General features: G+C 69.6%; 39 protein-coding genes and 7 pseudogenes. 26 read left to right on the plus strand and 20 right to left on the minus strand.

The genetic code is table 11. The features are described 5' to 3' along the window. On the plus strand, positions 1-2,676 hold a 2,676-nt coding region (locus ACFP2V_RS16370), incomplete at its 5' end, for a glycosyl hydrolase (protein WP_381212081.1). Between the two features lie 31 nt (positions 2,677-2,707). Here the strand turns inward: ACFP2V_RS16370 and ACFP2V_RS16375 are convergent. Continuing rightward, positions 2,708-2,863, minus strand: a complete 156-nt coding sequence (locus tag ACFP2V_RS16375; protein ID WP_381212084.1) for a hypothetical protein — start codon at positions 2,861-2,863, stop codon at positions 2,708-2,710. Positions 2,864-3,346: 483 nt separating this feature from the next. Between ACFP2V_RS16375 and ACFP2V_RS16380 the strand changes: the two genes are divergently transcribed. Beyond that, a complete protein-coding gene (locus tag ACFP2V_RS16380; RefSeq protein ID WP_381212087.1) occupies positions 3,347-4,336 on the plus strand; it encodes an aldo/keto reductase in 990 nt (329 codons plus the stop codon). A 445-nt stretch (positions 4,337-4,781) separates the two neighbouring features. After that, on the plus strand, positions 4,782-5,033 hold the full coding sequence (locus ACFP2V_RS16385) for a hypothetical protein (RefSeq protein ID WP_381212089.1): 252 nt from the start codon (positions 4,782-4,784) through the stop codon (positions 5,031-5,033). Between the two features lie 62 nt (positions 5,034-5,095). Here ACFP2V_RS16385 and ACFP2V_RS16390 read toward each other — a convergent pair whose 3' ends face one another. Both ACFP2V_RS16390 and ACFP2V_RS16395 read right to left on the minus strand, forming a co-directional pair. Further along, the gene (locus tag ACFP2V_RS16390) at positions 5,096-5,473 is read right to left on the minus strand and encodes an SRPBCC family protein (RefSeq protein WP_381212092.1); all 378 of its coding nucleotides are present in this window, start codon (positions 5,471-5,473) and stop codon (positions 5,096-5,098) included. Positions 5,474-5,497: 24 nt separating this feature from the next. Beyond that, the gene (locus tag ACFP2V_RS16395; protein ID WP_381212095.1) at positions 5,498-5,752 is read right to left on the minus strand and encodes an HU family DNA-binding protein; all 255 of its coding nucleotides are present in this window, start codon (positions 5,750-5,752) and stop codon (positions 5,498-5,500) included. A gap of 140 nt (positions 5,753-5,892) precedes the next feature. Between ACFP2V_RS16395 and ACFP2V_RS16400 the strand changes: the two genes are divergently transcribed. Continuing rightward, positions 5,893-6,435 carry a 2'-5' RNA ligase family protein gene (locus ACFP2V_RS16400; protein ID WP_381212098.1) on the plus strand — a complete coding sequence of 181 codons (543 nt, stop codon included), beginning with the start codon at positions 5,893-5,895 and terminating at the stop codon, positions 6,433-6,435. A gap of 459 nt (positions 6,436-6,894) precedes the next feature. Here the strand turns inward: ACFP2V_RS16400 and ACFP2V_RS16405 are convergent. The 10 genes and pseudogenes from ACFP2V_RS16405 to ACFP2V_RS38645 all read right to left on the minus strand — a co-directional run. After that, positions 6,895-7,260: pseudogene (locus ACFP2V_RS16405) on the minus strand (spore photoproduct lyase family protein); the annotation flags it as partial. A 205-nt stretch (positions 7,261-7,465) separates the two neighbouring features. After that, positions 7,466-8,521: a 2,3-diaminopropionate biosynthesis protein SbnA gene (gene sbnA / locus ACFP2V_RS16410; protein WP_381212100.1), complete on the minus strand. Its 1,056-nt coding sequence runs from the start codon at positions 8,519-8,521 to the stop codon at positions 7,466-7,468. A 41-nt stretch (positions 8,522-8,562) separates the two neighbouring features. Further along, positions 8,563-9,633, minus strand: coding sequence for a 2,3-diaminopropionate biosynthesis protein SbnB (gene sbnB / locus ACFP2V_RS16415; RefSeq protein WP_381212103.1), 1,071 nt, complete (start codon positions 9,631-9,633; stop codon positions 8,563-8,565). Then, positions 9,630-10,637 carry a TauD/TfdA family dioxygenase gene (locus ACFP2V_RS16420; protein WP_381212106.1) on the minus strand — a complete coding sequence of 336 codons (1,008 nt, stop codon included), beginning with the start codon at positions 10,635-10,637 and terminating at the stop codon, positions 9,630-9,632. The genes sbnB and ACFP2V_RS16420 overlap by 4 nt, the downstream gene beginning before the upstream one ends. Positions 10,638-10,673: 36 nt before the next feature. Then, on the minus strand, positions 10,674-13,964 hold the full coding sequence (locus tag ACFP2V_RS16425; RefSeq protein ID WP_381212109.1) for a non-ribosomal peptide synthetase: 3,291 nt from the start codon (positions 13,962-13,964) through the stop codon (positions 10,674-10,676). A gap of 141 nt (positions 13,965-14,105) precedes the next feature. Further along, positions 14,106-16,688 carry a Pls/PosA family non-ribosomal peptide synthetase gene (locus tag ACFP2V_RS16430; RefSeq protein ID WP_381212112.1) on the minus strand — a complete coding sequence of 861 codons (2,583 nt, stop codon included), beginning with the start codon at positions 16,686-16,688 and terminating at the stop codon, positions 14,106-14,108. Positions 16,689-17,277: 589 nt separating this feature from the next. Then, a complete protein-coding gene (locus ACFP2V_RS16435; RefSeq protein ID WP_381212201.1) occupies positions 17,278-18,516 on the minus strand; it encodes an IS701 family transposase in 1,239 nt (412 codons plus the stop codon). Between the two features lie 139 nt (positions 18,517-18,655). Then, on the minus strand, positions 18,656-19,150 hold the full coding sequence (locus ACFP2V_RS16440; RefSeq protein WP_381212115.1) for a GNAT family N-acetyltransferase: 495 nt from the start codon (positions 19,148-19,150) through the stop codon (positions 18,656-18,658). Between the two features lie 99 nt (positions 19,151-19,249). Beyond that, positions 19,250-19,606, minus strand: coding sequence for a hypothetical protein (locus ACFP2V_RS16445; protein WP_381212118.1), 357 nt, complete (start codon positions 19,604-19,606; stop codon positions 19,250-19,252). Between the two features lie 1,022 nt (positions 19,607-20,628). Next, positions 20,629-20,760, minus strand: a pseudogene (locus ACFP2V_RS38645) (IS256 family transposase); the annotation flags it as partial. 165 nt (positions 20,761-20,925) lie between these two features. Between ACFP2V_RS38645 and ACFP2V_RS16450 the strand changes: the two are divergent. Next, a pseudogene (locus tag ACFP2V_RS16450) lies at positions 20,926-21,024 on the plus strand (1-aminocyclopropane-1-carboxylate deaminase); the annotation flags it as partial. A gap of 23 nt (positions 21,025-21,047) precedes the next feature. Here the strand turns inward: ACFP2V_RS16450 and ACFP2V_RS16455 are convergent. Next, complete coding sequence (locus ACFP2V_RS16455) at positions 21,048-22,640, minus strand: Na+/H+ antiporter (RefSeq protein WP_381212120.1); 1,593 nt, start codon at positions 22,638-22,640, stop codon at positions 21,048-21,050. A 59-nt stretch (positions 22,641-22,699) separates the two neighbouring features. Here ACFP2V_RS16455 and ACFP2V_RS16460 point away from each other — a divergent pair, with 59 nt between their 5' ends. Together ACFP2V_RS16460 and ACFP2V_RS16465 are read left to right on the plus strand one after the other, a co-directional pair. Continuing rightward, a complete protein-coding gene (locus tag ACFP2V_RS16460; RefSeq protein WP_381212123.1) occupies positions 22,700-22,960 on the plus strand; it encodes a UBP-type zinc finger domain-containing protein in 261 nt (86 codons plus the stop codon). A 19-nt stretch (positions 22,961-22,979) separates the two neighbouring features. Continuing rightward, positions 22,980-23,584: pseudogene (locus ACFP2V_RS16465) on the plus strand (IS5 family transposase); the annotation flags it as partial. Between the two features lie 90 nt (positions 23,585-23,674). Here ACFP2V_RS16465 and ACFP2V_RS16470 read toward each other — a convergent pair. Next, on the minus strand, positions 23,675-24,148 hold the full coding sequence (locus ACFP2V_RS16470; protein ID WP_381212126.1) for a GNAT family N-acetyltransferase: 474 nt from the start codon (positions 24,146-24,148) through the stop codon (positions 23,675-23,677). 336 nt (positions 24,149-24,484) lie between these two features. Here ACFP2V_RS16470 and ACFP2V_RS16475 point away from each other — a divergent pair, with 336 nt between their 5' ends. The 3 genes from ACFP2V_RS16475 (at position 24,485) to ACFP2V_RS16485 (ending at position 26,286) form a co-directional block, all read left to right on the plus strand. After that, entirely contained in the window at positions 24,485-24,745 is a 261-nt protein-coding gene (locus ACFP2V_RS16475; RefSeq protein ID WP_381212129.1) for an integrase core domain-containing protein, read from the plus strand. 190 nt (positions 24,746-24,935) lie between these two features. Continuing rightward, complete coding sequence (locus tag ACFP2V_RS16480) at positions 24,936-25,523, plus strand: RNA polymerase sigma factor (RefSeq protein ID WP_381212132.1); 588 nt, start codon at positions 24,936-24,938, stop codon at positions 25,521-25,523. After that, a complete protein-coding gene (locus ACFP2V_RS16485) occupies positions 25,513-26,286 on the plus strand; it encodes an anti-sigma factor (protein ID WP_381212135.1) in 774 nt (257 codons plus the stop codon). The genes ACFP2V_RS16480 and ACFP2V_RS16485 overlap by 11 nt, the downstream gene beginning before the upstream one ends. A 21-nt stretch (positions 26,287-26,307) precedes the next feature. Here the strand turns inward: ACFP2V_RS16485 and ACFP2V_RS16490 are convergent, their stop codons facing one another. From ACFP2V_RS16490 to ACFP2V_RS16500, 3 genes are all read right to left on the minus strand, one after another. Beyond that, positions 26,308-27,225: a serine/threonine-protein kinase gene (locus tag ACFP2V_RS16490; protein WP_381212137.1), complete on the minus strand. Its 918-nt coding sequence runs from the start codon at positions 27,223-27,225 to the stop codon at positions 26,308-26,310. Continuing rightward, positions 27,222-29,069: an ABC transporter ATP-binding protein gene (locus ACFP2V_RS16495; RefSeq protein ID WP_381212140.1), complete on the minus strand. Its 1,848-nt coding sequence runs from the start codon at positions 29,067-29,069 to the stop codon at positions 27,222-27,224. Before ACFP2V_RS16495 ends, ACFP2V_RS16490 begins: the two co-directional genes overlap by 4 nt. A 77-nt stretch (positions 29,070-29,146) precedes the next feature. Further along, positions 29,147-29,320: a hypothetical protein gene (locus ACFP2V_RS16500; RefSeq protein WP_381212143.1), complete on the minus strand. Its 174-nt coding sequence runs from the start codon at positions 29,318-29,320 to the stop codon at positions 29,147-29,149. A 1,229-nt stretch (positions 29,321-30,549) separates the two neighbouring features. Here ACFP2V_RS16500 and ACFP2V_RS16505 point away from each other — a divergent pair. From ACFP2V_RS16505 to ACFP2V_RS16540, 8 genes and pseudogenes are all read left to right on the plus strand, one after another. Beyond that, positions 30,550-31,032, plus strand: coding sequence for a protein kinase domain-containing protein (locus tag ACFP2V_RS16505; protein ID WP_381212146.1), 483 nt, complete (start codon positions 30,550-30,552; stop codon positions 31,030-31,032). Positions 31,033-31,034: 2 nt separating this feature from the next. Next, positions 31,035-31,160 carry a hypothetical protein gene (locus ACFP2V_RS16510; RefSeq protein ID WP_381212149.1) on the plus strand — a complete coding sequence of 42 codons (126 nt, stop codon included), beginning with the start codon at positions 31,035-31,037 and terminating at the stop codon, positions 31,158-31,160. A gap of 127 nt (positions 31,161-31,287) precedes the next feature. Then, positions 31,288-32,685 (plus strand): LCP family protein, encoded by a 1,398-nt coding sequence (locus tag ACFP2V_RS16515; RefSeq protein ID WP_381212152.1) that lies wholly within the window; start codon positions 31,288-31,290, stop codon positions 32,683-32,685. A gap of 98 nt (positions 32,686-32,783) precedes the next feature. Continuing rightward, positions 32,784-32,972, plus strand: coding sequence for a transposase (locus ACFP2V_RS16520; protein WP_381212204.1), 189 nt, complete (start codon positions 32,784-32,786; stop codon positions 32,970-32,972). Beyond that, positions 32,951-33,967: pseudogene (locus ACFP2V_RS16525) on the plus strand (IS3 family transposase); the annotation flags it as partial. The gene ACFP2V_RS16520 and the pseudogene ACFP2V_RS16525, both read left to right, overlap by 22 nt. A gap of 408 nt (positions 33,968-34,375) precedes the next feature. Continuing rightward, positions 34,376-35,056 (plus strand): hypothetical protein, encoded by a 681-nt coding sequence (locus tag ACFP2V_RS16530; RefSeq protein WP_381212155.1) that lies wholly within the window; start codon positions 34,376-34,378, stop codon positions 35,054-35,056. Positions 35,057-35,538: 482 nt separating this feature from the next. After that, positions 35,539-35,724, plus strand: a complete 186-nt coding sequence (locus tag ACFP2V_RS16535) for a hypothetical protein (RefSeq protein WP_381212158.1) — start codon at positions 35,539-35,541, stop codon at positions 35,722-35,724. Positions 35,725-35,803: 79 nt separating this feature from the next. Beyond that, positions 35,804-36,662: pseudogene (locus tag ACFP2V_RS16540) on the plus strand (integrase core domain-containing protein); the annotation flags it as partial. A 103-nt stretch (positions 36,663-36,765) separates the two neighbouring features. Here ACFP2V_RS16540 and ACFP2V_RS16545 read toward each other — a convergent pair. Further along, positions 36,766-37,827 carry a LacI family DNA-binding transcriptional regulator gene (locus ACFP2V_RS16545; RefSeq protein ID WP_381212161.1) on the minus strand — a complete coding sequence of 354 codons (1,062 nt, stop codon included), beginning with the start codon at positions 37,825-37,827 and terminating at the stop codon, positions 36,766-36,768. A 239-nt stretch (positions 37,828-38,066) separates the two neighbouring features. Here ACFP2V_RS16545 and ACFP2V_RS16550 point away from each other — a divergent pair, with 239 nt between their 5' ends. The 6 genes from ACFP2V_RS16550 to ACFP2V_RS16575 all read left to right on the plus strand — a co-directional run bounded on the left by ACFP2V_RS16550 (position 38,067) and on the right by ACFP2V_RS16575 (position 44,195). Further along, positions 38,067-39,068, plus strand: coding sequence for an asparaginase (locus tag ACFP2V_RS16550; RefSeq protein WP_381212164.1), 1,002 nt, complete (start codon positions 38,067-38,069; stop codon positions 39,066-39,068). A gap of 537 nt (positions 39,069-39,605) precedes the next feature. Beyond that, the gene (locus tag ACFP2V_RS16555; RefSeq protein WP_381212167.1) at positions 39,606-40,499 is read left to right on the plus strand and encodes a polysaccharide deacetylase family protein; all 894 of its coding nucleotides are present in this window, start codon (positions 39,606-39,608) and stop codon (positions 40,497-40,499) included. Beyond that, positions 40,496-41,887 carry an MFS transporter gene (locus ACFP2V_RS16560; RefSeq protein ID WP_381212170.1) on the plus strand — a complete coding sequence of 464 codons (1,392 nt, stop codon included), beginning with the start codon at positions 40,496-40,498 and terminating at the stop codon, positions 41,885-41,887. The genes ACFP2V_RS16555 and ACFP2V_RS16560 overlap by 4 nt, the downstream gene beginning before the upstream one ends. Before the next feature lie 82 nt (positions 41,888-41,969). Beyond that, a complete protein-coding gene (locus tag ACFP2V_RS16565) occupies positions 41,970-42,773 on the plus strand; it encodes an SDR family NAD(P)-dependent oxidoreductase (RefSeq protein ID WP_381212173.1) in 804 nt (267 codons plus the stop codon). 73 nt (positions 42,774-42,846) lie between these two features. Then, positions 42,847-43,596, plus strand: a complete 750-nt coding sequence (locus ACFP2V_RS16570; RefSeq protein ID WP_381212176.1) for an SDR family NAD(P)-dependent oxidoreductase — start codon at positions 42,847-42,849, stop codon at positions 43,594-43,596. Positions 43,597-43,622: 26 nt separating this feature from the next. Then, positions 43,623-44,195 carry a hypothetical protein gene (locus tag ACFP2V_RS16575; protein ID WP_381212179.1) on the plus strand — a complete coding sequence of 191 codons (573 nt, stop codon included), beginning with the start codon at positions 43,623-43,625 and terminating at the stop codon, positions 44,193-44,195. Positions 44,196-45,224: 1,029 nt separating this feature from the next. Here ACFP2V_RS16575 and ACFP2V_RS16580 read toward each other — a convergent pair. Next, a pseudogene (locus tag ACFP2V_RS16580) lies at positions 45,225-45,668 on the minus strand (MGH1-like glycoside hydrolase domain-containing protein); the annotation flags it as partial. 307 nt (positions 45,669-45,975) lie between these two features. Here ACFP2V_RS16580 and ACFP2V_RS16585 point away from each other — a divergent pair. Together ACFP2V_RS16585 and ACFP2V_RS16590 are read left to right on the plus strand one after the other, a co-directional pair. After that, complete coding sequence (locus ACFP2V_RS16585; RefSeq protein ID WP_381212182.1) at positions 45,976-47,199, plus strand: sensor histidine kinase; 1,224 nt, start codon at positions 45,976-45,978, stop codon at positions 47,197-47,199. Continuing rightward, on the plus strand, positions 47,196-47,556 hold a 361-nt coding region (locus ACFP2V_RS16590), incomplete at its 3' end, for a response regulator (RefSeq protein ID WP_381212185.1). The genes ACFP2V_RS16585 and ACFP2V_RS16590, both read left to right, overlap by 4 nt.

Here is a 47,556-nt window from a genome sequence, read left to right on the forward strand (position 1 = left end):
GTAGGCTCCGGCAGCTACTCCGACACCCGGCCCCCCGGTACGTCGGGCCCCACCACCAACACAGGAACGCCGGTCACGCCCAAGCTGACCGCCGCCGCCCGGAACCGGCCCGTGCCCACCAACGACTGGTGGTCCTCCCTCGCCTTCCAGCGCTACGGCGACAACCCGTACTCGACCCCCATGTACGGACACCCCCTCACCTACCAGGCCGCGGCAGGCGGGCTCGACGTCGGCTACCCGACGACCCCCGCGATCGTCGGTGACGGCCGCCAGTACGAGTACGCCCACAAACGCGACCTCACCATCGGACTGACCGGCCTCAACTCACCCGACACCAAGGCCGACGACTGGTCCGACTGGACGGTCACCCCCCAATGGTCCGACGGCGCCCGCACCCTGCGCACCACCATCGGCCACGGCTCCCCGTTCGTATACGCCAAGGGCTCCGGCGGCAACGCCCAGATCACCACCGCCGGCACGCCCACCGTCTTCGCCGACCAGGGCAACGTCCTCGGCATCACCGTCGCCGGGCATCACTACGCCCTCTTCGCGCCGACCGGCAGCGACTGGAACGTCGCCGGCTCCACCGTCACCGCGGGTCTCGGTTCCAAGGACTACTTCTCCGTCGCCGTGCTGCCGTCCACCGGCGCGCTGGCGACCTTCAAGAAGTACGCCTACAGCTTCGTCACCGACTCCAAGGTCACCTGGAACTACACCGGTGGCACCGTCAGGGCCACCTACACGCTCACCACCGAGGCGAAGGAAGGCACCGAGCGCGGTACCCTCCAGGCCCTCTACCGCCACCAGTGGCTGAACACCACGGACCCCCTCACCCCCTACACCTACGTCTCACCACGCGGCACCATGAAGGTCCGCGAGTCGGCCTCCTTCACCACGAGCCAGAAGGCAGCGGCGGTGCTGCCCGCGCTCCCCAAGTCGAACGGCGTGGACGCCGCCAGACTGCGCGGATATTTGAACGAGGTCGTGAACGCCGCCGACCCCTTCTCCGGCGCCACCGACACCTACTGGACCGGCAAGGCCCTCGGCCGCCTCGCCCAGCTCGTCCCGGTGGCCGACCAGATCGGCGAGACCGGCATCCGCGACAGGCTGCTCGGCCTGATCAAGGGCAAGCTCCAGGACTGGTTCACGGTGGGAGGCGCGAACGAGTTCAGCTACGACGAGGACTGGAAGACGCTCACCGGCTACCCCGCCTCCTACGGCAGCGACACCGAGCTCAACGACCACCACTTCCACTACAGTTACTACGTCTACGCGGCGGCGATCGTCGCCCAGTACGACCAGGGATGGGCCGCCGACTCCACCTGGGGCGGCATGGTCAAGACCCTCGTACGGGACACCGCCAACCCCAGCCGCACCGACACCGCCTTCCCCTTCCTGCGCGGCTTCGACGTCTACGCGGGCCACAGCTGGGCCTCCGGCCATCAGGGTTTCGCCGCCGGCAACAACCAGGAGTCCTCCTCCGAGTCGACCAACCTCAGCGCAGCCCTCGTCCTGTGGGGCTCCGCCACCGGCGACACCTCGCTGCGTGACCTCGGCACCTACTTGCTGACCACCGAGTCGGAGTCGATCGCCCAGTACTGGTTCGACGCCGACGAGCAGGTCTTCCCCTCCTCCTTCCGTCACGACACAGCCGGCATGGTGTGGGGCAGTGGCGCCGCCTACGCCACCTGGTGGACCGCCAACCCCGAGGAGATCCACGGCATCAACGTCCTGCCCGTGACCGGCGGATCACTCCACCTCGGCGGTAAGAAGGCCGCGATCCGGCGCAACATCGCCGAGATGGAGCGGGAGAACGGCGGCCCGGCCGTCGAATGGCGCGACATCCTCTGGGAGTTCCAGTCCTTCGCCGACCCGGCTGCGGCCAAGGCGAAATGGGACGCGGGCCACGCCGGCTACACCCCGGAGGAGGGGGAGTCGAGGGCGCACACCTACCACTGGATCAACACCCTCGACACCCTCGGCGCCCCGGACGCCACCGTGACCGGTGACATCCCCACCTCCGCCGTCTTCACCAAGGGAACGACCCGGACCTACGCGGCCCACAACCACGGACCGACGGCCCGCACCGTCACCTTCTCCGACGGCAAGACACTCTCCGTGCCCGCCCGTTCCACCGCGAGCGGCACCGGGACCGGTTCAGGGGAGCCCGACCCCGACCCGGATCCGGACCCGCCGACCGGCAACACCTTCCAGTTGCGCGGCGGTGGCGCCCTGACCACGGAGACCGGAGGCACGGCGGGCAGCGACACCATCGCCTCCGCCGGCGGCGCCAACCACGACGGCACCCCGTACCAGCCCCTCGTCTACGAGGCCCGCGGCGTCAACGGCACGCTCACCCCGGGCGCCCAGACCGCCTTCCGGCTCCAGGTGGACGCGGGCAGCACGGTCGGGCTCGGCCAGCAGGCCCGGATCAGCTACGACTTCACCGGTGACGGCGACTTCGACCGGACCGAGACGTACCACTACTTCGCGACCGACCCGGTCACCGGATGGGAGGAATACACGCAGGCACGCGGTCTCAAGGCGTCCACGGGTACACCGCGCGATCTGAACGGCGGCACCGTACGCCTCGAGGTGTGGAGCGCCATCGGCAACGGCACCTCGAAGCTCCAGACGGGCACGGACAAGTCCGTGCTGGTGATCCCTTACAGCTGAACCGGCGAAAAGCCGGCGGCGGGCATCGGCGTCAGGCCGATGCCCGCCGCACCAGTGTGGTCGGGGTGATCACGGACGCCGAGGCGCTGCCGCCCGACTCGTTCAGCAGCCGGACCATCGGCCAGAGCATGCGCTCGATGTCCTGGCGGACCGTGGTCGAGGCCGGCCCGCGCCGTGCAGGTTTCATCCACGAGTCCTGAGACCAGAATTGAGCGACTTTCACACCGGCTCCTACACGGTCAGTTTGAACCGCTTCGGGTCTGATGGCGGCTCGGGGCGGGATGTAGTCGTTGTGTGGTTGTGGGATGGCGGTGCCCGCTTCCAGATCCGACGTGCTGGGAGGGCGGGCGGCGCGCCTGAAGGCGGGGTCGCGTTGCCGGCGCTGTACGCCTTCTTCCCGGCCCGGAGCCGGCAGTGCCCGCGTCGGAAGCTGCGCAAGCAGCCAGTGGTCACGCGGGACGACCTGTTCGAGCTGCCGGTCCGCCTGAACGGTTGCCTTGCGCTGGAGTGTGCTCCGGGTCGGAGCGTCGCAGACACCGCGGCGCACGAAGCCCGTGCCGCCCGGGGCCTCCCACGGGATGCCGGGCGGGGGAATTTGTCGCTAGATGGATGAAGGGCTTCGTGCCGTCCGAACGACGAACGAGTATGCAGGGAAAGGCTGGGCCACGGCATGCAGAAACGCAGTCTGCGGGACCTCCGGGTATCGGCCATCGGCCTGGGGTGCATGGGCATGTCCGCCTTCTACGGATCCGCCGATCGGGAGGAGGGGATCGCGACCATCAGGCGCGCTCTCGACCTCGGGGTGGACTTCCTCGACACCGCGCAGATGTACGGGCCGCTCACCAACGAGTCGCTCGTTGGCGAGGCGATCCGGGGGCATCGCGACGAGTACGTGATCGCGACGAAGTTCAACTACCGGATGGACAACGCCGTACCCGGCGACATGAACACGGTCGGCCCGCAGGATGGCTCGGCCGAGCACGTCCGGAGCTCGGTCCACGGCTCCCTGCAGCGTCTGGGGACCGACCACATCGACCTGTACTACCAGCACCGGGTCGACCCGAACGTGCCCATCGAGGAGACGGTCGGCGCGCTGGGCGAGCTGGTAGCCGAGGGCAAGGTGAGGTACATCGGCCTGAGCGAGGCGAGCGCGGAGACCGTCCGGCGTGCCCACGCCGTGCACCCGATCACCGCGGTGCAGAGCGAGTACTCGCTGTGGTCACGGGACGTGGAGGCCGAGGTGCTGCCAGCCTGCCGGGAGCTGGGCATCGGCTTTGTGCCGTACTCGCCACTCGGCCGCGGTTTCCTCGCCGGGCGGTTCACCTCGCCGGACGAGCTGGACGCGAACGACTGGCGCCGCGAGAACCCGCGCTTCCAGGACGCCAACCTGGAGGCGAACCTGCGGCTGGCAGCAAAGGTGAAGGAGATCGCCGCCGAGAAGGACGTGACCCCGGCCCAGTTGGCCATCGCCTGGGTGCTGGCCCGGGGCGAGCACCTGGTGCCGATCCCGGGCACCAAGCGCCGCGCCTACCTGGAGCAGAACGCCGCCGCGGTCGACATTGCGCTGACCGAGGACGACCTGGCCCGCATCGATGCGGAGCTGCCCGAGGCGGCGGGTGAGCGGTATGGCGAGGCAGGAATGCGAGCCGTCAATCGCTAGTACTGCGCTCGCGTACGCGAGGGGAAAACACCCGCCCGGGTGCCGCCGCAGAAGATGGGCCGGGCCGCCGTGGTCGGGGCGACCCCGGGCCCGACCACGGCTGGTCGGACGGGTGGCGGGGTGTCCGAGACGACAGTGAATTCGAACAAGAGATCCAATGCCGATGTGGATGCCACCGACTCCCCCGACGACCTGGTACAGACGCAGCACGCCTGGAACGCCACCTACGATGTGCTCGCCGTGCCTTACCGCCCTGCACCGCCGCCTGCTGCACCTGTCCCTACGGCTGTGGCGGCACCCGTACCGGAACACCGCCCGCTCGGTGCCGGCGGCGCGCACCGAGCGGCGGCAGCCGGCCCGTACCCGGGGAGCAGCGCGGGCCGCATGAACCGCGTCCGGGCGTCGCGACCACCAGGAACCGGGAGCTCTCCTTGCAGGACAAGATTTGTCGTCCCTCTTGCTCTTCACGCATTCGGCGAGCGGCGATGTCGTCCTCTGGCTGCGGCGGAGAGCGCCCGACAGTCGGAGGGCGGCCGCCTTTCGGAGGCAGGCGCGGTACGGGGCGAACTGCTGGACGATTTTCGACGGCGGCACGGCGCAGTTCTTCCTGTCCGTGCTCACCGGCGTGGTGAATCCGCTCAGCGAGCGGAGCGCAGGAACAGGCTCGCACCTGTTCGTGAACCGGCGCGAGGTGTGAGTACCGACGCGAACGCCCTCGACTTCTCCCCGGCGGCCGTCGACGGCTCCCCGTCCGCGCGTTCACCCGCGGACCAGGCGCCCCAAGGCCCACCGGGCGGGGCCGGCGTATGCCGCGAGGGCGACGGCCGGTCCCTCGGCCCGCAGTGTCGTGGCCGAGCCGGCCGCCTGGGGGAACACCTCATGACGCAGTCGCATGTGTACCGGTCCGAGCCGGACCCGCCAGGTCCACTGCCGTCGTTCTTCGTCGACGCACTCCACGACGAAACTCGCGGTGGCACCGAACAGCGAGACCACCTCGCCCCGCATGCCTGGTGCGATCCGTTCACCGGCCACGCGCACCGCCCTGATCTGCGGCGACCACGCCGGCCAGCAGGCGGGTGAGACGTAACGCGACCAGACGTCCTCGGCAAGGGCCGGTCCCGCGGCCCGCAAGGTCATGACGGCCATCGGGCCGGTACCCGGTCAGCCGACCTGGCCGTGGACGAACTCGTTGAGGGCCTTGCCCGGCCGCAGGCCCGCCTCGCCGTCCTCCTGATGGAAACTGCCGAAACCGGTGAGGGTGACGGTCTTCCCCGCCCTGAGCGCCTCGGCGATCGCACCCGCCCGGTCGATGGTGCCGAACAGGGCATCGACGACCCGGCCGACCTCCTCCGAGGACAGATCACCACCATTCGCCGCCATGTGTGTGACCGCCTCGACCAGCCCGGACCTGTCCATACGACGCACCCGCTCCTCGACGATGAAGTCCCGCGAAGCCGCAACCCGCCCGACCGGCCGGCCACCGCTGTCCGACACCACCATCGTGACACCGCCACAGCGGCCCCGCACGCAGCGGCGCTCGACCGTACGCTGCCCGTGTGCACAGTGTGGAACTGCTGCCCGACCTTGCGACCGAGCGGGCCGTCCGAGACGTATGGCGCCGCCTCGCTGACGCGGGCCTGCCCAGCCTCGCCACCCACCCCCACCCGACCAACCGCCCCCACCTGACCCTCGTCACAACCGACCACCTTCCACCCCAGACACATGCCCACCTGAAACACTCCTTCGCGCAGGCCCTTCCCCTCCCGCTGCGGCTCGACGGGCCCCTGCGGTTCTCCGGCCGGACGAGGGTGCTGGCCTGGGCGGTCCGACCCGACGAAGCGCTGGTGCGCCTGCACGAAACGGTGTGGCGGATGCTGCGTGACGCACCGGAGAGCGGAAGCACGAACCCTCTTCTCGACCCCGTGCGTTGGGTCCCGCACGTCACCCTCAGCCGCAGCCGCGGCACCGTTCGGGCCGAGCTGCCCGACGGGCTGTTCCCCCACACGTCCGACGCACTGCCCGGCATCCTGACAGGGTGGTGGACATCCGCCCGGCACTACGACTCGGTCCTCCGCACCGCCGAACGCCTGGGCCCCTGACACACTCCGCGCCCGGCAGCCCCGGCCGGGCCGCATCCGCGAGCACCGCCGTGCAGACGCTCACCGGTTGCCCACCACAAGTCGGCAGACCATACAGGCGGCCCAGCCACCGACGATGGCATGACCGCCGTCCGCCTCCGAACCCGGAGCCCGCATCGAGGTCATGCCACCGTTTCCGCCCGGGACCCACCGCCCGGCCCGAGCCCGGCGGCAGCCGGGCCGTTCTTCTGGGCATGGTCGAACGGGGACCGGGCGCCGCAGCGAAGCCGGACCGGGACGGAGCCGGGCGTGCGAGGACCGGGCAGGCCCAGGGCGGAACGGCCCGGACCGGGGCCGGACCCGCGCGGAACGAGTTCGAAGCCGCTGTACCGACACTCCGGGAGTGACCGGCGAGGTGGCGTCCCGGACGTGATCACCGCAGTGCTCCGTCGTGTTGTCGCCGGACGCCGACCGAGGCGGTCAGAACGCGTACCTGATCCGCAGCCGCGGGGCATGGGCCGCGCTCAGCTCCCGCAGGCGGGTGAGGGCGTCGAGCTTGACCTCGCGGGCGTAGCGGACGTCGAGGGCGCCGTTCTCAGAGCGTTTGGTCTCCTGGGCGGCCGGCTGCCACAGGAGGTCCTCGGCCCGGGGGCGCCGGCCCAGGTCGGCCTCGTGGAGCTGCTGGTTGTGGGTCAGCATGACGATCCGGGCGGTCGCCTGCTCCTTCACCCGGCCTGGAAGGACATCGTCCATACGGACGAGCAGGTAGGTCCAGCCCCGCTGCCGGCCGGGACGCGGCTCCACCGGGGAGAGGGTGAAGTGGATTTCGTAGCCCGAGTCCAGGAAGACGGGCGGTGGCCCAGCCGTAGAACCGTTCGCCCTTGGCTCCCGGCCCCGCCGACAGACGCTGCCATGCCCCGGGCGGGGCTTGGGTGATGAGCTGGTCGATGCGCGGGCCGTGAACTGGCTGGGACATGGAACCGCGCGGTTGCTGTGCCCCCTGGGCGGACAGAACACCTACGCTTCTCGGTCTTGGTGCTGACGGTGTTCGTCACCGCCGCCGTCGCCGGTTTGCGGGCGGGTGTGCCGGTGGGCGGCCCCCTTGGAGTGTGGGCACGGGGTCGGCTGTCCAAGGGCCGTCAGCCCTTTCATCGGAGTTGAGCATGTCCGGGCCGTAAAGATCGTGCAGCCAGTTGGATTGGTAAATGGTGTCGAGGTAGCGCTCGCCGAGATCCGGGGCGATGGCCACCGCGGTGAGTTCACGCGTGTCATGGTCGGCCAGCCAACGCATCGCGCCGCTGACGACCGTGCCGGTGGAGCCGCCGAAGAGGAATCCGCGTCTGGCCAGGCGATGGCACGCACGGATGGTGTCCGTCTCCTCGACGTGTATCACCTCGTCCACGTAGGACTCGTCGAGGAGCGGCGGAGGCATGCTCATGCCGAGCCCGGGTACCATGCGGCGGCCCGGCGCACCACCGAAGGTCACCGAACCGACGCTGTCCACTGCGACGATCCGTACCGGCCGGTGCCACTGGCGGAAGTAGCGTGCGCAGCCCATCAGGGTTCCGGTGGTGCCGGCCCCGACGAACAGTACGTCCAGGTGCGGGAAGTGCTGGGCGATCTCCGGCGCCGTTTTGCGGTAGTGCGCCTTCCAGTTTCCCGGGTTGGTGTACTGACTGAGCCACACATACCGGTCATCGGAATCGCACAGCGCACGGACATAGTCGATCCGCGCGCCCAGGAAGCCGCCTTTGGCATCCAAGCCGGCGATGGTGTGCACCCGGCTGCCCAATGCCTCCATCAGGAGTCTGGTCGACAGGTTGCAGCGGGAGTCCGTCACGCACAGGAACCGATAGCCCTTGCTCGCCGCGATCATGCTCAGCGCTACGCCGAGGTTGCCGGACGAGGACTCGACCAGGATCGAATCCGGCTTGAGGGTTCCGTTTCGCTCGGCGGCCTCCACCATCTCGGTCGCGGCCTTCAGCTTGATCGAGCCGGCGAAGTTGAAGCCCTCACACTTCAGGAACAGGGAGCGCCCGAGGATGGGCTCAAGGTCGACATAGAGCTGGGACTCGTTGAAGGCATGGGGAGCGGATATGACGGGCACGACGGCCTCCTCCTCATCTGCGGCAGGGCGCTCTCGGACGGTTATCCGTAACGGCGCAGTTCGTGGAAGAAGTCGTCGATGACGTGGAGTTCTCCGGAGCGGACCATTTCGTCGTAGACGTACTTGCCGACCGCGAGGTCGAGCACCCCGAGGCCGAAGGGTGAGAACACCACCGGTCGGCCCGCAGGCACTGTCACCCGCCCGGCCATCACGTCGTCCAAGGTGCCCTGCAGGAAGTCCCGGTTACCCGTGAGCTGCTCGGCCAGATGCGGCGAGGTGTCGGCCTTCAGACAGTGCTCGACGTCATCCACGATGTTGGTTGAAGCGAGAACGATCTCCGGCGCGAGGTCGCGCAGGGACACGTGCAGAACCACAGGATTGTGCGAGAACCACGTAGGGTCGCTGACGTGCGGCTCACCGGCGACGGTGGCGAAGACCACCAGGTCGCTGCCACGGATCAGTTTCTCGGCGCTGTGGTGCACCGTGATCCGGCCTGTGGTGCCCGACCGCTCGAGGTAGCGGCGGAACCCGGCCGCGCTGTCGGCGGCCAGGTCGTGTACGCCTGTCTCGTCGAACGACCAGCCGTTGCCGGCCAGGAACGTGTGGATGTAGCGGGCGATCAGGCCCGTCCCGAAGAACCCGACACGTGTGGGCCGTGGCCGGTCCCGGCTGAGCCGATCCGCGGCCAACACCGCGGACGCGGCCGTCCTGGTGGCGCTGATGATGGAACTCTCCAGGCAGGCGAACGGGTAACCGGTGTCCTGGTCGTTGAGGATCAGCACGGCGGATGCCCTCGGGATGCCGGCCTGAACGTTCTCCGGGAAACTGGAGATCCACTTTACGCCGTCCACCCGTACGTGCCCGCCGATCGAGGCCGGCAGCGCGATGATCCGGGAGGTCGGGCGGTCGGGGAAACGCAGGAAGTACGACGGCGGGTTCACCGAGTCACCGGCGCCGTGCAGCCGGTAGGTGCCCTCGGCCAACTCGACGATCTGCTTCTCACGCCCCTCCAGCACCTGCTGGACCTGGGCACCGGAGATCACCGCGAAGGGGCGCACGGTGTGCGGTTCGCTTGTTGCGGACGCCGTCACGCCGGTGGGGACTCTGGTCATCGGGCGGTCACCTCGAAGGTCGGCGAGCAGTCGGACAGTCGCACCGGGTCGGCCATCGCGACGAGTACGTCGCGTGGTCCCTCGAAGGGCTCCCGGCTGTGCGCGGTGCGTAGGTTGTCGACGATCATCAGATCGCCGGTCTGCCACGGCTCGCGTGCGGTGTTGGTCTCGTAGACCTTGTTGAGCAGCTGCACCACGTCCTCGCCGATCGGGTCGCCGCTTCCGAAAAGGGTGTTGAACGGCAGCCCGTCGGCGCCGTAGACCTCGACGAGGTACTCGCGGACCTCGGGGGCCAACGCCCACTCGTTGAGGAACGAGACCTGGTTGAACCAGCAGCGCCGGCCGTTGACCGGATGGCGCATCACGGCGCTGCGGCGCTGCCTGGTGCGCAGGGACCCGTCGGGTTGCCATTCGAACTCGATCGCGTTGGCGCGGCAGTAACTCTCCACAGCGCCCCGCTCGTCGGTGCCGAACGCCTCGATGAGGGACGACCCGATCTCGTCGTTGTAGCTTCGGGTGAGCAGCCAGCCCTCCCGCTCGAACCGCTCGGTCAACGCGGAGGGCAGTTCCTCGAGCACGGTCGCCGCGTCGGCCACTCCGGTCGCCCCGCCCTGGTGGGGCGCAGCGAGGCAGGCGAACAGCATCAGGCCGGGGAACTCGAGCGTGTAGCTCTGTTCATGGTGCATGCACATCGGCTGGTTCGGCGGCCACTGAGCCGAGGAGTACACGCCGTCGGCGTAGGTCCGCCGGGGCGCGAAGGGCTCCCTCTCGGCCATCAGTCTGGTGCTCAGCCGCTCGAAGACGGCACCGGCCCCGGCCACATCGGACAGCCCGAGGCCGCGGATCAGGACGCAGCCGTGCTCGGCGACGACGGCGCGCAGCGCCTCCTGGTGCTCGGCTGCCCAGCGCGGCGCGTCGCCGGTGATCTCGGCCCGCAGTATCGGAGGTCGGCCGGGCTGGAGTTCGACCTCGTCGAGCAGCGACGCCGGGGATATGGAGGACATCCTGTTTTCCTTTCAGTGTGCAGCTGTGTGTGCCCCTCAGGAAGAAGGCAGTAGTTCGGCGGTGTGCAGCACGGCCTGCGCTGCCTCGGTCGGACAGATGCGCAGGAAGTAGTGGCCGCCCTCGGCGAGTTCGTACAAGTCGACGTGGACCGCGAGAAGCTCCCAGTCGCGGTGGCGTCGTCGGTGATCAGCCGTCATCGGGTCGTCGGCGGTGACGACCACGGTGACCGGCACGGACAGCTTCACCGCCGGGGGAGTGTCGAGGAGATCTGCGAAATAGCGGTGTGCGGACACGCAGTCGTGCCGATAGGCCGCACCGATGTGCTCGGCGCGCTGCGCATCCAGCTCATGGAGCTCGGCGTAGCCACTGTCCGCGCTCAGCTTCACGGCGATCTCGGCGTCGCTCAGCCCGATCAGCTCGGTGACGGCGTTGCGCCGCTCAGCGGCATCGCCGAGCAACTGCGCGCCGATGAAGACCCGTTCGACATCCACCCCACGCTCGTTCAGCTGCCTGGCCGTCTCCACGGCGAAAGCCGCGCCCGACGAGTGACCCCACAGCAGGACTCCGCGCAGGCCGTATTCGGTGATCTCGGCGACGACCTGAGCAACCACATCTGCCATCGACGCGAAAGGCCCGCTCTCGGCGGCCACGTCGTGACCGGGCAACTCAACGGCGTAGACCGCGATCCCACTGCCCTGCAGCGCCTTGGCCATCGGCTGGAAGTTCACCGCGTTGCCGCCGGCGTAGGGGAAGCACACCAGGGCACCGGTCGGCGCACCGTCCGGTTCGCACAGCGACTGAAGCAGCCCGGAACGCCGATCGGACCTGCCGTCGACCAGCGCGGCCAGATCGGCGAGCACCGGATGCCGGGTCACGTCCTTGAGCGATACCGCGCGGTCCAGGGTGATCGCCAGCTGTACAGCTGACAGCGATGTGCCGCCTCGGTCGAAGAAATGGGCCCGTCGATCGATCTGCGCCTGCGGGATGCCGAGCACTTCCGCCCAAGCGGCCGCCAACCGTTGCTCGGTCGGCGTCCCCGGCACGTGAAGGCCCTTTTCGTCGTCTTCGACGACGTCTGGTTCTTTCACGAGCGCCGCCAGGGTCCTCTTGTCAATTTTGCCGTTGGCGGTCAGCGGCAGCCTTTCCCGCCAGTGGAAGGCCGACGGCACCGTGTACTCCGGCAGCGACTCACCCAGCCGGCCCCGCAGGTCCTCGACGGGGAGCGGCCTCGGGCCGGAGTAGAAGGCCACAAGGTGCTTGCTCCGGTCGGGTGGCTCGGCGACCACCACCGCACCGTCGCGGACACCGGGGACCCGCAGCAGGGTGTTCTCGATCTCGCCGATCTCGATCCTGAAGCCACGGATCTTGACCTGGGTGTCGCGACGCCCGAGGAACTCCAGTTTGCCCTCGGGCAGCCAGCGGCCGTGGTCGCCACTGCGGTAGAGCCGGGCTCCCTCGCGGTGCGGATCGGGCATGAAGGCCTGCTTGGTGCGGTCGGGGTCGTTGACGTATCCACGGCCGACGCAGACGCCGGAGAAGACGATCTCGCCGGGGGCGCCGAGCGGCACCGGTGACAGGTGCTCGTCGACGACGTAGACGTGCACATTGCTGACGGGGGGACCGAGCGGGACCCGTTCGCGGTCCGGCACCCGGTCCAGGACCTCGTGGTTGGTGTCGTCGCAGGTCTCGGTCAAGCCGTAGGCGTTGACCAGCTTGATGCCGGGCTTGGCCGCGAACCAGCGCTGCGTGAGCTCCTTCTTCAACGCCTCACCGGTGACGGACACGCACCGCAGACCGGGCAGCTCGCGCGGGTGCTGTTCCAGATACGTCAGGACGACTTCGAGGTACGACGGCACGACCTGGAGCACGGCGGCCCGACCGCGGGCGATCCTGTCGACGAACCGCTGGACGTCCAGGATCACCTCCTGCTCGACCAGCAGGGTCCGCCCGCCCACCAGGAGGGCGGACAACAGTTGCCACAGCGAAATGTCGAAGCACTGCGGGGCGGTCTGGGCGACCACCTGTCCCTCGTCGACGTCGAGCTCCAGGTCCTCGATCTTGGCGTAGAGGTGGTTGAGCATGCCCGCGTGCTCGCACATCGCGCCCTTGGGCTCTCCGGTGGAGCCCGAGGTGAAGTAGATGTAGGCGAGTTGGTCCGGTGTGACGGCGATGCCCAGGTCGTCGTCGCGATCGCCCTCGTCGTACGCCGTGCCGATGAAGAGCTTCTGGACTGCTGGTAGCGATTCCAGGGCCTGGTCGAGCGAGGCGGTACTTCCGGGTTCGGTGAGCACGAGCCCGCACTCGGCGCGGGAGAGCACGGCCGCGATGCGCTCGGCCGGGAAGCGCGGCTCGACGGGCAGATACACGCCTCCGGCCTTGAAAACCGCGAGGACGGCGGCCATCCAGTCCAGGTTTCTCTCGGTCACCACCGCGACGACACCTTCGCGTCGCAGCCCCCGCGCCAACAGGGCTCGTCCCAGCTGATTGGCACGAGCGTTGAGCTCCTGGTAGGTCCACTCCCGGTCGCCGTGCACGGCCGCTACGGCATTCGGGTGCAACCTCACCCGCTGTTCGAACAGCTCGTGCATCCGGGCGTCCGGCAGGGCACGGCGCGGTCCGGACAGCCCTTCGAGCTGGAACCGGAGCTCCTCGTCGGAAAGCAGGCTCTGCCGCGCGTGCTCGGCATCCGGATCCGCTGCGATGAGTGCGAGCGCGGTGAGGTGGTAACCGGCGATCCTGGCGGCGCAGTCCGCGTCGAGTACGTCGGTCCGGTACCGCAGTCGCAGCGTGGGTCGGCCCCTGTGCTCCGAGAACGCCATCCACAGCACGGTGTCTCCGGCGAGATCGCCTGCGACGCCCGCCGGACAGGGACCGAAGGCCGGATTCGGATCGAGTACGGTCTCGACCGACGGTCCGGTGAGGTCCAGCTCGCGCCTGAGTTCGTCGACCGGAAAGTCCTTGTGCGACAGCAGTTCCGACGCGACGCGATGGGCGTCAACCAGTAGCGCCCGCCATGATGTCGGTGCGGTCGTCAGCCGGCAGGGCAACGGTTGGCCGCCCTCCTCCACGACGTAGCCGCTCGTGACGTCGTGCTCGCCTGACAGCGCGGCGAGTACCTTGGCATGCGCGGCCAGCATCACGGAGCCGAGAGGCATCGTGAGATCTTCCGCCAACCGGCGCAAGGCGTTCATGACGTCGTCCGGAATCGTGGCCTCGTGCTCGTCAACGCCCTTCATCGGACGGAGCGTCCACCGAGGGATCGTGGTGGATCCGCCGGTGACGAGCACACCGCGCCAGAACTCCTGGTCTGCCACTCGTGTTGCCATCGATCAGTCCCTCTCCACTCGCCGTGGCCGCCGTGTCTGTCGCCGCCTACCCGGCCGGTTCCTCTGTCGTCGTTGCTGTCGGCGGACCGGCAGGCCGGACTGTCCGGCCGGTCGAGCCGGCTTGACCCGGGTGGTTCTGTGCTACCCCTGCCGCGCCAGTGCCGACGGCTGACCGGAGGCATCGCTCATCTCCGTGGCCGGGTTTCCACCCCACCGCGCGTGCTGCGGGACTTCCTCGCCCTTCATGAGAAAGGAGTCGGGTGCAAGTACTGAGCCGTCCCCCATCGTCACTCCGTAGTGGACGTGGGAGCCGACACCGAGGGTGCATCCGTCCCCTATCGTGCTGCGCTCGGACTTGAAGGTGCCGTCCTCCTGCGAGTGGCATTGGATCTTGCTCCCCGCATTGAGGGTGCAGTCGTTCCCGATGGTGGTGAGCATCCGCTCCGTCAGATAGCAGCCGTCATCGAAGATCCTGCTGCCGAGCCGGACACCCAGGAGCCGCCAGATCACGTTCTTGAAAGGGGTGCCGTTGAAGATGTTGAGGTACTCGTCAGGAACCTTCCACAGACGCTCGTGCCACCAGAAGTACGGGTCGTAGATGGAGCACAACTGCGGTCGCAGCCCGCGGAAAGCCACAATGGCACGCTCCACCAGTACGAAATAGAGAGGGGTGAATGCCAGGCTGAGCACCAGGAATGCCGCGATTGCTCCATTTCCGAGGGATTCATACAGTTCGACATTCGTGAGGGCAAGCACCGTGACGGCGAAGAAGAAAAACCATCGTACGAGCAGGAAGAGGACCATCGACCGGATGTTGAAGCGGTTCTTGGCAGCGAGGTTGCTGCGCAACTCGGCCCCGGTCCGCATGTGGTCGAACCGCAAGTCGCGCTCCACCGACCGGGGAATCTCGAAGCACGGCGAGCCGAGCAGACCCACCCCTTCGCGTACCTCGCCATCGAGTGGAATCATCACCTTCGTCGCGAGGAGACAGTCGTCGCCCGTCTTCGCCCCCGACGGATACGCGATGTTGTTCCCGAGGAAGTTGTGCCGCCCGATCGACGCACGGGACACCCGGAAAGACGTGCTCGAAAAGTCGGCATTGACGATCGACAGGCCGTCAGCGATCATCGTGCCGTTGCCGACAGAGCACAGATACGGGGTCTCGTGCTGCACTTCCGTGCCGAAGTTGGACCCGGTCTGCTCCACCTGGGAAAGGTCGTATCCAAGGCCGCGCAGATAGTGGACGATGTAGGAGCTGTCACCGAAGAGCCATGTGAAGAACTTCAGGTTGGTGATGCGTGTGATCGCCCGGTGCGTTGAGTAATGAAAGCCGTACAGCGGATATACCTTGTCCGGTTTGACGAGCAGATTCAGCAGGCGCGGCACGGTGAACAGAACGACGATGCCCACGACGACGAAGCTGAAGAACAGAACGCAGGACACGATCAGCGCATCGACATAGAGCTCGGGCGACACGAGCCCTGTCATGCCTGGTTCCAGCCGGTCTTTCAGCGCCGGGACTTCTGTCAACAGCATGTACAGGCCCCCGACGGCCAACGGCACGGAGAGGAAGAACAGCTGACCCACTGTGGCGAGGCCGAAGCCGACTCGGCGCAAAGTGCCGCACCTGGCGGGCGGGACCCGCACGTAGTCGAACTCTGTGCGCTGCGCCGGAGATCCGTGCCACCGCTGGTCGCCGGGGACCGCCTGGCCGCTGTGCAGTGATGACGTATGGCCGAGCTGCGCCCCGTCGCCCATCGACGTGGCAATGTCGAGCACGGTCTTCTCGCCGATGAACACATTTTGGCCAAGGGTGACCGGGCCCGTCTGGATACGGCCGGCGTGCGCCCGGTAGCACAGGAAGAACGACTCTTTGCGGATCACCGTGCCGGCGCCGATCGTGAGCAGGTCGGTGCAGACCGGAACGCTGCGCGAGAGGATCGTGACACCCGTGCCGATGCGTGCGCCGAGTGCCCGTAGGTAGAGCACATACAGGGGGTTGCCGACGAAGAAGACCATCGGGTTGGCGTGCAGCAGCACCTTGACGGTCCAGAAGCGCAGATAAGTCAGACCCCAGACCGGGAACTCACGTTCTTTCCACCGGCCGATAAGGATCCATTTGGCCATGATCGGGAAAGTGCACATGCCGAGAAAGCCGGCACCGCCGAAGGCGACCGATCGCAGGTAAATATCCGTCACATTCGAGCCGGCGGATATCCATTCATAACCACGTTCGGCGAGAATTGCAGCGAGGAACGAATATCCTAGGAAAAGCAGAAACTGTAGCACTCCGCAGAGGATGTACTGCAGCGTACCGATTGGAGTCGCAGCCTCCGAGGATGCTGGGTCCGGCGAGCTGACGGGGGCGGGTGTGGCAGCGATACCGGTTCCGACATCGGTACCGGTATCGGTGAGCGCCGTCGCCAGGCTGCGAATCGTCCGGTAACGGTAGATGTCCTTTATCGAAACGGACGGTAGATCCGTCCGTTTCCTGACGCGTGCGCAGAATTGCGCCATCACCAGTGAATTAGCGCCGAGATCGTCGAAGAAATTACTGTCGACCGACACCTGCTCGACGCACACGACGCCGGCGAGTACCTCGGCTAGGTTCCTTTCCGTGTCTGTCGGCGGGCTGTTTTCTTTCGATGGACCGTGTGTCCTGTGTTTGGCGACTCCAGATTCATCCGGCACGGTCGTCAGGGACTCGGCAGACTTCTCCAGCATGCAAGCTCCTCGAGTAATCACGGAACCATCGAGCTCTAGTCTCTGTCGTCCACCGGCGGGGTGCCACTCGAGTCGATCACGGTGCGTGACATGAGGAGTCGTCGATGCCGGGGGAATCGGTTGCAACGGCCCCGGCGCCGGGCATGCAGAGCAGGTTCGTGTTACTGAGAGGGAACTCGTGGTGTTGTGTCTTTGCTCAGTCCGGATTTACCGAATGGGTTCCCGAGAGATCGTTCGTCGTTCTGTGGACCTCGGTGCGGCGACCGAGGACGCCCGGATCGAGAAGCGACGCCACCAAACACGCAGCGGTGAGTGGTGGGACCCCCATCGGACCCGGTTCCTGATCTTGTGCAATGTTGAGCTGGGGGCGGAGAACGCCCGGCTCCTCGAACGGCTGTGACATTCCAAGGAGAACGTCACGGCACTGCCGGTCCCCTCCGGCCCCGGACCACCGGCAAGTCCGCAGGAAACGCACGGTGAGGCGTTTCTCGACTACCCTCTGCGCATCAACGGCGAGGCAGGCCACGGCGGAAGGACTCCGCCACGGCCCGTGGTTCGGGCCTAATACTCCAGCCGTAGATCGTGATCTTCATGTCCGATTCGCGGCTTGTCGTCGGTAATGGCTGGCTTGGGCTCGGGCCTGGTGGCGGCGTCGCCAGGCGGACCAGGCGAGCCGGTGGGCTACCTCGCGCACGGGCCGGACGACCAAGGTGATGAACAGTCGCTGGATCTCGTTGCAGGTGAGCGGGATGAGCCCGTCAGGTGCGGGGTGCCGGGCGTGTTCGTCGGCGCGGACGACGGCGAGGAAGGCGTGAGCGAGCATGGCCAGGGTGACCCAGCGGGACCAGGAGGTGTAGCGGCGGACTTGGTGCTCGTCGAGTCCGGCCAGGCCCTTTCCGGACTGGAAGGTTTCCTCCACCCGCCACCTTGATCCAGCGACGCGGACCAGGGCGGTCAGGGGCACCGGGGCGGGTGAGAAGCAGCGGTAGTAGGCCAGTTCACCGGTGGTGCGGTTGCGGCGGATCAGCAGCCGGCGGCTGCCGGGGCGGGGTTCGGCCAGGTCGATGACGGCCCAGTCGTAGAAGCGGTGCCCCTTGGCGCCGGCCCCGGCCGACAGCTTCTGCCAGGCCCGCTTGGGCACCTTCGCGGCCAGGGCATCCGCGCGGAACTTCCCCGCGCCGGTGGTGACTTCATGTGAGCAGGCGACGGCGAGCACGTAGCCGACCTGGCGCTCTTCCAGCGCGGTTCGCAGCTTCGGGTTGCCGCCGTAGACCTCGTCGCCTGCGACCCAGCCGGCGCGGTGCCCGGCATCGAGAAATCGGCCGATCATGCGGGCGGCCAGCTCCGGCTTGGTCGCGAAGACGGTGTCCTCGTCCAGGCCCGCGGCTCGGCAGCGATCTGGGTCGCGCGTCCAGGAGCGCGGGATGTACAGCTCCCGGTCCACCGCCGCGTGCCCGCGCAGTCCCGCGTAGACGAGGTAGACAGCGACTTGCGCGTTTTCGATCTTCCCGGCGGTGCCGGTGTACTGACGCTGGGCACCGACGGTGTGCGTGCCTTTCTTCACGTCCCCGGTCTCGTCGACCACCAGCACCGCGTCCTCGTCGTGCAGATGCTCCAGGACGTACTCGCGCACGTCATCGCGCACGGCGTCGGCATCCCATCGGGCCCGGCCGAGCAGGTGCTGCATGCCGTCCGGGGTGGCCTCTCCGGCCCACTCGGCGATGCTCCAGCAGTTTTTGCGTGGCAGGTCCGACAGCAGCCCCAGCACCAGATCCCTCACGCGGCGCCGGGGTTCAACCCGGGCGAACCGGCCGGCTATCCGGCTCATCAGGCCCTCGAACGCCTCCTGCCAGCGGGCAGGGTCTACGCTGTGACCTGCGGCCACCGCAAGATCGTTAGTCTTCACACACCGATGATCAGCGGTGGCCGCAGCCTTCCCGCAGCCGGCCCACGAGCAAGATCAAGGTCTATGGCTGGAGGTCGCGCTGGTACCAGGTGCCTGACTTGCCGCCGAGATCGGCAGGGGTGGCCGGGCCAACCGGGACGAATCCGGCCTTGGTCAAGACTTTCTGGGACGCGGCGTTGTCGTGGGAGGTGGTCGCCCGCAGTGTGCGCAGTCCGTGCATCGCTGTCGCCGTCCGGCACAGCTCCCGGACGGTCGTGGTCGCCACGCCGCGGCCGGCGACCTGCTCCGCGACCCGGTAGCCGAGTCTGGCAGTGCCGTCCTCCAAGTCGTACAGGTTGAACCTGCCGAGTACCGAGCCGTCCTCGGCGACGAGCGCGTAGAAGGCGCAGCTGCCGGCCTCCTGCTCGTCCAGCAAGGCGTTGTACCGGTCGGTGAACTGGTCGAAGAAGTCGTCGCCGCGGTCGGAGATCGAGGCAGCGAAGTAGGTGCGGTTCGCCAGCTCGAAGGCCAGGACCGCCGGGGCGTGGCCGGCATGCAGCCGCTTCAGCTCGGGCATCGCCCGACTCTACCCAGATCGTGCGCTGAGGCCACCTGAGTTTCCGCCAGTGGCAGACAGCCCCAAGACCAGGGCACATAACGATCTACGGCTGGAGTACTAACTGCGGCAGTTCCGGTCGAACGCCTGGCGGAACGCGATGTCGTACCCGAACCTGTATCCGTCGCGGTAGCCGCGTCGGTAGTCACGGTTGCCCTGACGGGTCTGATCTTCGTAGCTGTCACGGTAGTCGCAGTCGCGACCGTCCCTGCGGCCGTCGCGGAGCCCGTCGCGGATGCCGCGCCGGTAGTCGGCGATTGAGGTGGGCGTCAGAGCCTGGCCGGCCTCCGGTGCCACTGCGGTCGCGGTCTGGGGAACGGCGGCGGGGGCTTGCGAGGCCGCGGCTGACGGGATCGCAAAGGCGGTCGCGAAGACGAGCGGACTCACGAGCGATACCGCAATCCTCTGTGCACGCATGACGATCTCCTTCGGGTAGTGAGGCTTTGAGGAAGCTTGACTGCACTACCAAGGCGACGGGAGGAAGCGGGTGTTCGCTGCAGACGACGCTGCGCGAAGGGGGAAGGGGACCGCGTACCGGTGGTCACCTCGCGTTTCCTGTGCCCTCTGCGCGAGGGCGGGGTTCGCTCATGACGCGGCCTTCATTCCTTGGTACCTCACCTCCGCTTGCCTGTCTTATTTTCGGAAACGCGTTTGGGTGTGAGTGGGTGGTGGGACGGCAGCGGATGGGCGTCAACGGAATCGCGACATGGATGTCCTGGTAGCGGGTGTGGGGCGGGGGCAGGTCTCCGTCGTTCTCGCGGTCGGCGCGAAGCTTCTGGTATGGGTCCATCGCCCCAAGTCAATTGTGGTGAAAGGTTCGTGACGGACAGTGGATGCGTTTACAGGCATGACTTCCGGTGAGCATGGAGGGTCGAAGTCGCCGGTGCCGACGTTTGCGTGGTACGCGTCGCGTGCGGCGAAGTCCGCGGTCCGGTCGTAGTAGGGACGTTCCTGCGTGAGCCGGTGATTGATCAGGGCCGCGTCGACGTCCCTCTCGACCGCTGACACGACGCCCGGTCGTCCGGTCGGGGGCGGCTGCGGTGGGGTCTTCGGCGTCGGTACGAGCGCGGGCAGCGGGGCGAAGAGGGCGGCCTGCGAGGACAAGGGTGTATCGAAGCCGAGGGTGACCCGCAGCGGGATGGTGAGCTGGGAGGTGCCGTCGGCTGCGTGCGTCTGTGCTTGTGCTTGTGAGCCGTTGGTCCCCGGCCGGGTGACTTGCCGTTGGGGGAGGGCATCGGAGGGGTGCTCTCTGTGGGGGAGGAGTGAGCCCTGTGGTGAACACCCCGTCCCGCAGCCGGGCCGCCTCACCGGACAGTGGAGCCTCGTGCAGAGCCCGCAGCACGCGGCTGATCCGCCCCCCTCGTTGGCCCGCCGGGCCAGTTGCCGCTCGCCCATCTCCGGCCGCCACACCGTGCCGTCGATGTCAGTTGCCGGCCCTCGGCGCCGATCTTCGCGGTGGCCTCGGCCTCGATCAGTTCCTGCAGCAGCCGCTCGGCGACCTCGCGGACGAGTTCAAGACCGTCCGCCGAACGTAGTGACTCAAGCAGGCGAAGCAGGTCATGCCAGAGCAGGCCACCGTGCACCCCATGGGTTCGAACTGCCCGTTCACCCAGGACAGTTGCACGGTGGCCTGCCAGTTGAGCAGGGAGCAGTCACCGGCAGCCGGTGCAGACGAGGGAGCGGAACCCGCGCACGCGGCCGCGGAGACCCCTTACATCACACAGCGGGACGCCGTCGTCTATGTCGCCAGGATGCTGTACGCCCTTGTGACCCTGGCCGAAGAGAACGCGTTCCCGCGTGGAAGCACGGTCGCCGCCGTCGTCACCGGGCGTCCTTCCCGTGAGCACGGCGAGCCGTTCTATGCCGTCTCCCGATACGCCGCCGCCTCCTCCAGATCCAGCCGCCGCAGCAAGGTGCGCAGCATCTCGTCGTCGAGGTAGCGGGCGTCGCGGAGTCTGACGAACACGTCACGCTCCGCGCTGATCATCTCCCGCGACAGCCGCCGGTAGGTGTCGTCCACGGACTCCCCGGTGACCGGGTTGGCCTGGCCCAGACGTTCCCAGACGGCGTTGCGGCGGCGCTCCAGGACGGTGCGCAGACGGTCGGCGAGCGGGGCCGGAAGAGCGTTGCGCTCGTCGGACAGGAGCTCGTCCAGCCGCTGCTCGGCGACCCGCGAGGCCTGCGCCTGGGCGTTTGCCTCCGCGAGGGTCTCGGTCTGGATGTCGCGCCCAGGGATCTTCAGCAGATGGATCAGCGGGGGCAGCGTCAGACCCTGCACCACCAGTGTGCCGATGACCGTGGTGAAGGTCAGGAAGAGCAGCAGGTTGCGCTGCGGGAAGTCGGCGCCGTCGGTGGTGAGCGGGATCGAGAAGGCGATGGCCAGCGAGACCACGCCGCGCATGCCGGCCCATGCGATGACGAACGGCGACTTCCAGCCGGGACTCCCCTCGCGTTCCCGGATCCGCGCCGACAGCAGCAGTGGCAGAAAGGTCGCCGGGTACACCCATACGAACCGCGCGACGACGACCACCGCGAAGACGGCCAGCGCGTACCAGGCGGCCTCGGCGCCCGCGTACTCCCCGAGCCCTCTGAGGACGATCGGCAGTTGCAGTCCGATGAGCGCGAACACCGCGGCCTCCAGGACGAACGCGACCATCCTCCACACCGCCTCCTCCTGGAGCCGGGTGGCGAAACCGACCTCCCACGCGCGGTGTCCCAGATAGAGCGCGACGACCACGACCGCGATGACCCCGGAGGCGTGCACCTGCTCGGCGGTGGCGTAGGCGACGAACGGGATCAACAGGGAGAGCGTGTTCTGCAGCAGCGCCTCCTTCACATGGGTGCGCAGCCAGTGCAGCGGAACCATCAGCACCAGGCCGAACGCGAGGCCGCCGAACGCCGCGAGCAGGAACTCGCCGATTCCCCCGGCCCAGGTCGCGCCCTCGCCGACGGCCGCTGCCACGGCCACCCGGAACGCGGTGATCGCGGTGGCGTCGTTCAGCAGGGACTCGCCCTGGAGGATCGTGGTGATCCGGGACGGCAGCCCGACCCGGCGCGCCACCGCCGTCGCCGCGACCGCGTCCGGCGGGGCCACCACGGCACCGAACACCAGAGCCGCGGTGAGCGACAGGCCCGGCACGAGCAGGTACAGGGCCCAGCCGACGACGAAGGTCGCGAACAGTACGTACCCCACCGACAGCAGCGCGACCGGCCGCAGCTGCGCCCGCAGACCGAGGTAGGAGCTGTCGGTGGCAGCCGTGTGCAGCAGCGGGGGCAGGAGGAGCGGAAGGACGATGTGCGGGTCGAGCGTGTAGACGGGCACGCCGGGGACGTAGCTGACCGCGAGGCCGGCGGCGACCACCAGCAGCGGGGCCGGCACCGGAGTGCGTCTGGCGGCGGCAGAGATCGCGGCACTGCCCGCCACCAGCAACAGCAGCGGCATCACGTCCATGTCGTGCCCACCCCCGATCTCCGCGCAGTGATCCGTGCAACCGTCGTAATCTGGCCATCATGAAACAGTGCACGCACGCCGACGCGCTGCCGCTCCCGGAACCCGTCCCACTCACCGAGACGTGTCCGGAGTGTCTGCGGGACGGCACGGATCCGGTGCAGTTGCGCCTGTGTCTCAGCTGCGGTCACGTCGGCTGCTGCGACTCGTCGCTGGGACGGCACGCGACGGGGCACCACCGGGAAACGGGCCACCCCGTGATACGGACCCATGAGCCCGGAGAGAACTGGCGCTGGTGCTTCGTCGATCAGGTACTCGTGTGAACGGACGGGACCCGAGTGGTGGAAGTGCCGCACCTGCTCACCCTGGCGGGATCTGCCTGCCGAACCGGGTTCGTTCCAGACGGCGCACAAACGCCTGATCAGGTGGGTCGCGGACGGCACCTGGGAACGGATCCTCGCCGCCGTCCTGGCCGCGGCGGACGCGGATGACGACGTGGGCCGGACGGTCTGCCGGGCCCACCGGCATGCGGCCGGTGCTGGAAAAAGGGCTCCACGCCGGTCCGAACCCAACGATCACGCACTCGGACGCTCTCGCGGCAGCCTGAGCACGAAAGCGCATGTGGTCGGTGACAGCCGGGCACGTCCGTTGGCCCTCTACGTCACCGCAGGCCAAACCGGTGACGCAACGGCGTTGGAGGGCTGTCATAGCCAGGATCCGCGTTCCACGACGCGGGCTCGGTAGACCCAGGACTCGACCGGAGGCCGTCCTCGCGGACCCGCGCCTACTCCTCCCGCGCGATCCGTAGACATCTCCGCCGGCGCGGGATCCGCGCCGTCCTCCCGCAACCCGCCGACCAGGTCGGACACCGCCTTCGGCGAGGCCGTGGAGGAGACCGACCGTCGGGCTTAGATGCGGAGACATACAAGCAGCGCGACACCGTCCAGGGCGGCGTCCGTGTACGCGAGGGAAAATCACCCGCGCGGACGCCGCTGAAAGCGCCGAACCAAGTCGTCATGGTCAGGGAGGTTCAGACCTTACAACGGCATGGGGTTGACATCCGTTGCCAAACGAGCATGGAGTTCGACGTCGAAGCGGACACCGTCGTACTCGAGCTTCTGCCGTTGCTGCCCTTCAACCGAGAAGCCGGCAGCACGGGCTACTTTGCACGAGGCGGGATTGTTCACCCGGTGCCCGAGCTCCAACCGGAACAGTTCCGCATCGTCGAAAGCCCAGCAGGCCACAGCACAGCAGGCCCGGGAAGCCGTGCTCCGGCCACGGGCCGTTGCCGTCGTCCAGTAGGACACCCACCCGATGGCATGACGCCTGTCCACCGAGCTGACACACACCTGGCCGAGAACGAGACCGCTGCCATCGACGACAGCGAAGGAACAGGCCGAGTCAGCAGCCCACTGGTCACCACGAGCCGTTATCCACCGCTCGGCAGCCTGGACGGAATCAACCGGCTCGACGGACTGTCCTCGCATCAGCGGATCCGAGAACGCGGTCATCACCGCCAAGGCGTCGCATCAGCGGATCCGAGAACGCGGTCATCACCGCCAAGGCGTCCTCAGCCTTCCAATTCCGCAGGCACAGGCCAGAGGAGGTATCTACACGATCACGCACGATGCGAGTCTTCCTCAGTGGACACCGCCTGTCACGCCGATTTCCTCAGCCGTCGGCGGCCCTCGCCAGGGAACCGAGCCCACGTCAGGGACGTGAACCGGGTTCCACCACCGTAAGTGCCGTCATTTCTCATCGACACCCAGGCAACGAGAGATCGCCGACTGCTTCCCGAACCCACCCACATCTGCTGTTCCTGAAGATGCACGAAGCCACGCCGAAGTATGTGCCCGGTTGGGAGTCGGACAGTCCGTGGGCGCGGTCGGCCCGAGCGCGGATACAACGCACTTGCCGAGTCGTTCAACGCGGCCCTCAAACGTGAGACGATCAGCGGCGCCCGCCGCTTCGACGGCGCTCGCGCCTGCCGCCTGGCGGTCTTCCGTTGGATCGCCCGCTACAACACCCGCCACCGGCACTCGGCGAATGGACAGCAGGCACCGATCGCCTATGAACTGCAGTCAGCTCCCCTGACACTTGCCGCATAACGATACGAATAGGTGTTCACTCTTCGAGGGCAAGGCCCGGCCTTGGCGGATCACTTGCTGCGGGTGGCGCAGAACGGTCACTGACCGCGCTGCGAGCAGTCCGTGCCCGGAGAAATCGGTGCAGAATGGGAATGTGATCTTCCGCAGCGGCCGAGCAATCCCTTGGCGGGGGCGGACCGTATATAGAGGTGTGCCGAGCTTCCGGTTCCCCGTTGGCCGTCTCCCGGACGAGGCTCTGCTGTCCGGGCTGGCCACCGGTGATCCGGAGCTCGCGGTCACCTTCGTACGGAGGTTCCAGCACGCGGTCTTCGGTGTCGCCATCGCCGTCACCGGAGATCCGCAGCTTGCCGAGGACATCGCCCAGCAGACGTTCGAACGTGCGTGGCGTCATGCGCAGATCTACGACTCGCGCCGCGGGTCGGTGACGACCTGGCTGACGACCATCGCGCACAATCTCGCCATCGACGCCGTCCGTGCGCGGCGGACGGAGCCGGTGGCACCCGAGGACCTCGACGCGCTCCTCGATGTCGTGACCGAGACCCCCGAGCAGTGGGCCCTGGCCGACGAGGCCTCGTCCCAGCTGCGGGCCGCCGTGGCGCAGCTGCCGCGGGAGCAGGGTCGTGCCATGGTGATGGCGGGCATCTACGGAATGACGGCCCAGCAGATCGCCGACTGGGAGAAGATCCCGCTGGGCACCGCAAAGACGCGGATCAGGACAGCGATGGGAAAGTTGCGGAACGCACTCGCCTCTCCGAATCGAGAGGACCATGGCCAGTGACGTGACCTGCGAGAAGCTGAGGGAGATCGGCGTCGAGCTGGCACTGGGCGTGCTGCCCGGCCGTGAGCGGGCGGTGGCGGTCGCGCATCTGGACCGGTGCGCGGCCTGTCGGGAGTACATCGAGCACATGACCCTGGTGGGCGACGGACTGATCGGGCTGGTGCCGGGCAGCGAGCCGCCGCTCGGGTTCGAGACCCGGGTGGCGCGCAGACTGACCCAGGACGTGACGGCGCACGAGGGGGGGTCCCACGCGCAGGCGTCCGGCCTCGCGCACAAGGCGGTCCGCAGTCGCGCACGCCGTGTCCGGCTGAGGGTCGCGTCCGCCGTGGCCGCGTTCGCGTTCGTCTTCGGGTTTACCGGCTGGGCGGTCGGCACCGCCATCGAGAGTGTCACGGCATCGAGCTCCCCTGCCGTGGAGGCCCAGACGCCTTTGATGGAGGGAGAGCTGACCTCGGCCTCGGGCCTCGGGCCGTCGGCCGGCGACGTCTACGCCCACCCCGGAGACCCGGGGAAACCCGGTTGGATCTATATGACCGTCGACCTTGCCGCCGTCGGCACTTCGTACAGCGGCAAGGTCGTCTGCCTCCTGGAGCGCACGGACGGCACCACGATCCGCGTGGGCACCTTCACCCTGAGCAACGGACATGGTGACTGGGGCGCGGCGGCCCCGGTCGACCCCGCGGCGCTCTCCGGCACCCGCCTGACCGCCTCCGACGGCACCGTCCTCGCCACCGGCCACTTCGAGACCGGCCGAAGCACGTGAAATCGGCGCCCCGCCACGACCTCAGGGGCGAGCGGTGCGGCGCCTCGGGCCGGGCAGCGTCGCGTCGAGTGCGGCGGCCAGTTCGGCAACCGAGGGCCGGGACGACGGATCGGTCCGAAGGCAGCCGTCGATGGCCGCCGCGAGCCCCCCGGGCAGACGCCGCCGCGAGCCGATCGGCGGGGCGGCCCCTTCCAGCTGTGGATACCGGTCGTCCCGGCCGCCCGTGACGCTGCCGTCGCAGGGCTCGTCTCCTTTCTCCCCACGGGGAGAAACCTCGCGGGAATCCCCGCGGCCGAACGGCATGTCCCCGGCGGCGACCTCGTACAACGTGATGCCGATGCCCCACATGTCCGCGGCTGCCGACAGCGGCCCGCCGCGGGCCTGCTCGGGAGCGAGGTAGCAGAACGTGCCCACCCCCGCGGGCGCGGGCCCGGGCGGCCGCGCGATGCTCAGGTCCAGCACCTTCGCGTGACCGCAGTCCACCACCACGTTCGACGGCTTGAGGTCCAGGTGCAGCAGACCCTGACCGTGGAGGTAGTGGATCGCGGAACACAGCTGCACCCCGAGAAGCGCCACGTCGGCGGCGGACGGCCGGCGCCGCAACCGGTGGACGAGGTGGGACAGCGTTTCGCCGGTCAACGTCTCCAGCACGACGAGCGGCACCGGCGACTCGAACGTCTCGTACGCGCGGACCAGGTTCGGATGGGTGAAGGCCCCCAGCCACCGCCCCTCACGCAGCAGCTGGTCGCGCAGCTGCTCCTGGTCCCGGCAGTCGGGGCGCACGGCCTTGATCACACAGCGGCAGTCCCGTTCCTCGCTCCAGACGTCGTAGACGTCGAGCCAGCCGGTGCGCGCCAGATGCGCCAGGACCTCGTAGCCCGGGACCGGTCTCGTGCCGGGTGTCAGGGGCGGGGCGGACCGCACCGCCGGGACACTCACGGCAGCACCGTCCCCGGGGCCGAGGACCCGGCCGGGGCGGAACCGGCCAGGGCGTTCAGCCGGTGCAGCCGGGCGTACGTCCCGCCGAGCTCGAGCAGGTCGTCGTGGGCGCCGCACTCGACAATCCTGCCCTGGTCGAGAACCACGATGCGCGTGGCGTCTCGGACGGTCAGCAGGTTGTGGGAGATGACGACGGTCGTCCGCTCGGCCATGAGCCGGCGCAGCGGGTCCATGATCCGCCGGCCGGACCGCACATCGAGACCGGTGGTCGGTTCGTCGAGGAGAAGCACGGGCGCGTCCCTGATCATCGCACGGGCGATCGCCAGGCGCTGGCGCTGCCCGCCGGAGAGCGTCCGGCCGCGCTGGCCGACCATCGTGTCGTAGCCCTCCGGGAGCAGCTCGATGAACTCGTGCGCGTCCGCGGCGCGCGCCGCCGCGACGATGTCCGCCTCCGTCGCCTCCGGCCGGCCGTAGGCAATGTTGTCCCGCACGGTGCCGTGGAAGACGAGCGTCTCCTGCAGGACCACCGCGACGCTCTCCCGCAGGTCGGACAGGCGCAGGCTCCGCAGATCCGTCCCGTCGAGGCGGACCGCGCCCCGGTCGGGGTCGTAGAAGCGCAGCTGCAGCTTCGCGACCGTCGACTTGCCGGCCCCGCTGGCCCCGACCAGCGCCAACGTCTCTCCGGCTGCCACGTGGAACGACACGTCCGACAGTGCCCAGGACGACGTACCGGGATAGCGGAAGGAGACGCCGTCGAACTCCACGTCACCCCGCGCACGGCCGACCCGGCGGGCGCCGGCGGCCTCGACGACCTGCGGCCGCTGGTCCAGCAATTCGATGATCCGTTCGGCCGAGGCGGACGCCGCGTAGAAGGTGGTGCCGAGGTGGGACAGACTGCGGACCGGACTGTAGAGGTTGCCGATCAGCGCCAGGAAGACCAGCAGTCCGCCCAGAGTGAGCTGTCCCTGGGCCAGCTTCCAGGTGCCCAGGCTCATGACCGCGAGGGCGCCGGACACCTCGATGACCTCGACGATGGATCCGTAGACGGCGCGGATCCGCGTCGAGGTCATCGTGGCCCGGAACCTGCCGACGTTTTCACGCTCGAACCGGCGCTCTTCCCACCTCTGCCGGTTGTACGCCTGCACCAGGGCGACGTTGCCCAGCGACTCCTCGGCGATCGCGCTGATCGAACCGCTGCGGCGCCTGCGCTCCCGGGACGCCTCTTTGATCAGCCGCGAGAAGTGCCGGGCGGCGCCCCAGAACAGCGGCACGATGACGAGGGCGAGGAGGGTCAGATCCCACTGCAGATAGAACAGCAGACCGAGGAAGACACCCAGGCGGATCACGTAGTAGAGGGCGTCCGCCACTCCCGAGAGCAGGAACGTCTCGACCGCGTCGACATCGCCCGTCACACGCGACAACACGTCCCCGAGCCGCCGGCGTTCGAAGAATCCGAGCGACAGGCCCTGGACGTGCCGGAACACATCGGAGCGAAGCGTCAGCAGGAAGCGTTCGCTGACCCACGTGGACGTCACGTCGTCGGCGGACCCCAGGACGTTGGAGCCGATGATGAGCCCCAGATAGGTCGGTGCGATCCACAGGAGCGGTCCGACGTCGCGGGGAACGAGCACATCGTCCACCACGATCTTGAAGAGCCAGATTTCCGTGGCGTCGAGGGCAGGGCCGATCAGGCTGAAGAGGACGATGGGAGCGAACCAGCGCCGACCGCCGCGGGTATAGGGCCAGAACCGCCGGAACACCTCGCGCGGAGACACCGGGGGCGCGGCCGCCACCACATCGGAAGCCTCACCCACCGACAGCAGACGCCGCAGGACATGCACCATGGCATGCGTTCCTCATGGGACGGACGGAGCGGACCAGGACCTTCCGGTCTCCGGCCCGCTCAGCCTCCCTGGTGTGGTCACCAGCGGCCGTGGTCGTGGCCGTGGCGGTCGCCGTGGCGGTCGCCACGGTCGTCGCCGTGGTCGCGTCCGTGGTCGCGCTCGTGGTCGCGCCCCGAGAAGTCGTCGCGGCGCGACGTGTCGTCGTTGCGGTCCCGGCGATTGGCAGGAATCAGATTGCTGAAGATACCCATTGCGTTCCTCCTGAAACTTGCTGCACATGAGGTACGTCTCAGGACGGGACTTGGATGGCGTTTCTGGGCAATAAGTTGAAAATAGTTGCGTATCGGCCGCAGCCGCGGCACCAGGCCGTCGTGCGGCCCTCCCTGCGCGCCCGGCAGGGCGAGCAGGCCTGCGTGCCGGTGCGACGCCGATGGAAGGTGTATCCGCAGTCTGGGCAGTGCATGACTTGCGGAAGTTGCGACAGCAGCCAGTCCAGTGGACTCGTGATCACGCCTCGGTCGGGGGAGCTTCGCCCCGCGCTTCTACGATCATTAAGGCGAGTCGGACCTGCGGCAATGCACTCAGTGTGGGAGGCGTGATCGTGCTGAGGACCGCTTTGACGGCCGCTGCGACCGTGACCAGTTGGCCGGGATTTAGGGCGTCACGAATGGGTGTGATGGCCGCGAGGACTTTCTGGACGGCCGTGCCGGAAGGTCCGCAGTCCCGTACGTGTTACCGCGGCGGGGTAGCGCGAGGGTGCGGGTGCCTCTTCGTGTCTGTGCCGGTGGCCGGCAGCCGTCGGCCACTGCTGGCTGTCTTCCTGCTGGCCGCAGTGGGGCGTGTGAGGGTCCGCCGCTGACACCGGGGTGGCACAGACACCGGATTTCACTGTCATGAGGTGGTGTATCCCCAGGTGGTTCGCTGACATGAAGCCGAGAGGTCGCACCCTGTACCTCGGGGTGCATCGCCGCCCATGTGGTTGACGAAGGTGTTGTGCGGCACGTAGCCGTCGGTGCGCTCGCCCCGGTACTTCCACCCGACGGTCTCAGCGGTGATGACGGATCTGGGCTACGACGGCACCTTCGTCGGCCTGTACTTCTGCTGAGGCGGCCTGCCTTTTGCTTCGCGATCACCGATGCCCATGGTGATCGGCTGCCCGTCGAGGCCAGGGACCTCGCCGCGCGCCCGGGCGGCAAGTCGGGTGGTGGGCTGCTCCTCGTCACCGCCTGCGCCGACCGGTGGGGTGTCGATCCGTACCCGCCCGGCGGGAAGACGGTCTGGGTGGAGGTCGGCCGCTGACGGGTTGTACCGACTCGACCCTGCCGCAAGGCCGATTTCATGATCACAACACAACCAAGGGGCCCTTGTGGCAGTCCTCCTCATGGTGGCTGAGGAATGCCACCCGGCAACGACCCGTCCGTCCCGAGTTCACTCGGAGGTGCGGTCGTTCCCGCGCGAAGACTTCCTGAATGGAAACACGTTGAGCGTCGTTGTCGATTCCAGCGGCCGGGTTCAGCCGGCTCGTCCCGGTGATCCCGCCCGTATAGGCCCCTACCGGATCACCGACCGTCTCGGTGCCGGAGGCATGGGCACCGTCCACGCGGGTCTCGACCCCGCCGGGACGTGCGTCGCCGTGAAGGTGATCCACGCCCCGCAGGCCCAGGATCCGGAGTTCCGCGCCCGGTTCCGCCGTGAGGTGCAGCTGTCCGCCCGCGTCCAGGGGCCGTGCCTCATTCCGCTCCTCGCGGCCGACACCGAGGTCGACACGCCGTGGTCGGCCACCGAGTATGCCCCCGGGCTTACCCTCAACGACCACCTGACCGTCCATGGCCCGCTCACCGGTGGTCTGCTGTACGTCTTCGCGGCGGGCACCGCTCAGGCGCTGGCTGCCGCCCAGGGGGCCGGCGTGGTCCACCGGGACGTGAAGTCGCAGAACTCGGTGCCCTGCTGTGGTCGGGTGTGATCATGATGGCGGCCATCGTGTATCTGCTGCTGACCATGCGGGCCCACCGGCTCACTCCGGCTCGCCTCGCGGTGGCGACCGGTTTCTACACGCTCTTCGCTCTCGGCCTGATCCCGATCCTCAGCTGACCGGGCCCTGCGCGTGTGCTGCCGCCCGGGCCCCGCGGCAGTGCTCTGTTGTCGCCGCTTCTCGGCGGCGTTGTGGGGCCTATTCGCCGAGGGCGCGAACAGCGCGGAGCAAAGGATGCGATCTGTCATGGCTGGACATGCACGCAGGGCTGTACGGACCGAGGACACCGGGGGATCTACAGAGCGGCGCCGGGGCCGGCGCCCGAAGCGGCGGATCGGACGGTGGGTGGTGCTGGGCACTTCCTGCCTCATCCTTGGCGCCGCCGCTACCGGCGGGTGGCTGTATTCCCACCTCAGCGGCAACATCAAGGGCGCCGACGTCGGTGACGCCCTGGGGGACGACCGGCCCCAGGCCGCGGCCGGGGGAGAGAACATCCTGGTCATCGGCTCCGACAGCCGCAAGGGACTGGGAGACGCCTACGGCAGGAACCTCACGACGATGCAGTCCGACGCGCTGATGCTGTTGCATACCGGCGGCAACGGGAAATGGGCCACCGTCGTCTCCTTTCCCCGCGACTCCTGGGTGCAGGTTCCCGCTTGCGACCGCGGCGACGGCTCCACGTCCTCACCTCATCACTTCAAGATCAATGAGGCGTTCGCGATAGGCGGCACGACCGGCGACACCGCCAAGGCTGCCGCCTGTGCCATCAAAACGGTCGAGGCCAACACCCAGGTCCGCATCGACCACTTTCTTATCGTCGACTTCCGCGGCTTCGGCGGCATGGTCGACGCCCTCGGAGGCGTCGAGGTCTGCCCGAAGCAGCCCATACATGACACCAAGGCCCACCTCGACCTCGAGGCCGGCTGCCAGATCGTCAAGGACGACAAGGCCCTCGGCTACGTCCGCGCCCGCTACAGCATCGGCGACGGCTCCGACGTTGGCCGCATCGGCCGCCAGCAGGAGTTCATGCAGTCCCTCGCCGCCCGCGCCAAATCCAAGCTGCACAGCCCCTCTGCCCTGTACGGCTTTTTGGACTCGGCCACCAAGTCGCTGACCACCGACCCCGACCTCGCCGGCATCAAACCCCTGACCAGCCTGGCATCCGGCTTGACGGGCATAGCCACCGACCGCATCTCCTTCCTCACCGTCCCCAACTACCCTCGCGAACGCGACGTCCCCACCGACAAGGCCAACGTCACCTGGCAACAGCCCGCCGCCCGCCAGCTGTTCACCGCGATCAACCGCGACCAGGAGATGACCAAGACCGACCTGAAGAAGGCCACCGCCCAGATGCCCGCACCGGCCGGCACCGTGCACGTCACCGTCCTCAACGGCACCGCCGCCCAGGGCGCGGCCCTGAAGGCCGCCGACCGACTGCGCGACCTCGGATTCCAGATCACCGCCACCGGCAATGCCCCCGACAAGGTCGGCAAAACAACCCTTATCTACCCCCAGGGCCAGTCGGAGCAGGCCCAAACCCTCGCCGGTCACCTGCCCGGCGTCACCCCCGCCCTCTCCGAGCAGGCGGTTGCCGGAACGGTCACCTTGACCATCGGCCCCGACCTGCCCGCCTTGAGTGGCTGACCCCGCCCCGTACCTGGGAGAACCGACAAAGTGAACCTTCCCCTTGATCGTGGACACCTGGAGACTGGGACGTGAGGTCCCAGAGGAAGTAGTGCCAGGTGGGGCGCAAGAGCAACCGCAGCAGGCGGTACACGGAGGAGTTCGAACGGGACGCGGTCGCGCTCGTTCGCTCCTCAGGGAAGACCGTCACCGAGGTGGCCCGGGAGATCGGTGGCAGCGCCGAGGGACTGCGGAACCGGGTCAAGCAGGACACGATCGACCGCGGGCAGGGGCGCCGGGAGAGCTGACGACGGCCGAGCGCGAAGAGCTGCGCCGGCTGCGGAGGCCGGCCGCCGAGCAGGCCGAGACGATCGAGGTGCTGCGAAAAGCGGCGCTCTACTCCGCCTCGATGGACGAGGTGTACGCGTTCATCGAGGCGGAGAAGACCACCCATAACGTCGCTCTGTTGTGCTGGCTGCTGAAGCCGGCCCGCTCCTCCTTCTGCGCGTGGCCGGCCGGCGAGAAGACGCACTCGGCGAGGAAGGCCGCCGACGACGCCCTGGCCCACGAGATCACCGTGCTGCACGTCGCCTCCAAAGCCACCTATGGGGTGCCGCGCATCCACGCCGGGCTGCGCCGGCTCGGACACCGCGTGAACCGCAAACGGATCGAGCGCGTCATGCGTGAACGCGGCATCAGCGGTGTCACACGGCGCAGGCGCAAGGGCCTGACCCGCCCGGTCAAAAGGGCGGTGCCCGCCCCGGACCCGATCCGCCGCGACTTCACCGCGACCGTGCCGGGGATGAAGCTGGTCGGTGACATCACCTACATCGCCACCGGCGAGGGCCGGCTGTATGCGGCGACCTGGCTGGATCTGGCAACCCACGAGATCGTCGGCTGCTCGATGGCCGACCACCACCGCGCCGGCCTGGTCGTGGACGCGCTGAAGACGGCCGCCGGACGCGGGCAGCCGAAGCCCGGAGGAATTGCGCACTCGGACCGCGGCAGTGCATACACCTCCGACGAACTCCGACGTGAAATAGGCCGGTTGGGACTGCGGCAGGGCATGGGCCGCACCGGCTCATGCTTCGGCAGCGCCGCCGCCGAGTCGTTCTTCACACTGCTGAAGGAGGAGATCGGAACCCGCCGCCGGCCCGACCGGGCCGGCGCCCGCGCGGACATCTTCGCTTTCGTCGAGACCTTCTACAATCGACAGCGCCTACGCCGCCATCCACGCTGGGGCTACCTCACCCCGCTGGAGACCCGACAGCGCCTCGAACGAGGACACGCCCTCGTGGCGTAAGCATCGAGTGTCCAAGATCACGGGGAAGCTTCAGGGGGAGCTTCATCCTGCGGACGGCAGCACGTCACCGGCCCGCCCGCGCGCTCGACCACCCCACCCGCCACCCGGCAGCACAACGGCCATACCGGTTTCACCTGATGTGTCAACGAACGACACGCTGCTGCCGCGGGTGAGCAGGTGCCGACAAGTCCCCCGGACAGCGTATCGGGGCATCAAGTCCATTACAGGAAAAGTCACCTGATTATCCATCAGCACGCCATGGCGCGGCAGACTGGCGTCTCCTGTAACCCGATTGGAGTCAATATACCGGCTTCCCTTATGTCTCGATATGACAGATATGAGAATTGGTCAGTACGTTCATCACGAGTCGGCTGGCCAGCCGATCCCCCGAGACAGGAGAAGCGCGTGATGAAGACTCGTCCCAATGTCGTTACCGCGGCCGTCGCGGCCGCCGCGGCGCTGGCCGCCACCGGTATCACCTACGCCTCGGCGTCCGCCTACGAGCCGGCCCAGGCCGCCCCCGTGGTCCAGCAGGCAGCCGCCCCCGCCTCGGCCCCCATGGGCGGCGACTCCGGCAAGGGCAACGAAGGCAAGGGTGACGAAGGCAAGGGTGACGAAGGAAGGGGCTTCGAAGGCAAGGGTGACGAAGGAAGGGGCTTCGAAGGTCGGGGCCACGAAGGCAAGGGTGACGAAGGAAGGGGCTTCGAAGGTCGGGGCCACGAAGACCGGGGCTTCGAAGGCCGGGGCTTCGAAGACCGAGAGTTCGAAGGCCGGATCCACATCAACGAGCGTTCCTACTCGGCCGCCCCGGGCGACTGCATCACCGTCGTGAGCGGCCTGGGCTCCCGCAGCCTGAACGTCCGCAACGACAGCCGGAGGACCGTCGAGGTCTTCCGCGGAGCCACCTGCGACAACGGCGCCCCCATCGCCACCGTCGGACCGCACAGCTCCAGCAACGGCGTGTTCCCCTGCCCCGTCAAGGGCGGCGTCTTCGTCGAAAACGGAGTGGTGGGCAGCTTCCGAGTCATCCACCACCGCTTCGGCGACTTCGACGACTTCGGCGGACGCGGCGGACACGGCGGACGCTGACCGAACCGCCACCCCGGCACAACATAAAGACCCCGGCCCGCTGGAATCGGGCCGGGGTCCCCCTCTGCAGCACCCCACCCCGAACACTCGCTTCCACATATCCACCCGGGCGCCCCATCATAAATCCGGACAACGACGCCCTGCCAGCCCAGCCCCACCACACCGGCGCACTCAGGGCGATTTCAAAGTCGGAACGATCATGTAGGTGTGCAGGTCACGGCGGTGTGGCGATGTCGGGTGGGTACGCGACCATACGCAACGAAGCTCCGTTGTGGAGGTGACCCTCCCAAGCCCCCTTCGCGCAACAGAGCTTCGATGTGCCGTCAGTCTTCCACCATCTGCCCGGTCAAGTCGCCCACTCGTCAGCACCGCGCGACCGGTCCGCGGCGCCGACGCGGGAAGCATCACCCGTTCGCGGCAGTACTACTGATCGCGTGCTCCGCTGTCGCCACCGGAACGAAGACGTTCACGGAGATCGGTGGATGGGCGACAAAGGCCCCGAGGACGTCCTGGCCCGACTCGGCGCCCGCACCGCGACGGCCCTGGCCGTACGTACCCCGCCCAGCAGCGCGACCACCCGCCGAGTCATCAAGGACACCTGCCCCGGCGCCCAGACCGACCTTGCCCTTGCCGGAAACTTCATCCGCTCTGGTAGGGGCGGTGCGTGAGATGGCACGAGATGTCGAGCGCGGTCGTTCAAGCGGCGCTCTCGCACGGCTGTCGAGCATCGCGGCATGATGGCTGGCTGTGCTGCTGCGACTGGCCTATCCGGGCGTGACCAACGCGTTCGCCATGCTGTGCCTGCTCCCGCTGAGCGATCGGGACAAGGGCGTCGAGATCCTGGCCCTACGCCACCAGATCACGCTCCTGGAGCGACAACTCGGAAAGGACAAGGTGCGGTTCACCCCAAGCGATCGGACGTTCCTGGCCGCGCTGCTGCACCGGCTCCCGCGCGACGTGCTGCGAAAGGTGCGATTACTGGTTCGCCCCGACACCGTGCCGCGCCGGCACCGCAACCTTCTCGCACGCCGTCACGCCGCCGCCTCCACGGCGAACTGCTCGCCCCGGGTGTGAAGGTGGCCGCCTCCACGGTAGGGGAGATCTTGAAGGAGGCCGGGATCGATCCGGCACCCGAGCGCGCCTCCACGACATGGGCCGACTTCCTGCACTCCCAGGCCGACGCCCTGCTGACCTGCAATTTCTTCGAAACAGTCCCCGTGTCCGGGACGCGGCTGTACGTGTTCACCGTCATCGAGCACGCCAACCGGCGCATCCGGGTCCTGGGCGCGACCGCTCACCCGAGCGCCGTCTGGGTGGCGCAGGCCTGCGGGTGCGGTTCCTGCTCCGCGACCGGGACAGGAAGTTCCCCGCCCTGTTCGACGCCATCCTCAAGGATGCGGGGATCGAGGTCGTGGTCACCGGCGTCCGGATGCCGCGGATGAATGCGCTCATGGAACGGTGGATACAGACCTGCCGACGCGAGCTCCTGGACCGCACCTTGGTCTGGAACCAGCGTCACCTGCTCCACGTCCTACGCAATTTCGCACACTTCTACAACGGACATTGGCCCCACCAGGGCATCGCGAATGCCCGCCCGCTGTATCCGTCTTTTGGGTTGCTTCGTGGCCGGGCGGGGCCGGCCGGCGGCTCCGGCCGGCGGGGTCCGGGGGGTCCTGCCGGGGGGCGGGGCCGGGTCCGGGGGGCGGGGTTCAGGGGGTTTGGGGGTGGTCGAGGGTCGAGGCGCGGGCCCGCAGGGTGGGGCGCAGGCGGCGGGAGCGGACCGGCCCGCCGGCCAGCATGGTCACCAGGGTGGTGGCGGCCGCCTCGCCCATCCGGTACATCGGGGAGCGCACGGAGGTCAGGGGCACCGGGAGGGCGGCCGCGAGCGGGACGTCGTTGTAGCCGACGACCGCCACGTCCCGGCCGACGGTGAGGCCGGCGTCCCGGACGGCCGCCATCACGCCGATCGCCGCGAAGTCGTTGACCGCGAAGACGGCCGTGGGGCGCGGGTGCAGGCCCAGCAGGCGGTCGGCCGCCGCCCGGCCGCCGGGCACGTCGAAGGTGGAGCCGGTGACATGGCTCTTCGGTACGGGCAGGCCCGCCTCGGCGAAGGCGTCCCGGAAGCCCCGGGTGCGTTCCACGCCGGTGCTGGCGTAGGGCTCCCCGGCCACCACCGCGACGTGCCGGTGGCCGAGGCCCAGCAGGTGTTCCGCGGCCAGCCGTCCGCCGAGGACGTCGTCGGTGGTCACCGACACCCGGCCGGGCAGTCTGCGTGAGACCAGCACCAGGGGGATGTGCCGGCGGGCCAGTTCGGCCACGAGGTCGCAGTCGGAGCGGGCGTCGCCGAGCACCAGGCCGTCGACGCGCCGGGCGAGCAGGGCGTCCGCCCGGCGCCGCTGCATCTCGGGGTCGTCGCCGGTGTTGGCGACCACGGTGTGGTAGCCGGCGGCCGACGCGGCGGCGTCGATCCCCTCGTAGACGGTGGCCAGCACGATGTCGGTCAGCCGCGGGACGAGCACGCCGAGCATCCGGGAGCGGCCGGTGCGCAGCGCCGCTCCGGCCGGGTCCCGCTGGTAGCCGAGTTCCTCGGCCAGCCCCCGGATGAGGGTGGCGGTCTCGGCGGCCACCGCGCCGCGCACGGCGTCGTCCGGGCTCAGCGCCCGGGACACCGTGGAGACGTGGACGCCCGCCTGCCGGGCTATCTGGGCGAGTGTGACCGGGAGGCGACCGGTCTGTGCACCGGTTCCCGCCCGTGCTCCCTGGCGATCCACTCCCGCTACCCCTCATTCTCGGACCTGCTCGGCTCTTCGGGTCCTGCCGGGCCCGGACCGGTTCCGCTCGGATTCACTCGAATTGGCTCGAATTCGACTGCTGTTTACCGTCGTTGCGGTGCCGAGCCTCGCATATTCCCCACGCTCCGGCCAGGCGAGTGTCCCCCCGCCATTGACCAAAGCGCAATCGTTTGCGTAGCCTCACCGCAATCGTTTGCGACGAGGCGGAGAGAGGGTTCATGCGCCGAATCCAGGTCGTGGCCACCGGCGGCACCATCGCGAGCCGGGCCGGCGCGGAGGGCCGCCGGGCGACCGTGCTCGCCGAGGAACTGCTCGCGTCGGCCGGCCCGCCGCCGGCGGACGCCGAGGTGAGCGCGCGGGACGTCGTCACCCGGGGCAGCTACGCCTTCGACACCGCGGACCTGCTGGCGCTGGCCCGTGAGGTGCGCGACGCCCTGCGGGACGGGGCCGACGCGGTGGTGATGACGCACGGCACCGACACGATGGAGGAGACCGCCTTCCTGTTCGATCTGGCGTTCGACGACCCGCGGCCGATCGTGCTGACCGGTGCGCAGCGCCCGTTCGACGACCGCGCCGCCGACGGCCCGGCCAACCTGGGCGACGCCCTGGCCGTGGCCGCCGCCGACGCGGCCCGCGGGCACGGCCCCCTGCTCGTCTTCGACGGCCTCGCGTTCCCCGCCCGCGGGGTCCGCAAGAGCGACACCATGTCGGCGCATGCCTTCACCGCGCCCGGGCGCGGACCGGCGCTCCGCGTGATGGACCGGCTCGTGACCCCGCTGTGGCGGCCGAGGCCCAGTCCCCGCCTGCCCCTCGATCTCGACCTCCCCCGCCTGCCCCGGGTGGACGTGGTGCCGGTCTACCCCGGCGCGGACGGGCTGTTCATCCGCTCCAGCCTGGCGGCCGGCGCCGCGGGCGTCGTGGTGGAGGCGCTCGGCGCGGGCAACGCGGGGCCGGAACTGGTCGAGGCGGTGGCCGAGGCGGTGGCCGCGGGCCACCCGGTGCTCATCTGCTCACGGGTGCACTCCGGTCCGGTCGCCCCCCTCTACGCGGGCGGCGGCGCCGAACTGCAACGGGCCGGCGCCGTGTTCGCCGGTGACCTCAGCCCCTGGCAGGCCCGGCTGCTGCTGGCCGTCGCGAGCGCCGTCCCCGGCCGGTCGCCGGAGGAACTCGTCCGCGCCTGGCTCGCCGGAGAGGACCCGCTCCCCGGCCTCGGAGCCTGATCACCACCGGCCGCCCGCCCCGCACCCGCACCACCCGCCCGCACCCGCGCCCGCACCACCCGCCCGCACCCGTACCACCCGCACCCGTACCACCCGCACCGCCCGCACCCGTACCACCCGCACCCGCCCGCACCCGCACCGCCCGTACCACCCGCACCGCCCGCACCGCCCGCACCCGTACCGCCCGTACCGCCCGTACCGCCCGTACCACCCGTACCGCCCGCACCCGTACCGCCCGTACCCGCCCGCACCCGTACCGCCCGTACCCGTACCGCCCGCACCCGTACCGCCCGTACCCGTACCGCCCGCACCGCCCGCACCGCCCGTACCACCCGCACCGGCACCGCCCGTACCCGTACCGCCCGCACTGCCCGCACTGCCCGCACTGCCCGCCCGCACCCGCACTGCCCGCCCGCACCCGTACCGCCCGCACCCGCACCCGTACCGCCCGCACCGCCCGTACCCGTACTGCCTGTACTGCCCGTATCACCCGTACCGCCGGTATCACCCGTACCGCAGTCATCAAAGGAGATGTCGATGCCCAAGGAAATTCTCGTCGGCTTCGGAGTGGACGTCGACGCAGTCGGCGGCTGGCTCGGCTCCTACGGGGGCGAGGACTCGCCCGACGACATCTCCCGCGGCCTGTTCGCGGGCGAGGTCGGCGTGCCCCGCCTGCTGGAGCTGTTCCGGCGCCGCGGCCTGACCCAGACGTTCTTCTGGCCCGGCCACTCCGTGGAGACCTTCCCGCAGGAGTTCGACGCCTGCGTCGCCGCCGGCCACGAGATCGGCGTCCACGGCTACAGCCACGAGAACCCGATCGCCATGGACCGGGAGCAGGAGGCCGCGGTCCTGGACCACTGCATCGAGCTGATCGAGACCCGCTCCGGCCGCCGTCCGACCGGCTACGTGGCGCCCTGGTGGGAGTTCAGCCCCGTCACCAACGAGCTCCTGCTGGAGCGGGGCATCAAGTACGACCACTCGCTGATGCACCGGGACTTCGAGCCGTACTACGTCCGGGTCGGCGACACCTGGACGAAGATCGACTACAGCGCGCCCGCCGGGACCTGGATGAAGCCCCTGGTGCGCGGCCGGGAGACGGACCTGATCGAGATCCCGGCCAACTGGTACCTCGACGACCTGCCTCCGATGATGTTCATCAAGGCCAGCCCGAACAGCCACGGCTTCGTCAGCCCCCGTGACATCGAGCAGATGTGGCGCGACCAGTTCGACTGGGTCCACCGGGAGATGGACCGCGCGGCCTTCACCATGACCATCCACCCCGACGTGGCCGGCCGCCCCCAGGTGCTGCTGATGCTGGAGCGGCTCATCGACCACATCGACTCCCACGAAGGCGTCCGCTGGGTGACCTTCGACCAGATCGCGGACGACTTCGCCGCCCGCAACCCGCGCCAGAAGGGTGACAGCAGATGACCACCGTGCAGCAGGGCGACATAGCCCACGAGAACCAGTGGCCGCGCGGCGGGGCGCCCTCGGACGAGGTCCTCTTCCAGGGCCCCCCGACGCTCAGCCGGCGCACCATCACGACCACCACCGTGGTCTGCTTTTTGGCCTGGGTCTTCTCCGTCTACGACTTCGTGCTCTTCGGCACCCTGCTGCCGAAGATCTCCGAGACGTTCGGCTGGACCACCGGGCAGGCCACGGCGATCGCCACCGGCGTGACCGTCGGCACCTTCGTCGTCTCCCTGCTGGTCGGCCCGATGCTGGACCGCTGGGGCCGCAAGCCGAGCCTGATCGTCACCACGGCGGGCGCCGCGCTCTCCTCCGGCCTCACCGCACTGGTCGGCGGCGCCGCCTCGCTGATCGGAGCGCGGGCCATCTCCGGCCTCGGCTACTCCGAGGAGGTCGTCAACGGCGTCTACCTCAACGAGATGTACGGCAAGAGCCGGCGCCGCGGCTTCATGTTCAGCCTGGTGCAGAGCGGCTGGCCGGTCGGCGCCCTGCTGGCCGCGGCGTTCGCCGCCGTGCTGCTGCCGGTCATGAGCTGGCGCTGGATCTTCCTCCTCGCCACCTTCCCGGTCCTCGTCATCCTCGTGGCCGGCTCCAGGCTCCGCGAGTCGCCCTCCTTCGTCGCCCTCAAGCGGACGCGGGAACTGCGCAAGGAGGGACGCGACGCCGACGCGGCCAGGCTGGCAAAGCTGTACGACCTCGACATCAGCCGGGACAACGAGTCCGGTCTGCGCCAGCTCTTCGCCCCGGACCTGCGCCGGCACACCCTGTGCCTGTCCGGAGCGTGGCTGTTCAACTGGATGGGCATCCAGGTCTTCTCGGTGCTGGGCACCACCATCCTCACCGACGGCAAGGGCGTCTCGTTCTCCAGCGCACTGATCGTGCTCATCCTGGCCAACCTGGCCGGCTTCCTCGGCTACCTCACCCATGGCTACCTCGGTGACAGGATCGGCCGGCGGACGACCATCATCGTCGGCTGGAGCATCGGCGGCGTCGTGATGACGGCGATGCTCTTCGGACCGGACAGCGCCGCGTACGTCATCCCGATGTACGCCCTGGGGCTGTTCTTCCTCCTCGGCCCGTACTCCGCCATGGTCTTCTACATGGGCGAGTCGTTCCCGGCCCGGGTCCGCGGCATCGGCTCCAACACCGCCCATGTGATGGGCCCGGCGGGCGCGGTCGCCGGCTCGGCACTGCTCAGCGCGATCATCGGCCTCGGAGCGAGCGCCACCACGGCCGCGTTCGTCGCGGGCGCCCTGGGGATGTTCCTCTCCGGCGTGCTGATGCTCGGCGCCAACAAGGTCAGCCAGGACACGGACGACGAGCCCGCCCGCGCGGCCGCGGCGCACTGAGCCGACCGCCCCCCTCCTCCTTCCCGGCGCGTGGCGTGACCCGTGCCCCGCCACGCGCCGGGAAGCCCACGAAAGGCAGGACATGTCCTTTAACGAACCCACCGCACCGGCCCGCGACGACGGGCTGGCCGGCAAGGTCGCCGTCATCACCGGCGGCGCGAGCGGCATCGGCCGCGCCCTGGCCGTGGCCTACGCCCGTGCCGGGGCCGACAGCGTCGTCGGCTTCTACCCCGAGGACCCGCACAGCGCCGACGAGACGGTCCGGCTGGTCGAGGCCGCCGGCGGCCGCTGCACCGCGGTCGCGGTCGACGTCCGGGACAGCGGGCAGGTCGACGCCCTCGCCCGGGCGGCCGCCGAGACGTACGGACGGCTGGACATCGCCGTCGCCGGGGCCGGCGTGCTGCGCCGGGCCGCCCTGGCACAGCTCGACGACGCCGCCTGGAACGACATGCTCTCGGTCGACCTGACCGGCGTACTGCGCACCTTCCGCTCCGCCGCCGCCGTGATGTCCGGCCCCGGCTCCATGGTGGCGGTCTCCTCCATCGCCGGCGGGGTGTACGGCTGGGACGACCACGCCCACTACGCCGCCGCCAAGAGCGGGGTACTGGGGCTGTGCCGGTCGCTCGCGACCGAACTCGCCCCGCGCGGCATCCGGGTCAACACCGTCATCCCCGGACTGATCGAGACCCCGCAGTCGCTCGATGAGGCCAACTCCCTGGGCCCGGCGGGGCTGGAGCGGGCCGGCCGGAGCATCCCGGCGGGCCGGGTGGGTCACGCCGACGAGGTGGCCCGGGCGATCCGCTTCCTCACCGGCGACGACGCCGCGTACATCACCGGCCAGGAGCTGATCGTGGACGGCGGCCTCACGGTCCGCTGGCCGCAGTGACCGACCGGCAGCACACCGGGCGGCAGTGAACGAAGCGGCGGCGGACAGCGCCGCGGCGAGAAAGGCGAACGGCATGGGAGTCCTCCAACAACAGGTCGCGCTGGTGACGGGCGCGGCGAGCGGCATCGGGTCGGCGATCGCCGACGCGTACGCGGCCGAGGGGGCGCGGCTCTTTTTGGCCGACCGCGACGCCGGCCGGCTCACCGCCCTGGCCGAGCGCTACACGGCACAGGGCGTGGAGGTGGCCACCGCCACCGTCGACGTGGCCGACGCGGAGCAGACCCGCCAGATGGCGGAGAGTTGCGTGTCCGCGCTGGGGGTGCCCGACATCCTGGTCAACTCCGCGGGGATCCTGACCGAGGTGCCCCTGATCGACATGGACGTCGAGACCTGGGACCAGATGATCGCGATCGACCTCCGCAGCGTTTTCCTGTGCTGCCGGTGGACGGTCCCCCACATGGTCGCCCGCGGCAGCGGACGGGTCATCAACATCGCCAGCCAGCTGGGCCTCAAGGGCGGCGAGGGACTGGTCCACTACTCGGCCGCCAAGGCCGGCGTGATCGGCCTGACCAAGGCGCTGGCCAGGGAGGTGGGCCCGAGCGGCGTGCTGGTCAACGCGATCGCGCCCGGCCCGGTGTCCACCCCGCTGGTGGACGGCATCAGCGCGGACTGGAAGAAGGCCAAGCAGGCCGAACTGCCCCTCGGCCGGTTCGGGGTCCCGGCGGAGGTCGCCCCCACCGCCGTACTGCTGGCCAGCGATCCGGGCGGCAACCTGTACGTGGGGCAGACCCTCGGCCCCAACAGCGGCGACGTCATGCCGTGAGGAACTGAAGAGGACAGGGAGCCACGATGTGCGGAGCCTGCGGCACGGGCCGGTCCGTGCCCCGCTGGGAGGACCTCCTGGCCCCGCCCACCCGGCCGGTGCTCGCCGCCCGGGCGGCGAGCACCGGCCGGCTCCTGGACGGCGGGTCTGGACTGCGGGTCCGCTCCTGGCTGTCTTCGGGATACCTGCTCAGCGACCGGGTCGGCCGCACCGCGCACGCGGCGGACCTGGACGCGCTGTGGCGTGCGGCCCAGGAGCGCGGTGCCCGGCCCAGGAACTGGCGGCCACTGCGGGGCGCGGACACCACCGTGTCCGTCGAGGCACCCGGCGGCTGGGACCTGGCCGCGGCCGCGGCCTGGTTCGCCGCCGCGGCCCGGGCCGAACCGGACACCTCACTGGAGATCACCCTGCCCGACCCCGGCGGAGCACGCACCCTGCTGGTGACCCTCGCCTCCGGCGCCGTACGGGCCACCGCCGTGACCGATCTTCCAAACGGTCCGCCGCCCGACGCGACGGCTCTGGTCAGCGGCGCCGGCGCTGCCCAGGCGGCCCGGCACCTGAAGGAGTTCGGCACGCGCCGTCCGCGTCGCTCGGCGTGAACCCGCGGGCCGCCCACTTCGGCCGCCGGGCGCCTGCGGCAGCCCCGGACGGCCCCCGGCACAACGGGCCCGGCCTTCTCGTCCACCGCCCGCGACGACCCGGCCGGGTACCGCCGTTGCCCCGCCCCGACCGCCGGGCCGGGCCCGGCCGCCCCGGGGCCGCGAAGGCCGCCGGCGGCGGCTGCTCCCTGCAAAACCGCCGGCCGCACGGCGTCCGGCCGGCCGGGAACGCCGGAGCCCCGGCCGGGCGGGAGCCCGGCGCGGCCGCGCGCACGGGCAGCGTCCGGGCGGCGCCGCCGCGGGCGGCCGAACCGTTCCGGGTGCGGGAGGGACTCGCTGCCCTGGAGGGGACCGAGCCCGGGCACGTCCTTCCCCCTCCCCGCCTGAGCCGCGCCGTCGTGCGGTGCGCAGGGTCGCCGAGGTGCGGCCCGACCACGCCACCGAGTGGGCCGCGAGGAAAGCGGTCGCCGCGAGGCTCGGCCCGGCCGGTGCCGCGTTGTGCCCACCAGCATGTGGGCGCGGCCGGGGGTCGGTGACTGCCCGCCGGGGGAGGGCATACGACGGGGCCGCGTCGGCTCGAGCGTGTGACGGTTCGTTCGCGCGCCCATGGCGCCCCGGGCCGGCCGGGCCGACGTGAGTCTGCGCTCCGGGACGCCGGGCCGGGCGCCGGCGGGCGGGGCCCCCGCTCCACCGGTGGGATGCTCCGGGGCCGCCCCGTCGCCCCGGCCACACCCCCGGGGCCGGGGCGCGCCGGGATCCGGCCCCCCCGGGAGCGGACCACGCACGGGAGGCGGGTCGCCGCCCCCCGGGGCCGGGTACGCCGGGGGCCCGGGGGCACCTCCCACGCCCTTGAGGCGGTGGGGGAGCGCCCAGGACCGTTCGGGGCGTGCGGCCGAGCGGGCTCACTTCCGCGCAGCCTTCAGGAACGGTGCGGTGTGCCGTACGGCGGCAGTGGGCTGGGGGGGGCGTCAGCCGGCCTGCGCGCGGGCGACGATGCTGCCGGCGAACGGGGCAGGGGTCGTCGCTCCGGTAGGAGCTTGCGGTGTACTCCATCGCGTCCCGCACCGGTGTCCGCCGGTAGAGACCGACTTCGTCGTCGGACTGCGGGGCCCCTCGCCTCCACTGACGTTCCAGTGCGTCAAGCAGCCCCGGGGCGTGCTCCCCTCTGCCGTCGGTCGACGCCCGGGCCACGACGGCATCCGCGATCCAGAAGGAGTACCGGTGTGCCCAGTCGGTGGTGTTCTTGTTGAGGAAGTCCGTGGCCGGTTTGGGTCCTGAGCCGCTGCCGCGCGGCCGGGAGCCGATGCAGTCGTCGAGATGGCGATGATCGCGCAGCCGGCGCGCCTCGCGGATGTGGTGAGCGGCAGCGGCACTGATCCCGCCGTGCGGCGCGCAGGAGCCGACCGGACCCAGAAACTTTGAGGGGATCCACCCCTCCCGGGGCCCGGTGTATTTCAGGGCATGCTTGATCACCCGCCACCGGTGCGGCAGGCGGACGGGCGCCGCGCCCTGCGACTGGAGGCGGGCGAGCCGCCGCCCACCGGCTTCGGCCCGGATCTGCAGCGCGGCGTCTTCGCAGGGCCCGCTCAGGCTTCGGGGCTTCGGGGCTTCGGGATCGAGCCTCGGCCCCGGACAGCGGCACCCGGCCGTCCTCCGCCGCGCAGCGGCCTGCCCCAGACCTGCACGGGCCGTCGTCGTCCGGGGCCGATCGGACGCCTCCGCGGTGGTGAGCGGCGATGGCAGGCCAGCGGCACTGGGGCGTCGACCCTACGGTGGTGGCATGGCAGTGATCAACGGTTGGCGGCGGGGAGCGGGCGCCCCGGTCGGCGCGCTGGACGTGCTGGGGCCGGTTGTGCTGTTCGCGCTGTCGGTGGCGGCCGCCTCCGTCATCCCGCAAGAGCACCGGATCTCGGTCCGCCCGCCCGCCGTGGTGCTGGCGGCGGTCTGCTGTTTCGCGTTGCTGTGGCGTCAACGCCACCCGTTCGGCGTCCTGGTCACCGCCCTCGCCTGCGGGGTGGTCTTCCAGGCGCTCGGGGTCCGGGAGAGCCCGCTGGTGACGAGTCCGGTCATCGTGTCCGTCTACACCGTGGCCGCCCGGACCGACCGGCGCACCACCTGGATGGTGGCGTCGGCCTCGGCCGCCCTGCTGGTCGGGGCGGCCGCGGTGTTCGGCCCCGGCTCATGGTTCGGGGACAACGTGGCGACGCTGGCCTGGGTGGCCCTGCCCGCCGCCGTGGGGGACGGGGTGCGCTCACGGCGCGCGTATGTGGCGGCCGTGGAGGAACGGGCGGAGTACGCGGAGCGAACCCGTGAGCAGGAGGCGCGGCAGCGGGTGGCGGCCGAGCGGATCCGGATCGCGCGCGAGTTGCACGATGTGGTCGCGCACCACATCGCCTTGATCAACGCGCAGGCCGGTGTCGCCGTTCACCTGGTGGAGCGGCGGCCGGAGCAGTTGGTCACCGCTCTGGAGGGCATCCGGGACACCAGTCGGTCCGCGCTGGAGGAACTCCGGGTGACCGTGGGCCTCCTGCGGCAGTCCGATGATCCAAAAGCGCCGCGGGACCCGATGCCGGGCCTGGCGCAGGTACCGGAGCTGCTGGCGTCCTTCGAGCGGGTCGGCCTGTCCGTCAGGCACATGCGGCACGGCCCGGCCGGGCCGCTGGCGCCGGCGGTGGACCTGGCCGCGTACCGCATCGTGCAGGAGGCCCTGACGAATGTGCGCAAGCACGCCGGGGCCGATCACGCCCGCCTCTACCTGCACTACCGGCCCCAATGGCTGACGATCACGGTCGAGGACGACGGGCGCACCCGACCGCACCGGCCCCACCCCGGGACCGGCCACGGGCTGATCGGGATGCGCGAGCGCGCGGCCAGCGTCGGGGGAAAACTGGAGGCCGCGGCGCGCCCCGACGGGGGCTTCACCGTGACCGCCGAACTGCCGCTGCGGCCGGGCGCGGCCATCGTGGCACCGACCGGGCGGGACACCGAGGAGGGACGGGCATGACGGTCCGCGTACTGCTCGCCGATGACCAGGCCCTGCTGCGGGGCACCTTCAGGATGCTGTTCGATTCCGCCGACGACATGGAGACCGTGGGCGAGGCGTCCAACGGCCGCGAGGCGGTGGAGCTGGCGAGGACGCAGCAACCGGATGTGATCCTGATGGACATCCGCATGCCGGAGATGGACGGCCTCGTCGCCACGCGGCTGATCGGCGGGGCCGAGGACCTCTCGGCGGTGAAGGTCCTGATCCTGACCACCTTCGAGGACGACGAGTACGTCGCGGAGGCCCTGCGGGCAGGGGCGAGCGGCTTCCTCGGCAAGGGCGCCCGGCCCGAGGAGCTGCTCGACGCCGTCCGCACGG

This window comes from Streptomyces incanus, assembly GCF_042656345.1.
GTDB lineage: Bacteria > Actinomycetota > Actinomycetes > Streptomycetales > Streptomycetaceae > Streptomyces > Streptomyces incanus.

What these genes read in the sequence shown, in the direction of transcription:
- ACFP2V_RS16425 (WP_381212109.1), bottom strand. Translation starts at nt 13,964, where the DNA reads ATGGCAACACGAGTGGCAGACCAGGAGTTCTGGCGCGGTGTGCTCGTC.
- ACFP2V_RS16585 (WP_381212182.1), top strand. Translation starts at nt 45,976, where the DNA reads ATGGCAGTGATCAACGGTTGGCGGCGGGGAGCGGGCGCCCCGGTCGGC.
- ACFP2V_RS16565 (WP_381212173.1), top strand. Translation starts at nt 41,970, where the DNA reads ATGTCCTTTAACGAACCCACCGCACCGGCCCGCGACGACGGGCTGGCC.
- ACFP2V_RS16485 (WP_381212135.1), top strand. Translation starts at nt 25,513, where the DNA reads ATGGCCAGTGACGTGACCTGCGAGAAGCTGAGGGAGATCGGCGTCGAG.
- ACFP2V_RS16380 (WP_381212087.1), top strand. Translation starts at nt 3,347, where the DNA reads ATGCAGAAACGCAGTCTGCGGGACCTCCGGGTATCGGCCATCGGCCTG.
- ACFP2V_RS16475 (WP_381212129.1), top strand. Translation starts at nt 24,485, where the DNA reads ATGTGCCCGGTTGGGAGTCGGACAGTCCGTGGGCGCGGTCGGCCCGAG.
- ACFP2V_RS16500 (WP_381212143.1), bottom strand. Translation starts at nt 29,320, where the DNA reads ATGGGTATCTTCAGCAATCTGATTCCTGCCAATCGCCGGGACCGCAAC.
- ACFP2V_RS16495 (WP_381212140.1), bottom strand. Translation starts at nt 29,069, where the DNA reads ATGGTGCATGTCCTGCGGCGTCTGCTGTCGGTGGGTGAGGCTTCCGAT.
- ACFP2V_RS16440 (WP_381212115.1), bottom strand. Translation starts at nt 19,150, where the DNA reads ATGCCCGAGCTGAAGCGGCTGCATGCCGGCCACGCCCCGGCGGTCCTG.
- ACFP2V_RS16550 (WP_381212164.1), top strand. Translation starts at nt 38,067, where the DNA reads ATGCGCCGAATCCAGGTCGTGGCCACCGGCGGCACCATCGCGAGCCGG.
- ACFP2V_RS16530 (WP_381212155.1), top strand. Translation starts at nt 34,376, where the DNA reads ATGAAGACTCGTCCCAATGTCGTTACCGCGGCCGTCGCGGCCGCCGCG.
- ACFP2V_RS16375 (WP_381212084.1), bottom strand. Translation starts at nt 2,863, where the DNA reads ATGAAACCTGCACGGCGCGGGCCGGCCTCGACCACGGTCCGCCAGGAC.
- ACFP2V_RS16430 (WP_381212112.1), bottom strand. Translation starts at nt 16,688, where the DNA reads ATGCTGGAGAAGTCTGCCGAGTCCCTGACGACCGTGCCGGATGAATCT.
- ACFP2V_RS16435 (WP_381212201.1), bottom strand. Translation starts at nt 18,516, where the DNA reads ATGAGCCGGATAGCCGGCCGGTTCGCCCGGGTTGAACCCCGGCGCCGC.
- ACFP2V_RS16455 (WP_381212120.1), bottom strand. Translation starts at nt 22,640, where the DNA reads ATGGACGTGATGCCGCTGCTGTTGCTGGTGGCGGGCAGTGCCGCGATC.
- ACFP2V_RS16420 (WP_381212106.1), bottom strand. Translation starts at nt 10,637, where the DNA reads ATGTCCTCCATATCCCCGGCGTCGCTGCTCGACGAGGTCGAACTCCAG.
- ACFP2V_RS16395 (WP_381212095.1), bottom strand. Translation starts at nt 5,752, where the DNA reads ATGGACAGGTCCGGGCTGGTCGAGGCGGTCACACACATGGCGGCGAAT.
- ACFP2V_RS16510 (WP_381212149.1), top strand. Translation starts at nt 31,035, where the DNA reads ATGATGGCGGCCATCGTGTATCTGCTGCTGACCATGCGGGCCCACCGG.
- ACFP2V_RS16390 (WP_381212092.1), bottom strand. Translation starts at nt 5,473, where the DNA reads ATGACCTTGCGGGCCGCGGGACCGGCCCTTGCCGAGGACGTCTGGTCG.
- ACFP2V_RS16570 (WP_381212176.1), top strand. Translation starts at nt 42,847, where the DNA reads ATGGGAGTCCTCCAACAACAGGTCGCGCTGGTGACGGGCGCGGCGAGC.
- ACFP2V_RS16560 (WP_381212170.1), top strand. Translation starts at nt 40,496, where the DNA reads ATGACCACCGTGCAGCAGGGCGACATAGCCCACGAGAACCAGTGGCCG.
- sbnB (WP_381212103.1), bottom strand. Translation starts at nt 9,633, where the DNA reads ATGACCAGAGTCCCCACCGGCGTGACGGCGTCCGCAACAAGCGAACCG.
- ACFP2V_RS16445 (WP_381212118.1), bottom strand. Translation starts at nt 19,606, where the DNA reads ATGCGTGCACAGAGGATTGCGGTATCGCTCGTGAGTCCGCTCGTCTTC.
- ACFP2V_RS16460 (WP_381212123.1), top strand. Translation starts at nt 22,700, where the DNA reads ATGAAACAGTGCACGCACGCCGACGCGCTGCCGCTCCCGGAACCCGTC.
- ACFP2V_RS16535 (WP_381212158.1), top strand. Translation starts at nt 35,539, where the DNA reads ATGGGCGACAAAGGCCCCGAGGACGTCCTGGCCCGACTCGGCGCCCGC.
- ACFP2V_RS16470 (WP_381212126.1), bottom strand. Translation starts at nt 24,148, where the DNA reads ATGACCGCGTTCTCGGATCCGCTGATGCGAGGACAGTCCGTCGAGCCG.
- ACFP2V_RS16515 (WP_381212152.1), top strand. Translation starts at nt 31,288, where the DNA reads ATGGCTGGACATGCACGCAGGGCTGTACGGACCGAGGACACCGGGGGA.
- ACFP2V_RS16555 (WP_381212167.1), top strand. Translation starts at nt 39,606, where the DNA reads ATGCCCAAGGAAATTCTCGTCGGCTTCGGAGTGGACGTCGACGCAGTC.
- ACFP2V_RS16575 (WP_381212179.1), top strand. Translation starts at nt 43,623, where the DNA reads ATGTGCGGAGCCTGCGGCACGGGCCGGTCCGTGCCCCGCTGGGAGGAC.